Annotated in this window: 53 protein-coding genes and 1 riboswitch (2 of these 54 running past the window's edge); of the genes, 27 read left to right on the forward strand and 26 right to left on the reverse strand. The window is 57.3% G+C overall.

From position 1 onward, the window contains the following. A protein-coding gene (gene dkgA, locus LOC22_RS07165; protein WP_032655034.1) for a 2,5-didehydrogluconate reductase DkgA crosses the window boundary here: on the forward strand, positions 1–777 show its 3' portion. 51 nt of this gene lie to the left of the window's left edge; 777 of the gene's 828 nt are visible here — the last part of the coding sequence; the start codon falls outside the window, past its left edge; it ends in the stop codon at positions 775–777. 41 nt (positions 778–818) lie between these two features. On the opposite strand, the gene LOC22_RS07170 is transcribed toward dkgA, so the two are convergent. The 6 genes from LOC22_RS07170 to LOC22_RS07195 all read right to left on the reverse strand — a co-directional run bounded on the left by LOC22_RS07170 (position 819) and on the right by LOC22_RS07195 (position 8,792). Then, entirely contained in the window at positions 819–1,193 is a 375-nt protein-coding gene (locus tag LOC22_RS07170) for a carboxypeptidase-like regulatory domain-containing protein (protein WP_230239456.1), read from the reverse strand. 140 nt (positions 1,194–1,333) lie between these two features. Next, a complete protein-coding gene (locus LOC22_RS07175; protein ID WP_017692666.1) occupies positions 1,334–3,508 on the reverse strand; it encodes a YgiQ family radical SAM protein in 2,175 nt (724 codons plus the stop codon). A gap of 130 nt (positions 3,509–3,638) precedes the next feature. Further along, a complete protein-coding gene (gene ftsP / locus LOC22_RS07180; RefSeq protein WP_196357126.1) occupies positions 3,639–5,051 on the reverse strand; it encodes a cell division protein FtsP in 1,413 nt (470 codons plus the stop codon). Between the two features lie 61 nt (positions 5,052–5,112). Continuing rightward, entirely contained in the window at positions 5,113–5,850 is a 738-nt protein-coding gene (plsC, locus tag LOC22_RS07185; protein WP_003862497.1) for a 1-acylglycerol-3-phosphate O-acyltransferase, read from the reverse strand. A gap of 163 nt (positions 5,851–6,013) precedes the next feature. Further along, complete coding sequence (gene parC / locus LOC22_RS07190) at positions 6,014–8,272, reverse strand: DNA topoisomerase IV subunit A (protein WP_015571873.1); 2,259 nt, start codon at positions 8,270–8,272, stop codon at positions 6,014–6,016. 118 nt (positions 8,273–8,390) lie between these two features. Continuing rightward, positions 8,391–8,792 (reverse strand): YgiW/YdeI family stress tolerance OB fold protein, encoded by a 402-nt coding sequence (locus tag LOC22_RS07195; RefSeq protein ID WP_003862501.1) that lies wholly within the window; start codon positions 8,790–8,792, stop codon positions 8,391–8,393. Positions 8,793–8,931: 139 nt separating this feature from the next. On the opposite strand from LOC22_RS07195, the gene qseB reads away from it, so the two are divergent. The 5 genes from qseB to lysM all read left to right on the forward strand — a co-directional run bounded on the left by qseB (position 8,932) and on the right by lysM (position 12,562). After that, positions 8,932–9,591, forward strand: coding sequence for a quorum sensing response regulator transcription factor QseB (gene qseB, locus LOC22_RS07200; RefSeq protein WP_023295445.1), 660 nt, complete (start codon positions 8,932–8,934; stop codon positions 9,589–9,591). After that, the gene (gene qseC / locus LOC22_RS07205; protein WP_230239457.1) at positions 9,588–10,937 is read left to right on the forward strand and encodes a quorum sensing histidine kinase QseC; all 1,350 of its coding nucleotides are present in this window, start codon (positions 9,588–9,590) and stop codon (positions 10,935–10,937) included. The genes qseB and qseC overlap by 4 nt, the downstream gene beginning before the upstream one ends. 104 nt (positions 10,938–11,041) lie before the next feature. After that, entirely contained in the window at positions 11,042–11,623 is a 582-nt protein-coding gene (locus tag LOC22_RS07210; protein WP_015571876.1) for an NAD(P)H-dependent oxidoreductase, read from the forward strand. A 30-nt stretch (positions 11,624–11,653) separates the two neighbouring features. Further along, positions 11,654–11,968, forward strand: coding sequence for a putative quinol monooxygenase (locus tag LOC22_RS07215; protein ID WP_015571877.1), 315 nt, complete (start codon positions 11,654–11,656; stop codon positions 11,966–11,968). Between the two features lie 153 nt (positions 11,969–12,121). Further along, the gene (gene lysM, locus LOC22_RS07220; RefSeq protein ID WP_015571878.1) at positions 12,122–12,562 is read left to right on the forward strand and encodes a peptidoglycan-binding protein LysM; all 441 of its coding nucleotides are present in this window, start codon (positions 12,122–12,124) and stop codon (positions 12,560–12,562) included. A 32-nt stretch (positions 12,563–12,594) separates the two neighbouring features. Here the strand turns inward: lysM and LOC22_RS07225 are convergent, their stop codons facing one another. Genes LOC22_RS07225 through LOC22_RS07235 form a run of 3 tightly spaced genes read right to left on the reverse strand, consistent with a single transcriptional unit; the run spans position 12,595 to position 16,922 of the window. After that, positions 12,595–13,782, reverse strand: a complete 1,188-nt coding sequence (locus LOC22_RS07225) for a glycoside hydrolase family 88 protein (RefSeq protein WP_045615296.1) — start codon at positions 13,780–13,782, stop codon at positions 12,595–12,597. 28 nt (positions 13,783–13,810) lie between these two features. Beyond that, positions 13,811–15,076, reverse strand: a complete 1,266-nt coding sequence (locus tag LOC22_RS07230; protein WP_230239458.1) for an oligosaccharide MFS transporter — start codon at positions 15,074–15,076, stop codon at positions 13,811–13,813. A 31-nt stretch (positions 15,077–15,107) separates the two neighbouring features. Beyond that, positions 15,108–16,922: a DUF2264 domain-containing protein gene (locus LOC22_RS07235; protein WP_045340067.1), complete on the reverse strand. Its 1,815-nt coding sequence runs from the start codon at positions 16,920–16,922 to the stop codon at positions 15,108–15,110. Positions 16,923–17,088: 166 nt separating this feature from the next. On the opposite strand from LOC22_RS07235, the gene LOC22_RS07240 reads away from it, so the two are divergent. Further along, the gene (locus LOC22_RS07240; RefSeq protein WP_039269752.1) at positions 17,089–17,928 is read left to right on the forward strand and encodes an AraC family transcriptional regulator; all 840 of its coding nucleotides are present in this window, start codon (positions 17,089–17,091) and stop codon (positions 17,926–17,928) included. 41 nt (positions 17,929–17,969) lie between these two features. Here LOC22_RS07240 and LOC22_RS07245 read toward each other — a convergent pair whose 3' ends face one another. From LOC22_RS07245 to LOC22_RS07265, 5 genes are read right to left on the reverse strand one after another with little or no spacing between them, the layout of a single operon-like run. Continuing rightward, positions 17,970–18,845: a MurR/RpiR family transcriptional regulator gene (locus LOC22_RS07245; RefSeq protein ID WP_015571883.1), complete on the reverse strand. Its 876-nt coding sequence runs from the start codon at positions 18,843–18,845 to the stop codon at positions 17,970–17,972. Continuing rightward, positions 18,842–19,792, reverse strand: coding sequence for an iron-siderophore ABC transporter substrate-binding protein (locus tag LOC22_RS07250; protein ID WP_015571884.1), 951 nt, complete (start codon positions 19,790–19,792; stop codon positions 18,842–18,844). Before LOC22_RS07250 ends, LOC22_RS07245 begins: the two co-directional genes overlap by 4 nt. 9 nt (positions 19,793–19,801) lie before the next feature. Next, positions 19,802–20,842, reverse strand: a complete 1,041-nt coding sequence (locus LOC22_RS07255) for a FecCD family ABC transporter permease (protein ID WP_017384048.1) — start codon at positions 20,840–20,842, stop codon at positions 19,802–19,804. Further along, positions 20,839–21,822, reverse strand: a complete 984-nt coding sequence (locus tag LOC22_RS07260; protein WP_230239459.1) for a FecCD family ABC transporter permease — start codon at positions 21,820–21,822, stop codon at positions 20,839–20,841. The genes LOC22_RS07255 and LOC22_RS07260 overlap by 4 nt, the downstream gene beginning before the upstream one ends. Then, entirely contained in the window at positions 21,819–22,631 is an 813-nt protein-coding gene (locus LOC22_RS07265; RefSeq protein ID WP_017384046.1) for an ABC transporter ATP-binding protein, read from the reverse strand. Before LOC22_RS07265 ends, LOC22_RS07260 begins: the two co-directional genes overlap by 4 nt. A 384-nt stretch (positions 22,632–23,015) precedes the next feature. Here LOC22_RS07265 and LOC22_RS07270 point away from each other — a divergent pair, with 384 nt between their 5' ends. Further along, positions 23,016–25,145: a TonB-dependent siderophore receptor gene (locus tag LOC22_RS07270; protein ID WP_230239460.1), complete on the forward strand. Its 2,130-nt coding sequence runs from the start codon at positions 23,016–23,018 to the stop codon at positions 25,143–25,145. Positions 25,146–25,230: 85 nt separating this feature from the next. Here the strand turns inward: LOC22_RS07270 and parE are convergent, their stop codons facing one another. Genes parE through nudF form a run of 5 tightly spaced genes read right to left on the reverse strand, consistent with a single transcriptional unit; the run spans position 25,231 to position 29,639 of the window. Further along, complete coding sequence (parE, locus tag LOC22_RS07275; RefSeq protein ID WP_230239461.1) at positions 25,231–27,123, reverse strand: DNA topoisomerase IV subunit B; 1,893 nt, start codon at positions 27,121–27,123, stop codon at positions 25,231–25,233. Positions 27,124–27,151: 28 nt separating this feature from the next. Next, complete coding sequence (yqiA, locus tag LOC22_RS07280) at positions 27,152–27,733, reverse strand: esterase YqiA (RefSeq protein WP_015571888.1); 582 nt, start codon at positions 27,731–27,733, stop codon at positions 27,152–27,154. After that, positions 27,733–28,560 (reverse strand): 3',5'-cyclic-AMP phosphodiesterase, encoded by an 828-nt coding sequence (gene cpdA / locus LOC22_RS07285; RefSeq protein WP_023314864.1) that lies wholly within the window; start codon positions 28,558–28,560, stop codon positions 27,733–27,735. The genes yqiA and cpdA overlap by 1 nt, the downstream gene beginning before the upstream one ends. Before the next feature lie 27 nt (positions 28,561–28,587). After that, on the reverse strand, positions 28,588–29,010 hold the full coding sequence (locus LOC22_RS07290; protein WP_003862516.1) for a DUF1249 family protein: 423 nt from the start codon (positions 29,008–29,010) through the stop codon (positions 28,588–28,590). Beyond that, positions 29,007–29,639, reverse strand: a complete 633-nt coding sequence (nudF, locus tag LOC22_RS07295) for an ADP-ribose diphosphatase (protein ID WP_015571889.1) — start codon at positions 29,637–29,639, stop codon at positions 29,007–29,009. The genes LOC22_RS07290 and nudF overlap by 4 nt, the downstream gene beginning before the upstream one ends. A 203-nt stretch (positions 29,640–29,842) precedes the next feature. Between nudF and tolC the strand changes: the two genes are divergently transcribed. The 3 genes from tolC to LOC22_RS07310 all read left to right on the forward strand — a co-directional run bounded on the left by tolC (position 29,843) and on the right by LOC22_RS07310 (position 33,344). Continuing rightward, positions 29,843–31,321, forward strand: a complete 1,479-nt coding sequence (tolC, locus tag LOC22_RS07300) for an outer membrane channel protein TolC (protein WP_017384041.1) — start codon at positions 29,843–29,845, stop codon at positions 31,319–31,321. Positions 31,322–31,515: 194 nt separating this feature from the next. Continuing rightward, on the forward strand, positions 31,516–32,181 hold the full coding sequence (locus LOC22_RS07305) for a DUF1190 family protein (protein ID WP_047051997.1): 666 nt from the start codon (positions 31,516–31,518) through the stop codon (positions 32,179–32,181). Between the two features lie 2 nt (positions 32,182–32,183). Further along, positions 32,184–33,344 (forward strand): glutathionylspermidine synthase family protein, encoded by a 1,161-nt coding sequence (locus LOC22_RS07310; RefSeq protein WP_062933780.1) that lies wholly within the window; start codon positions 32,184–32,186, stop codon positions 33,342–33,344. 82 nt (positions 33,345–33,426) lie between these two features. On the opposite strand, the gene ygiD is transcribed toward LOC22_RS07310, so the two are convergent. Next, positions 33,427–34,215 (reverse strand): 4,5-DOPA dioxygenase extradiol, encoded by a 789-nt coding sequence (gene ygiD / locus LOC22_RS07315; RefSeq protein WP_194302854.1) that lies wholly within the window; start codon positions 34,213–34,215, stop codon positions 33,427–33,429. A 130-nt stretch (positions 34,216–34,345) separates the two neighbouring features. Here ygiD and zupT point away from each other — a divergent pair, with 130 nt between their 5' ends. The 5 genes from zupT (at position 34,346) to LOC22_RS07340 (ending at position 40,283) form a co-directional block, all read left to right on the forward strand. Continuing rightward, positions 34,346–35,119, forward strand: coding sequence for a zinc transporter ZupT (gene zupT / locus LOC22_RS07320; protein ID WP_015571892.1), 774 nt, complete (start codon positions 34,346–34,348; stop codon positions 35,117–35,119). Between the two features lie 266 nt (positions 35,120–35,385). Continuing rightward, on the forward strand, positions 35,386–35,946 hold the full coding sequence (locus LOC22_RS07325; protein WP_230239462.1) for a fimbrial protein: 561 nt from the start codon (positions 35,386–35,388) through the stop codon (positions 35,944–35,946). Positions 35,947–36,022: 76 nt separating this feature from the next. Continuing rightward, the gene (locus LOC22_RS07330) at positions 36,023–38,467 is read left to right on the forward strand and encodes a fimbria/pilus outer membrane usher protein (protein ID WP_230239545.1); all 2,445 of its coding nucleotides are present in this window, start codon (positions 36,023–36,025) and stop codon (positions 38,465–38,467) included. A 9-nt stretch (positions 38,468–38,476) separates the two neighbouring features. Further along, on the forward strand, positions 38,477–39,238 hold the full coding sequence (locus tag LOC22_RS07335; RefSeq protein WP_063946005.1) for a molecular chaperone: 762 nt from the start codon (positions 38,477–38,479) through the stop codon (positions 39,236–39,238). Then, complete coding sequence (locus LOC22_RS07340) at positions 39,222–40,283, forward strand: fimbrial protein (protein ID WP_230239463.1); 1,062 nt, start codon at positions 39,222–39,224, stop codon at positions 40,281–40,283. The genes LOC22_RS07335 and LOC22_RS07340 overlap by 17 nt, the downstream gene beginning before the upstream one ends. A 44-nt stretch (positions 40,284–40,327) precedes the next feature. Here LOC22_RS07340 and ribB read toward each other — a convergent pair whose 3' ends face one another. Beyond that, positions 40,328–40,981, reverse strand: a complete 654-nt coding sequence (gene ribB, locus LOC22_RS07345; RefSeq protein WP_015571897.1) for a 3,4-dihydroxy-2-butanone-4-phosphate synthase — start codon at positions 40,979–40,981, stop codon at positions 40,328–40,330. A gap of 105 nt (positions 40,982–41,086) precedes the next feature. After that, positions 41,087–41,237, reverse strand: a riboswitch (FMN riboswitch). Between the two features lie 120 nt (positions 41,238–41,357). On the opposite strand from ribB, the gene ubiK reads away from it, so the two are divergent. Beyond that, the gene (ubiK, locus tag LOC22_RS07350; RefSeq protein ID WP_000566823.1) at positions 41,358–41,654 is read left to right on the forward strand and encodes a ubiquinone biosynthesis accessory factor UbiK; all 297 of its coding nucleotides are present in this window, start codon (positions 41,358–41,360) and stop codon (positions 41,652–41,654) included. Positions 41,655–41,769: 115 nt separating this feature from the next. On the opposite strand, the gene hldE is transcribed toward ubiK, so the two are convergent. Genes hldE through LOC22_RS07365 form a run of 3 tightly spaced genes read right to left on the reverse strand, consistent with a single transcriptional unit; the run spans position 41,770 to position 47,419 of the window. Then, complete coding sequence (gene hldE / locus LOC22_RS07355; RefSeq protein ID WP_015571898.1) at positions 41,770–43,200, reverse strand: bifunctional D-glycero-beta-D-manno-heptose-7-phosphate kinase/D-glycero-beta-D-manno-heptose 1-phosphate adenylyltransferase HldE; 1,431 nt, start codon at positions 43,198–43,200, stop codon at positions 41,770–41,772. A gap of 40 nt (positions 43,201–43,240) precedes the next feature. Beyond that, positions 43,241–46,096 carry a bifunctional [glutamate--ammonia ligase]-adenylyl-L-tyrosine phosphorylase/[glutamate--ammonia-ligase] adenylyltransferase gene (glnE, locus tag LOC22_RS07360; RefSeq protein ID WP_086524055.1) on the reverse strand — a complete coding sequence of 952 codons (2,856 nt, stop codon included), beginning with the start codon at positions 46,094–46,096 and terminating at the stop codon, positions 43,241–43,243. Between the two features lie 21 nt (positions 46,097–46,117). Continuing rightward, positions 46,118–47,419: an inorganic triphosphatase gene (locus tag LOC22_RS07365; RefSeq protein ID WP_017384034.1), complete on the reverse strand. Its 1,302-nt coding sequence runs from the start codon at positions 47,417–47,419 to the stop codon at positions 46,118–46,120. A gap of 237 nt (positions 47,420–47,656) precedes the next feature. Between LOC22_RS07365 and LOC22_RS07370 the strand changes: the two genes are divergently transcribed. Further along, entirely contained in the window at positions 47,657–48,277 is a 621-nt protein-coding gene (locus LOC22_RS07370; RefSeq protein WP_001303390.1) for a TIGR04211 family SH3 domain-containing protein, read from the forward strand. A gap of 60 nt (positions 48,278–48,337) precedes the next feature. Further along, a complete protein-coding gene (locus LOC22_RS07375; protein WP_023304444.1) occupies positions 48,338–49,579 on the forward strand; it encodes a multifunctional CCA addition/repair protein in 1,242 nt (413 codons plus the stop codon). Between the two features lie 13 nt (positions 49,580–49,592). Here LOC22_RS07375 and bacA read toward each other — a convergent pair whose 3' ends face one another. Both bacA and folB read right to left on the reverse strand, forming a co-directional pair. Next, entirely contained in the window at positions 49,593–50,414 is an 822-nt protein-coding gene (gene bacA, locus LOC22_RS07380; protein WP_003862545.1) for an undecaprenyl-diphosphate phosphatase, read from the reverse strand. A 106-nt stretch (positions 50,415–50,520) separates the two neighbouring features. Then, on the reverse strand, positions 50,521–50,889 hold the full coding sequence (gene folB / locus LOC22_RS07385) for a bifunctional dihydroneopterin aldolase/7,8-dihydroneopterin epimerase (protein ID WP_230239464.1): 369 nt from the start codon (positions 50,887–50,889) through the stop codon (positions 50,521–50,523). A gap of 107 nt (positions 50,890–50,996) precedes the next feature. On the opposite strand from folB, the gene plsY reads away from it, so the two are divergent. The 8 genes from plsY to LOC22_RS07425 all read left to right on the forward strand — a co-directional run. Continuing rightward, positions 50,997–51,611, forward strand: coding sequence for a glycerol-3-phosphate 1-O-acyltransferase PlsY (plsY, locus tag LOC22_RS07390; protein WP_017384031.1), 615 nt, complete (start codon positions 50,997–50,999; stop codon positions 51,609–51,611). 92 nt (positions 51,612–51,703) lie between these two features. Then, complete coding sequence (locus tag LOC22_RS07395; protein ID WP_040118127.1) at positions 51,704–53,170, forward strand: MFS transporter; 1,467 nt, start codon at positions 51,704–51,706, stop codon at positions 53,168–53,170. A gap of 156 nt (positions 53,171–53,326) precedes the next feature. Continuing rightward, on the forward strand, positions 53,327–54,154 hold the full coding sequence (locus tag LOC22_RS07400; protein ID WP_230239465.1) for an urease accessory protein UreD: 828 nt from the start codon (positions 53,327–53,329) through the stop codon (positions 54,152–54,154). Between the two features lie 10 nt (positions 54,155–54,164). Continuing rightward, on the forward strand, positions 54,165–54,467 hold the full coding sequence (locus LOC22_RS07405) for an urease subunit gamma (RefSeq protein ID WP_063133902.1): 303 nt from the start codon (positions 54,165–54,167) through the stop codon (positions 54,465–54,467). 10 nt (positions 54,468–54,477) lie between these two features. After that, positions 54,478–54,792 (forward strand): urease subunit beta, encoded by a 315-nt coding sequence (locus LOC22_RS07410; protein ID WP_230239466.1) that lies wholly within the window; start codon positions 54,478–54,480, stop codon positions 54,790–54,792. Then, complete coding sequence (ureC, locus tag LOC22_RS07415; RefSeq protein ID WP_230239467.1) at positions 54,785–56,488, forward strand: urease subunit alpha; 1,704 nt, start codon at positions 54,785–54,787, stop codon at positions 56,486–56,488. The genes LOC22_RS07410 and ureC overlap by 8 nt, the downstream gene beginning before the upstream one ends. A 9-nt stretch (positions 56,489–56,497) precedes the next feature. After that, positions 56,498–56,962, forward strand: coding sequence for an urease accessory protein UreE (gene ureE / locus LOC22_RS07420; protein ID WP_017384028.1), 465 nt, complete (start codon positions 56,498–56,500; stop codon positions 56,960–56,962). Positions 56,963–56,971: 9 nt separating this feature from the next. Beyond that, positions 56,972–57,246, forward strand: partial view of a HupE/UreJ family protein gene (locus tag LOC22_RS07425; protein ID WP_230239468.1) — the 5' portion only. 265 nt of this gene lie beyond the right edge of the window; 275 of the gene's 540 nt are visible here — the first part of the coding sequence; its start codon is at positions 56,972–56,974; its stop codon lies off the right edge, out of view.

The raw sequence follows: 57,246 nt of genomic DNA on the forward strand, positions 1-57,246 counted from the left end.
CTGGGGCTAGGTGTATGGAAAGCCGGTAACGACGAGGTCGTCTCCGCCATTCATAAAGCCCTGGAAGTCGGCTATCGGTCCATCGATACCGCCGCCGCCTATAAAAACGAGGACGGCGTGGGAAAAGCGCTTACCAGCGCCGGCGTTCCCCGGGATGAGCTTTTCATCACCACCAAGCTGTGGAACGACGATCAAAAGCGTCCCCGCGAAGCGTTGCAGGAGAGTCTGGAGAAACTCCAGCTCGATTTCGTCGATCTTTATCTCATGCACTGGCCGGTACCGGCTATCGACCATTACGTTGATGCCTGGAAAGGGATGATTGAACTGCAAAAAGAGGGGCTGATAAAAAGCATCGGCGTCTGTAATTTCCAGGTTCATCATCTGCAACGCCTGATTGATGAAACGGGCGTCGCGCCGGTGATTAACCAGATTGAGCTGCATCCGCTGATGCAGCAGCGCCAGCTTCATTCATGGAACGCCACGCACAAGATCCAGACCGAATCCTGGAGCCCGCTTGCTCAGGGCGGCGAAGGGGTGTTTGACCAGAAAATCATCCGTGAACTGGCGGATAAGTACGGTAAAACCCCGGCGCAGATCGTCATTCGCTGGCATCTGGATAGCGGTCTGGTGGTGATCCCGAAATCGGTCACGCCATCGCGTATCGCCGAGAACTTCGACGTCTGGGATTTCCGCCTGGATAAAGACGAGCTGGGTGAAATTGCGAAGCTGGATCAGGGCAAACGGCTTGGGCCGGACCCGGATCAGTTTGGCGGGTGATACCTAAAACGAGCTCGGTCTTCCGCCGGGCTCGTTTTTATCTATAAACCGGACTGACATCTCGCTTCTCCAGGAAGGTCAGGTAAGGTGCAAATAACGTTATACGCTTTCCCTTCAAGTTCATTTGGCCCACCGAGACCGACGCCTGCTTCTGCTTCATATTCCTTTCCGTTGACACTTATCTGGAGCGGGGTGTGATAAATCCAGTCCATCGGACCTATTGGCAGAAAAAAGATCCACTCATGCTGGCTCTGAAAAGCAAAACGACCGTTGTCGTCAGAAAGCGTTTGCTCCCTCTCTAATGTTATTTTTGCGCCCGGGACTGGCTTACCTGCGTTGTCGATTAGACGTCCTTCCACTTCTGGCTGTGTCTGGCGGTGCATTACACAACTGCATAACGTCAGGCCAATCAGCATCGCTCCTGTTAACTTCCTTATATTCATTTTGGGCCTTCTACCCTTATGCAAAAAAAGCCGGGTGGCGGCTGCGCCTTACCCGGCCTACGCGCAGACCTGTAGGCCCGGTAAGCGCAGCGCCACCGGGCATTGTTACAGGTTTAACCGGTCTTACGTTTTACGTTCTTCTTCGTTCCCGCAACACCGTTCGAACGCTGATGCGCAATAGGCGTGTGCTTGGTCAGCGCCGGGCGCGTGTTGCGGTTCTGGCGGCGCGCTTCGCGCATCTCTTCCAGCGTTGGCGCTGGCACCAGGCAATCACGACGCGAGCCGATCAGGTGCTTTTTCCCCATCTCTTCCAGCGCCTGACGGATCAGCGGCCAGTTTTTCGGATCGTGATAGCGCAGCAGCGCTTTATGCAGACGGCGCTGTTTATCCCCTTTCGGCACCACCACGTCTTCGCTCTTATAACCAATCTTACTCAGCGGGTTTTTGCCGGTGTAATACATGGTCGTCGAGTTGGCGAGCGGCGACGGATAGAAGTTCTGCACCTGATCCAGACGGAATCGACGCTGCTTCAGCCACAGCGCCAGGTTCACCATGTCTTCATCACGGGTGCCGGGGTGTGCGGAGATGAAATATGGGATCAGATACTGCTCTTTTCCCGCCTGTTTTGAATAGGTATCAAACAGCTGTTTAAAGCGGTCATAGCTGCCCATGCCCGGCTTCATCATTTTGGACAGCGGGCCTTCTTCGGTGTGCTCCGGGGCGATCTTCAGATAACCGCCAACGTGGTGCGTCGCCAGCTCTTTGATGTAGCGCGGATCTTCCACCGCAATGTCGTAACGCACGCCGGAGGCGATCAGGATCTTCTTGATGCCTTTCAGGTCACGGGCGCGACGGTAAAGATTGATAGTCGGCTCGTGGTTGGTGTCCATATGCTCGCAAATGCTCGGATAGACGCAGGAGAGACGACGGCAGGTCTGCTCGGCGCGCGGCGATTTACAGCGCAGCATGTACATGTTGGCCGTTGGACCACCCAGATCGGAGATCACGCCGGTAAAGCCCGGCACCGTGTCGCGAATCGCTTCGATCTCGTTAACAATCGACTCTTCGGAACGGCTCTGAATAATACGGCCTTCGTGTTCAGTGATCGAACAGAATGAGCACCCGCCGAAGCAGCCGCGCATGATGTTGATTGAGAAACGGATCATCTCGTACGCCGGAATACGGCTGTTGCCATATGACGGATGCGGCACACGCTTGTACGGCAGAGCAAAGACGCTGTCCATCTCTTCGGTAGAGAGCGGGATCGCCGGTGGGTTAACCCAGATATAGCGCTCGCCGTGCTTTTGCATCAGAGCGCGCGCGCAGCCGGGGTTGGTTTCATGATGTAAGATGCGCGATGCGTGGGCGTAGAGTACTTTATCGCTTTTTACTTTTTCGTAAGACGGCAGCAGCACATAGGTTTTTTCCCACGGCTTCGGACGCGGCGGCTGCACCACCACGGCCTTTGCTTCCGCTTTCTTCGGCTCAACCGGTTTGTTATCCGCGCACGGCAGATCGTCACCGTACGGATGCGGGATAGGGTCGATTTTGCCCGGCATATCGATAATGCGGGAATCCACCCCGCTCCAGCCCGGCAGCGCCTCTTTCACCATGATCGCGGTGTTGCGCACGTCGCGGATCTCGCTGACCGGTTCACCCTGCGCCAGGCGATGCGCCACCTCCACCAGCGGACGCTCGCCGTTGCCAAAGATCAGCATGTCGGCTTTCGAATCCACCAGCACCGAACGGCGCACGGTATCAGACCAGTAGTCGTAGTGTGCGGTGCGGCGCAGGCTCGCCTCGATGCCGCCCAGGATCACCGGCACGTCTTTCCATGCTTCTTTGCATCGCTGGGTGTAGACGAGGGTCGCGCGATCGGGACGTTTACCCGCCACGTTGTCAGCCGTGTAAGCGTCGTCATGGCGCAGCTTACGGTCGGCAGTATAGCGGTTGATCATCGAGTCCATGTTGCCCGCGGTCACGCCGAAAAACAGGTTAGGCTTGCCCAGACGCATAAAGTCGTCTTTGCTGTTCCAGTCAGGCTGGGAGATGATCCCCACGCGGAAGCCCTGGGCTTCAAGCATACGGCCACAGATCGCCATGCCAAAGCTCGGGTGATCGACATACGCATCGCCCGTTACCAGAATGATATCGCAGCTGTCCCAGCCCAGTTGATCCATCTCTTCCCGGGACATCGGCAGGAACGGCGCCGGTCCAAAGCAGGCTGCCCAGTACTGGGGCCAGGAGAAGAGGTCGCGATCCGGCTGGATCAGGGAAATAGCGCTCATAATGCTTCCGAAGAAAAAATAGACAAAAGGAGCGGGATTATACGCTGGTTTACCGGGGGAAATGAAGGGGTATTGTGCGGGCTGTTGCCCTCACCCCAACCCTCTCCCACAGGGAGAGGGAGAAAGCGTTTTATGGTGCCGGATTCACCAGCATCTGCCCTACCGATCCCCTGTCCATCATCTCCAGCGTCTGGCTGTGGAACAGGAACGGGAAGTGCGGCCAGGAAGGCTGGCCGTAGTAGACGAGCAGTTCGACCTGGCCATCCACCCAGACGGTATCTTTCCAGCCCCTGTCTTCCGGGAACGGCATCGCCCCGTTGACGTTGCGGATCAGGAATGACACCCCTTCAATATGGAACGACTGCGGCATCTCCGAGCGGACGGTCCAGCGCTCCCATGTTCCCTGTTGGACGGTGATATCAATGCGGTTTACGTCCCACAGCGCACCGTTGATGCCCGGATCGTCGCCAAGGCTAATATCGCGACTGCGTACTGCCGGGCCGGTCACAATCTCCTGCGGCAGCAGGCGCATCGGCAGGCTGTCGGTCACCAGCGGCAACAGGCCGGTCGGGCGCAGCGTGAGCACCAGCGTGGAGACCAGAACGCTCGACGGTTCAAAGAAGCCGCGAATACGGTCAACAATGCTTGCCGCTTCGCCGCAGGTCACGGACACTTCATCCCCGTTGGTCATATCCACGAGGATTTCACGACGTTCGCCCGGTGCGAGCGCCAGCTGTTTTACCGACACCGGCGCAGGTAATAACCCCTGATCGCCTGAAATCACGTGCAGCGCGCGGCCGTCGCTCATCTGCAACTGGTAGCGGCGCGAGTTAGAGGCATTCAGCAGACGCAGGCGCACCCAGCCACGAGACACTTCGACATACGGGCTTTGCGCGCCGTTAACCAGCAGCGTATCGCCCACAAAACCACCGCTGCCCGGCTCGCTGTACTCCGGCGTGCCGAAGTTATCCAGCCGCTTGTCCTGAATAATGATCGGGAAATCATCAACGCCGTAGTGATTCGGGATCGGCAGCGTTTTGCTGACCTCATCTTCAATCAGCCACATTCCGGCCAGGCCGTTGTAGACCTGCTGGGCGGTGCGGTTCGGGGTGTTGGCGTGATACCACAATGTCGCCGCGCTCTGACGAATCGGGAGGACGGGCGCCCAGTCGGCATTCGGCGACATCATGCGTGCCGCGCCGCCAATCAGCGGCCCCGGCACCTGCAAACCACTGACGGTCATCGCGACATTTTCCGTCGTACGGTTACTGTAGATGAGCTTAACGTCATCGCCATTCCACACGCGAATGGTCGGCCCGAGGTAGCGTCCGTTAATGCCCCATACCTGCGCGCGCGTTCCCTGGGTAAAGGACCAGTGGCTACGCTGAAGCGTGAGGAATAGCGGCTGCCCGCGACGGGATTCAATCAACGGCGGAATAGGCAGCGGCTGTTGCTGCCCGGCGGCGCTGGCTGTCCGCGGCATCGCACCCGCACAAAGGGCGATACCCGAAGCCTGAATAAACTGACGCCGACTGAGTGACATATAAGCTCCATCTGAAACGACTAACAACGCGGGAATTCGTTTTCCCTTACACGACACCGGGTCAAATCTTACCGGCGGCTTCTCGCTCTGCAACTTCTTTATCGAGCTGCGCAATATGCTGAGCCATCAGCTCGCGGCAGTGCGTGGCCAGCTCGCGCACCTGGTCTTTACCGTATTTTGAGGTATCTACCGGCGGCAGCATTTCGACAATGACCAGTCCGTTATTCAGACGGTTAAGATTAATCTTATTCGATGTATTGGAAACACACACGGGAATAATTGGAACGCCTGCCGCAATTGCAGCATGAAACGCGCCGGTCTTAAACGGCAGCAGGCCGCGACCACGGCTGCGCGTCCCTTCCGGGAACATCCAGATGGAAATCCGGCGCTTTTTAAACTGATCCACCACTTCCGCAATGGTGCCATGCGCTTTGGCGCGGTTGTTACGGTCAATCAGTAAGTTACCGGTGAGCCAGTACAGCTGACCGAAAAACGGGATCCACAGCAGGCTTTTTTTACCCACGGTTACGGTCGGCGGAAGAACAATATTTGAGGCCGTCACCATATCGTAGTTGTTCTGATGGTTAGCGATATAGATGGCGTTACCGAAATTCTCCGCCCCTTCAGGCAGACGCTTTTCAACCTTCAGGCCAAACAGCGGCGCAAGACGACCAAACATGTGGCCAAACGTCGCGACATGCTTTGGGTTACGCGGGCTGAACAGGCAATAAATCGATCCGAAAATACAGACCAGAATGCAATAAATAACGGTAAGAATGAGACGAACAATGTATAGCATAGCGACCTCTGAAGCCCTGACAGCTGACAATTATACTTCACCTGTGGCCAGGTAAGGACTTTATTACGAGCGCGTATTGTTAATCGCAACGCACGAATTAACAACGTTTTTACGGGAAATTTTATGGTAATTCCCCCTCCGGAAAGAGGGGGGATGAAACAGGTTACTCTTCGCTGTCGTCCGCTTTGCTGCGCGCCGGCGAGTCGATCTCCACGCGGTCGATTCGCTGGAGGCCGCGCATCAGTGAGCCGCGACGTCCACGCTCACCCACCACCTTCTGCAACTCTTCCGGACGCAGTTTGATTTTACGCTTGCCGACATGAATGGTCAGGGTGCTCTGCGGCGGCAGCAGGAAGAGATGCGCGAGGCCATCGACGCCTTTTGCCGCTTCCGCTGACGGGATACTGATGATCTTGTTGCCCTTCCCTTTCGACAGCTCCGGCAGATCGCTGACCGGGAACATCAGCATGCGTCCGGCAGCGGTGATCGCCAGCAGCATGTCGCTTTCGTTCTCGATGATCAGCGGCGGCATGACGTGTGCGTTATCCGGCAGGCTAATCAGCGCCTTACCAGCACGGTTACGCGACACCAGATCGTTGAAGGTACAGATAAAGCCGTAGCCCGCATCAGACGCCATCAGCAGTTTTTGATCGTCGGCCTCCATCAGCATATGGTCCACCGTGGCGCCCGGCGGCAGCGTCAGCTTGCCAGTTAGCGGTTCGCCCTGGCCGCGCGCAGACGGCAGCGTGATCGGGTCGATGGCGTAGCTGCGGCCCGTGGAGTCGATGAACGCCACCGGCTGGTTACTCTTGCCCTTCACCGCCGCCTTGAAGCTGTCACCGGATTTGTAGCTCAGACCCGGCGCGTCGATATCGTGGCCTTTGGCGCTACGTACCCAGCCGCTCTGGGAAAGCACGATGGTCACCGGCTCGGAAGGCAGCATGTCGTGCTCGTTCATCGCCTTCGCCTCTTCGCGCTCGTGCAGCGGAGAACGACGGTCGTCGCCAAAGGCGTCGGCATCGGCCTGCAACTCTTTCTTCAGCAGGGTGTTCATCTTGCGCTCGGATGCCAGAATCGCCTGAAGCTGATCGCGCTCTTTTTCCAGCTCGTTCTGCTCGCCGCGGATCTTCATCTCTTCCAGTCTGGCGAGATGGCGCAATTTCAGTTCGAGGATCGCTTCGGCCTGGGTTTCGCTGATGCCAAAGCGCGACATCAGGGCAGGCTTAGGTTCGTCCTCGGTACGAATGATCTCGATCACTTCGTCAATGTTGAGGAACGCTACCAGCAAACCTTCGAGGATATGCAGGCGCTTAAGCACTTTTTCCAGACGATGGTTCAGACGACGGCGCACCGTATCGCGGCGGAAGGCCAGCCATTCGGTGAGGATCTCCAGCAGGTTTTTCACCGCCGGACGACCGTCCAGACCAATCATGTTCAGGTTGATGCGGTAGCTTTTTTCCAGATCGGTAGTGGCGAACAGGTGGTTCATCACCTGCTCCATGTCCACGCGGTTAGAGCGCGGCACGATCACCAGACGGGTCGGGTTTTCGTGGTCCGATTCGTCGCGCAGGTCGTCCACCATCGGCAGCTTTTTATTGCGCATCTGGGAGGCGATCTGCTCCAGCACCTTCGCACCGGACACCTGGTGCGGCAGCGCGGTGATCACCACGGCCCCGTCTTCTTTGGTCCACACCGCGCGCATGCGCACGGAGCCACGGCCGTTCTGGTAGATTTTGCGGATTTCCGCACGCGAGGTGATGATCTCGGCTTCGGTCGGGTAGTCCGGCCCCTGCACAATATCCAGCAGATCGTCCAGCGAGGTTTTCGGCTGCTCAATCAGGGTGATGGCGGCTTTTGCCACTTCACGCAGGTTGTGCGGCGGAATGTCCGTCGCCATGCCCACGGCGATACCGGTCGTGCCGTTCAGCAGGATGTTCGGCAGACGCGCAGGCAGCATCTTCGGCTCCTGCATCGTACCGTCGAAGTTTGGCACCCAGTCGACCGTCCCCTGGCCCAGCTCGCCCAGCAGCACTTCGGCATATTTAGACAGGCGGGATTCGGTATAACGCATTGCCGCGAAGGATTTCGGATCGTCCGGCGCCCCCCAGTTCCCCTGGCCATCCACCAGCGGATAGCGATAAGAGAACGGCTGGGCCATCAGCACCATCGCTTCATAGCAGGCGCTGTCGCCGTGCGGATGGTATTTACCCAGCACGTCGCCGACGGTACGGGCGGATTTCTTAAACTTGGCGGTAGCATTCAGTCCCAGTTCGGACATCGCATAGACGATGCGGCGCTGAACGGGCTTCAGGCCATCCCCGATAAACGGCAACGCCCTGTCCATGATGACGTACATGGAGTAGTTCAGGTAGGCGTTTTCCGTGAATTCATGTAGCGCGAGGCGCTCTGCCATATCGCTCATTACGTGTGATTCCTCAACTCAGAAACCGATGGGTTTCAGGCAATATTGCCGCAGATACTACCTCATCTGGCGAGTTGAGTCACAAAGAAAAAGGGCCGCATAAGCGGCCCTTTCCGGGTTATTTGTTCAGCTTGATAACCTGCTTCACGTCGATTTCAAACTCGTTCCAGTCTTTATCGATTTTACCCTGGAGTTCGACTTTATCCTGGGGCGTCACCGTCACGCCGTTCCAGCGCTTGTGGTCGATCTCCACCACTACCGTGCCGCTTTCATCGCGGAAGGTGTAACGGTCATCGGACAGGCGCTCGGTAATGTTCCCGCGCAGCTTCACCCAGGCATCATCCTTCAGGTCTTTCACTTTAGCCGCGGTGGTGAGGTTGGCGTTGTTATCGACAAAGCCACCCTGCTGGGTTTGCGTCTGGTTCTGTGTCGCAGATGGGCCAGAGAAGCCACCCTGTGCAGCAAAGACAGGGGCCGTGGTCATCATCATGATGGCAGCAATTGCAGCGAATTTTTTCATCTTTATCTCTCCCTTTAATGTCGTTTCACAATCCATTAAACAGGGTAAACCTTAACAACTTCTTAAGGGGAAAATTTATTTATTTTTACTGTACAGCAGGCGCTTGCAGAAGGTTTACTGACGGCATCAAGGAGGAAATATGCGCATTTTACTGGTAGAAGACGACAAGCTTATCGGCGACGGCATCAAAGCGGGCTTAAGCAAAATGGGCTTTAACGTGGACTGGTTTACCGACGGGAAAACCGGGCAGGCGGCCCTGTACACCGCGCCGTATGATGCCGTGGTGCTGGACCTGACGCTGCCGGAAATCGACGGGCTTGAGATCCTGCGCGCCTGGCGCGAAAGCGGAAAGAGCGAACCGGTGCTGATCCTGACCGCGCGGGATGCGCTGAATCAGCGCGTCGAAGGGTTACGCCTGGGGGCGGATGATTACCTGTGTAAGCCGTTCGCGCTGATTGAAGTGGCGGCCCGCCTTGAAGCGCTGGTGCGCCGCAGCCACGGGCAGGCGCGCAGCGAGCTGCGTCACGGCAAGGTCACGCTCGATCCGGCAAGCCTTGTCGCCACGCTGGAGGGCGAAACGCTGGTGCTCAAACCCAAAGAGTTCGCCCTGCTGGAGCTGCTGATGCGCAACGCGGGCCGCGTGCTGCCGCGCAAGACCATCGAGGAGAAACTCTACAACTGGGATGATGACGTCTCCAGCAACGCCGTCGAAGTCCACGTTCATCATTTACGCCGCAAGCTCGGCAGCGAATTTATCCGCACCGTGCACGGCATCGGTTATACCCTGGGTGACGCATGAAACTGACCCAACGCCTGAGCCTGAAGCTGCGCCTGACGCTCCTCTTTTTGTTGCTGTCCCTGGCGGCCTGGTTTGCCGCAAGCGTGGTGGCCTGGCACCAGACGACCGACAAGCTCGATAAGCTGTTCGATACCCAGCAGATGCTGTTTGCCAAACGGCTGCTGACGATGGACGTAGACGAACTTCGCGCCCCGGAACGCATGCGCGAGGTACCGAAAAAAGCCAAACACGGCCATCTGGACGACGATGCGCTGGCCTTCGCAATCTTCACCGCCGACGGCAGCATGGTGCTTAACGACGGCGAAAACGGGCGCGACATACCTTACCTCTACCGCCGGGACGGGTTTGATGACGGTCGGTTGCAGGATGACAACGACGAATGGCGTTTCCTGTGGCTGACTTCTCCGGACGGGAAATACCGCGTGGTGGTTGGCCAGGAGTGGGAGTACCGACAGGATATGGCGCTGGACGTGGTCAGCTCGCAGCTGACGCCGTGGCTGGTGGCGCTGCCCGTCATGCTTTTGTTGCTGATTGTTCTGCTGAGCCGGGAACTGAAACCGCTGAAAAATCTGGCGCGGACCCTGCGCTCGCGCTCGCCGGATGCGACCGATACGCTGCCCACCCACGGCGTGCCGACGGAGGTTCGCCCGCTGCTTGATGCGCTTAACCATCTTTTCGCCCGTACGCAGGAGATGATGGCCCGCGAGCGCCGCTTCACCTCGGATGCCGCCCATGAGTTGCGCAGCCCGCTGGCCGCGCTGAAGGTGCAAACCGACGTGGCGCAGCTTTCCTTTGACGATCCCGGGGCGCAGTCTAAAGCGCTGGGGCAGCTGCATGCGGGCATCGACCGCGCCTCCCGGCTGGTGGACCAGCTTCTCACCCTGTCGCGCCTGGATTCACTGGATAATCTTGATGACGTCGAACCCGTGATGATGGCCGATTTGCTGCAATCCGCGGTGCTGGATATCTGGCATCCGGCGCAGCAGGCGGGCATTGATATTCGGCTCAACGTCAACGCGCCCGAGGTGATGCGTCACGGACAGCCGCTGCTGCTGAGCCTGCTGGCGCGTAACCTGCTGGACAACGCCGTTCGTTACAGCCCGCGCGGCAGCGTGGTGGACGTGACGCTGAACACCCAAAGCTTTACCGTGCGCGACAACGGCCCGGGCATCTCAACCGATGCGCTGGCGCGTCTCGGCGAGCGCTTTTATCGTCCACCGGGCCAGGACGCCACCGGCAGCGGTCTGGGGTTGTCTATCGTCAAGCGTATCGCGGCGTTGCACGGGATGCGCGTCTCGCTGGGCAATGCGCCGGAAGGGGGCTTTGAGGTGACCGTCAGCTGGTAGCCATTATTGCGCTCTGCGCAAAAGACTTTGCACATTTTGCTTATTTTTCCGCTCCGTCCTCGCGCGTAGAATACCCGGCATACTCTCAGCATCGAGGACAAATAATGAGCAACATTCTGATTATCAACGGCGCGAAAGAATTTGCGCACTCTAAAGGCCAGCTCAATGACACCCTGACCGAGGTCGCGGATGGTTTCCTGCGCGACGCCGGACATGATGTTAAGGTCGTGCGCGCGGACAGCGATTACGACGTTAAAGCCGAAGTGCAGAACTTCCTGTGGGCCGACGTGGTTATCTGGCAGATGCCGGGCTGGTGGATGGGCGCACCGTGGACCGTGAAAAAATACATGGACGATGTGTTTACCGAAGGTCACGGTTCGCTGTATGCCAGCGACGGCCGCACCCGCTCAGACGCGTCTAAAAAATACGGTTCCGGCGGCCTGATTCAGGGCAAGAAATACATGCTCTCCCTGACCTGGAATGCCCCGCTAGAAGCGTTCACTGAGCAAGATCAGTTCTTCGAAGGCGTGGGCGTAGACGGCGCGTATCTGCCGTTCCACAAGGCGAATCAGTTCCTGGGTATGGAGCCGCTGCCGACCTTTATCGTCAACGACGTAATTAAAATGCCGGACGTCCCGCGCTATATCGCAGAATATCGCAAGCATCTCGCGGAAATTTTTGCTTAACTGGTAGCCTGGAATTAGAAGGAGTTAATTATGCTTACCGTTATTGCTGAAATCCGTACGCGTCCTGGCCAACATCACCGCCAGGCGGTACTGGATGAGTTCGCGAAGATCATCCCGACCGTACTGAAAGAAGAAGGCTGCCACGGCTACGCGCCGATGGTGGACGCCGCCACCAGCGCAAGCTTTCAGGCGACCGCGCCAGACTCAATCATCATGGTTGAGCAGTGGGAAACCGTCGCGCACCTTGAAGCGCATTTGCAGACTCCGCACATGAAAGCGTGGAGTGAGGCGGTAAAAGGTGACGTGCTGGATACCCATATCCGTATTCTGGAGCAAGGGGTTTAAGTTCCGTGAAATTTGCCGGGTGGCACTGCGTTTACCCGGCCTACAAAACCTGACTCGTAGGCCCGGTAAGCGCTAGCGCCACCGGGCTTTTTGTATCATCTTAATACTCAACTGCTATGCTTATTCTGACTTCATTGTTAACAGGAGGATGGAATGGGTCTTTTTAACTTCGTGAAAGAAGCAGGCGAAAAGCTGTGGGATAACCTGACCGATCATAAAGGTCAGAGCGACAAAGTCACCGAGCACCTGAAAAAGCTGAATATTCCTGGCGCGGATAACGTCCAGGTCACCGTTACCGACGGCAAGGCCAGCGTGACGGGCGACGGGCTGACGCAGGAGCAGAAAGAAAAAATCCAGGTCGCCGTCGGCAACATCGCGGGCGTCAGCGAAGTGGAGAACAATATCACCGCGACAGATGCCAAAGATGAAGCCACCTACTATACGGTGAAATCCGGCGATACCCTGAGCGCAATCTCTAAAACCGTGTACGGCGACGCCAACCAGTACAACAAGATTTTTGAGGCTAACCGCCCAATGCTCTCCAGCCCGGATAAGATCTATCCCGGTCAGACGCTGCGTATTCCGAAAGCGTGATCGATAAGTCGGGGGTTACCCCCCGACTGTTTTTACCAGTACAGTTTCCAGCTCTGCGTAAAACGCACCAGTGCCTCAACGTAGAAGTAATCGCCCCAGCTCGCGCACTCATCCACGCCTTTATTGCTCGCCAGGTGATACACCGAGTGCTTAAGCAGCCCGTTGCCCTTCTCTTCTTTGCCCATCAGATAGTGCTTTGTCAGCGAGGACATAATCCCTTTCGCCCATTCGAGGTAACGTTCGCGATCCGGATCTGTGACCGGCAGATGTTTCACCAGCTCCAGCAGTCCACACACCGCAATTGCCGCCGAGGAAGAATCACGCAGTGCGTCGGTGCCCACCAGCGCCAGATCCCAGTGGCAGACGTAGTCTTCCGGCAGGCGATTGAGGAAGTAGTTTGCCAGCCGTTTTGACAGGGCGATCATCGTTTCGTCGCCGGTATAGATATAGCTCAGCAGGAAACCGTAAATGCCCCAAGCCTGCCCGCGCGACCAGCAGGAGTCGTCGGCGTAGCCCTGCTGGGTGTTGCCGTAGCGCGGTGCGCCGGTTGCCACATCCATATAGTAGGTGTGGAAGGTGGAGGCATCGTCACGAATGAGGTATGTCGCGGCCTGCATGACGTGCGCTTTTGCGGCGTCGGCAAAGCGCGGATCGCCCGTCTGCTCCGTTGCCCAGTAGAGCAGCGGCAGGTTCATGTTGCAGTCGATGATCATCCGCCCGGCCTGCTCCGGATCGGAGAGATCGCCCCACGCCTGGATGATTTTCGCCTTCTCGTGGAAGCGTTCCAGCAGGGCTTCCGCCGCCAGCAGCGAGAAGCCGCGCGCCTCGCGGTTTCCGGTCAGCCGCCACGCGGCTACGCAGGAGAGCGTGTAGAGGAAGCCTAAATCGTGGGTGTTGGTGTCGTTGCGCCCGGCGATGCGCAGGCCAAACGAGCGCACGTGTTTTTCCGCCATCGCGCGGAATTTTTCCTCGCCGCTCATCTCCCATGCCAGCCACAGCTGCCCGGTCCAGAAGCTGGTGGTCCACTCCACGTTGTCAGTCAGCGGATAAAAACCGTTCTGGCAGGTTTCCGCCGGGAATTTGTCGCCGAACTCCGTTAAATGACGGCTAATCAGGTCGAGAACGTGGCTGCGCGCCGAATTCAGTTCATCGCTGAATGCGCGGGAGTCAACGGGCGCAACGATAACAGGCAGACGTTCTTCTTTGATACGACTTAACATATTTCGGTTCCTTCTTTGACGGCGTAATTTATCGTGTTGACGTTTCTGCTACGTTCAGCGCACGAGCCCCGCGCCATTTGCTCTGACAGGCGGATAACGTAAAAGCAGAAATAAGGGTAAAGGTCAGCGCCGTTGCGCCCATGATGATATAGGTGTGCTCAAAGCCAATACGGTCATACATATAGCCGGCAGGGGAAGAGACCACCACGTTGCCAACGTAGAGCATCGCCTGATAGCCGAGTAAATACATGGTGGCATTGACGCGCTTGTCGAAATGCTCGGCGATATATTTAAATACCGACACCAGCAGGAGACAAATTTCCAGACCGTACAGCGGCTTAAGCACTGAAATTAACAGGTGTGAATCACACATGCCGGAAATAATCAGACGCGCCCCAACCACCAGCCCGACAATTAACAGCCCGCGTTTGGCGCCAATAAAGTTCACAAACAGCGGGACCACCATATACATGACAAATTCCATGCCCGACTGTACGGTCCCGAGATAGCCGAATACGGCGTTGCCCTCATGAATATCATCGAAGAAGGTGACGAAATAGCGCGAGAATTGCTGCTCGGCGATAAACATCATCCACGCCACGCCCGCCACGTACAGGCAGAAGGCCCAGAATTTGCGGTTACGCAGCAGGGCGTAAACGTCAGACGGGGCTATTTTCTCTTTCGTCAGCACCTCGCCTGCGTGAGCGGAGTTAGTGTTCACTTTCAGGCTCAGCAGGACAATCAGCATCACCACCGACGCCACGCTGCCGAGAATAAAGTTATACGCCGGTGAGAGGTTGAACAGCAGGCCGGAGAAAGATGACGCCACCGCCCAGCCGAGCGATCCCCACATACGGATCTGCCCGAACTCCATGCCATTCAAACGGCTAAAGCGGTCGGAATAAGATTCACACGCCGCCACGCCCGCGTACCAGGCAAAGCTTAAATAGAGCGCGCCGATAATAATCCCCAGCAGGGTATTAGACATTAACAGCGGCTGGTAAACATAAATAAAGAATGGCGCCATCAGGGCCGACATGATCACCACAAAATAGAGCAGATATTTGCTCATGCCGATCTTATCGAGAATATAGCCGTAGATCGGCTTGAGAATAACGGAGAATATCCCATTCACCGCAAAGACGGTTCCAATCACCGATCCGCTCAGGTTGGCTTTCTGACCGAGCCAGATCGCCAGCAGACCAATACTGGCAGACCAGGTAAAGAAATAGAGAAAGATAAAGCTGCTGATTTTGTAATATTCATTTCTGTTGGTTGTCGATGTGCTTTTCATATCATCCTCGCCGGGGTGTAGGGCCAGATTTTTATAATGTGAACGCCAGCTTACGTTCGCTTCCGGGTTCGCTAATCACGATCTGGTTATGGGTTATATTCAGCTGCGGCGTCGCCGCAGCGGGCTGTTTTCCGCCAGCCAGAACGGCGCAACAGAGCCAGCTTTCCCCTTGCGGGAGGTCAGCTTTTAACAGCGGAATGGAGGCGCACTCCGCAAACATAATGCTGCTGTTCGGCGGCGTGACGATGCTGTCTGGCTGGCGCTGAATGATCGGCGAAAGATCGACAATGACGCTGCTGCCGTTTTCAGCCAACAGATAACAACCGCGTTCGCGCACCTGATGGGCGGTTTTCATCACCGCAAAGCCGCCCTCGACGGTTTGCAGAGTGCGCGCGCTGTTGATACGGTGCAGGCGCAGGTGCCACTCCCCGAACGGGATCTGCCAGGTCGCAATCTGCACGTCGCGCCACGGCGACCAGCGCGAGAAAATGTAATTTTCATCCACCCGAACCTCGTCGCACTCGCGACGACCGCGGAAATAGTCATCTCCGTCCGCCAGCAGCAGCATGGAATCGCAGGCGGCATGCTTCAGGCCAAAACGCCCGCGCTCAAGGGTGAATCCGAAGCGGCTGGAGTAGGCAAATTTGGTGTATTTCGCTTCGGTGTTGACGTAGTTGTTCAGCTCCAGCTGACCGGCGGTGAGCATGACGACGTGCTGCGAATCTTTCGAATGCATCAGGATCTGCTGCGCATGCGGAATCACATGTTTTTCAGCAAGCGCGGGCAGCGGTTGTTCTTCCGCCTGCCAGAACGGGTGTGCTTCCGGCAGCGCCAGGATCAGATAGGTTTTCAGCGCCCAGTACGGTGAACCGGGGGAGTTGTAATCCTCGCACATCGCCAGGTTCGGATACGCAAACCCCAGGGTAAGAATACCGTCGCGATCGACAATCGACTGCTGCTGCCACCAGCGCAGATGCCGCAGCACAATGCCCTTCACGATGCCCGGGGTGAAGACGTCCAGTTGAGAAAAGGCCACCGCGCTCCAGAAGGCAACCATGGCAAAGCGGTAGGTCAGGCTGCGGCCAAACGGCACCGAGGCGCCATCGGCGGCGGACCAGTAGATAAAGTCTTCCGCGAACAGACGCGAGCGCTCGCGCAGCACCTTCGCCCTCGCCTCGTCGTCACTCAGCGTGGCGTAAATCAGGCCGTAGAAATGGAAAGCCATGGAGATGTAGTAATCTTTCGGGCGGCCGGGACCGTCGGAATACCAGCCGTCGCCGAGGTAGTAGGCGTCCATCAGCGCAAAGCGGTGGTCAATGGCGGCCCGATCGTACGGCAGGCCGGCGCGCTTAAAGCCGAGCTGGACCATAATGGCAAAATAGTTCCAGTTGCTGTCCGGCATCTGCGCGTCGGTGATTTGGTTGAGCCACGCGTGCAGGTTCATCACCTCGCGCCCGGTAAAGTGCGCGGTGAGTTTATCCCCCAGCAGAGCGAGCCCCAGACCGTAGGCCGCCATCTCCACCAGACGCTGATCGTACGGGCCGGTTTCACCCCAGTAGCCGCTGCTTTGCGGGTCGGTACCAAGCTTAATGGCAGTAAGGTACTTCTCGCTGAACGGCGTGCTTTCGCCAGATGCCATCAGCGGAAACAGCCCCCAGAGCGCGCGAGAAAGTCCCTCCATCTGCGCAATATCCGCTGTGTAATGGGCGCAGGTGTCGCCCAGCGGGAATCGTGAACGGTTCGCCGGAAATTGCGTGTCCAGCGCCTGTAAAAGTGCATTCAACGACGCCACTACCTCCTGGCGTGAAGACAACGGATTTGATTTTTCTTTGTTTGCCGCCCACATCGGTTCGCCCTCGTAATCAACTGCGGCAAAGCATAGTGAATCCGCAAGGGGCAGAAATGTTAGCCATGTCACAGGCATGAACGATGAATAAACCTCCAGTTGAGAAAATTTAAAAAGGTGGTTTATAAAGACGATCAGACGGGAAAAAGTTGAGTTTTATTGCACTATGCGCGACACGCCGACATCCGACCTTCTGGAACTGATCGCCCTGAATGATACCGTGGCCTCGTTCAGCCGCCTGTTTGCCAATACGGTGCGCTACCATCACTGGCATCAGTGTCTGGAGATCCTCTATGTGGAAGAGGGCTTTGGCGTGGCGATTGTCGATAATCGTCACTACACCATGCGCCCCGGACGACTGTTTTTCTTCCCGCCTTTTACGCTGCACAAGGTCATGGTGGACGAACAGGCGGAGGCAATTTACCGCCGCACCATTATTCATCTCGACCAGCACGCGGTGCTGAAGATCCTGCGGGATTTTCCCCAGACCCGGCAGCGCCTGGAGCGGCTGTCACGCCGTGGCGGCGAAGCGTGGGTCGCCGATTTAGCCCACTGTCACCACCATATCCACCATCTGTTTAGCTGCTATAAACCACCGATGAACGGCGAGAGCATCGCCAGCCTGCTGATCGGCCTGTTCGCGATGCTCCCCGACGATCGCGACGGTGAGCCGGGCAACAGCCAGGGGATCGCCAGCCAGGTAATGTTCTGGCTCGACGAGCATTATCAGGAGAAATTTCGTCTGGATGCGCTGGCCGAAGAGCTGGGTAAATCACGCAGTTACGTATCGCGAAGATTCCATGCGGAAACGGGCGAAAAAATTCACGACTACCTGAACACGCTAAGGTTGCGTAAGGCGTGCGAGTGTTTACTCCACACGGATTCGAGCGTGCGTGACATTGCCGCACAGGCGGGATTTTCCGACGTGACGTGGTTTATCAGCGCATTTAAAAAGGGGATTGGCGAGACGCCGTTGCAGTACAGGAAGAACCATCGTGCGGTTTGACGCCCTCACCCCAGCCCTCTCCCACGGGGAGAGGGGGAAGATCAACCGCTCTTCTTCCCCGGCTTTAATCCGCGGTGTAACTCGTTGATGCGCTTCATCGACTTGATGGTGCGCTGCGGCTCGGTGGAGGCGACGGACAGAATAATCATCTCCAGGCACAGCAGCACCGTGCCGTGCAGCGGGATTTTGCCCTTCTCGCCGCCGCGCGGGACGTGGATCACTACGCTTGCCTCTTTGCTAAAGCGCGAGTCCGTGGCGTTGGTCAGCAAAATGGTGGGAATACCCAGGCGCTTCGCTTCGCGCAGCGTGGTCTGCCCCTCCCGGTGCGCGGATTTTTGCGCCATCATTACCAGCACGTCACCGCGCTGTAGGGCAATCAGCTGTTCGGCGAGGCCAATACCGGTGCGGTTGAGCGGGATCGCAGGCAGGCCTATACGGCTAAACAGTCGCGAGGTGTACTCGGCCAGAATGCCGGATGCGCCAATGCCAAAAATAGCGACCTGTCTCGCCTGCGCCAGCAGCGACACGGCCTGCGCCATCGCGTAGCGGTTGCCCGGTTCGGACAACACCGCGCAGGTGTGCTGATGGCCTTCCAGCACAAAATCGATGCTCGCGTCGACGTCGCTGGTAAGCGTGTTTACCGTGGTGGACATCTTCTCGCTGGAGGTGACCACCGGGCCAAACCACTGCTCCAGGGTCTGCTTGAGATCCCGCAGCCCGCCAAACCCAAGCGCCTGAATGGCACGCACCACGGTGGCGTCCGAGGTGTGTAGCACAGCGGCAATCTCCATTGCCGTCTGCTCCATAACCGCTTCACGATTTTCATTGATATAGCTCGCCACCTGCAGCAGACGCGGCGTCAGCTGGTGCGCCCGCGAGCGGAGGCGGTCGCCGTAGACATCAATTTTTCGGATCATCGTGCGGCCTCCGGCAGCGGACGGCCCGCTATCTGCGACTGCACCTGCGCGGCCATCAGCCCCAGCGAGGCAAATGAATTTGAGATCGCTTCCTCGCGGGAGATGAGCACGTAATGCCCGGTTCGGCAGGCGTTGAGAAACTGACACCAGCCCGGCATCACCGCATCCATCGCCGCCAGCTCGTCCTGCGGTTTTCCGCCGGTGTCCCCGCGCCAGGTGGCAAAGACAAAATCAGCATCCAGCTCCGGCAGGCGCTCGGCGCTGACGTCGATGCGCCCGCCCTCCGGGATGCTCTCAATCAGCGGCGGGAACCTGAACCCTGCGTCGCGCAGCACGCGCCCAAGCGAGTGGTAGCTGTGCATGGCGTTGATTTTGCCCTGATTGGCCTGAATCACCGAGACGGTCAGTTTGCTCGTATCGATGGTCGCCTTTAGCGCCTCGATCTGCTCCTGATAGCGACGCTCCAGAATCTTCAGCCGCGCCTCTGTCCCGGTAAGCTGCGCCAGCTTGCGGTAGATCTCCGGCGCACCGCCGTCGAGGTGATCGATACTCACCGTCGGGGCAATTTTTTCCAGCTGTTCGACCGGCGTGTTGCGGGTCGGCTCGGTGATGATAAGATCCGGCTTCGCCGCGGCGATGGCTTCAATATCGATATCCGCGGTGCCGATGAATGTGATGTCGGAATTATCAAAATCGATGCCCGTCAGCATACCGCTGGAACGCAGAAAATGGCTGCCGTCCGGTCGGGTGCGGCCATGGCTGGCAACCGGCGGTACGCCAAGCTCGATCAGCGGAATGGTGATATCCAGGTCGTGCAGGGACACAATCCGCTTCGGGTTAACCGGCACCACCACGTTGCGGTTCAGGTCGTCAGTAAACGTCTGCGTTGGCTCTGCGGCTCCTACAGCAAAACCCACCAGCACCAGCATTGCAAAAAATACGCGCATTTTTATCCCCTAAAATCGATCCCGACGCTGCCAGAGCAGCAGCAGGAAAAACGGTCCGCCAATCAGTGAAATGACAATTCCCGCCGGCAGCTGCAACGGGAGAAATGCCAGCCGCCCGACGTTATCCGCCAGCAGCACCAGCAGCGCGCCCAGTACGGCACTTCCCGTCAGCAGTGCCGTTTGCCCTCCGCGCAGCAGCAGGCGCGCCATGTGCGGGGCAATCAGCCCGACAAAGCCGATACTCCCCACGCAGGAGACGCAGGCCGCGGTGAGCACCACGGGGGCAAACACGCGCAGCAGAGCGAGGCGTGAAGTCCGCACGCCCAGCCCCGTCGCAGTGTGGTTGCCGAGCAAGGCTACGTCTGCGGCGCGTGCGGTAAAGAGCAGCAGCGCAAACGCCGGCACTGTCCAGGCAGCAGCGATGCTGACCAGCGTCCAGCTTGCCGTATGCAGGCTCCCCGCCAGCCACAGCATCGCCGTCTGGACGTCGCGCACGTCGGCGGTCGTCATAAAGACCCCCATCGCGGCGGCAAACGCCCATGACACGCCGATGCCGATCAGGATGAATCGCGGGCGCGAGATATCACGCGCCAGCGCCACTACCAGCAGCGCGGTCAGCAGCCCACCGGCCATGCCGATAAGTGGACGCCAGTACGGCCCCAATCCCGGAAACTGAAAAATCAGCAGCAGCACCGCCGCGCTACAGCCCTCTTTCACGCCGATAAGACCGGGGTCAGCAAGGCCGTTGCGGGTAATGGACTGCATGGCCGCCCCCGCCATGCCGAGCATCGCGCCGCACAGCACCGCCATCAGCAGGCGCGGCAGGCGGATATCCATCACAATGTAATGCGCATCCGCCGTCAGACGTTCAGGATAAAACAGCGCACGTCCGATGGCGGAAGCAGGAATGGGCAGCGAACCGTGCGTCAGGCCAAAACTTAGCAGCAGGAGAGCGGCAAGCGATAATACGGCCAGATACAGCAGCGCCCTCGGGCGAACCAGCGCCGAGAAGGAGAAAAATCGTACTGCCCTCAATCCAGCCCGGTTCATTTGAACATCCTTGACGCCATAAGGATAAAGACCGGCGCGCCGACCAGCGCAGTCATCACGCCGGTTGCCAGCTCATACGGCGTAAACAGCGTACGGGCGGCGATATCCGCCATCAGCAGAACCAGCGCCCCGCAGAGGGCTGAAAGCGGCACCATCACGCACAGGTCCACCGATACCAGACGGCGAATCAGCTGCGGCACCACGAGTCCGATAAACCCGATCGGTCCGGCAACTGAAACCGCCGCGCCGCACAGCAGGGCGATGGCCAGCAGCGCGAGCAGGCGCGTTTTCAGCAGCGACACGCCAAGCCCCTGCGCCATTCTCTCGCCCAGCGCCAGCATGTTCAGCGACGGCGACAGCCAGAACGCCAGCGCAAAACCCACGGCAGCGGCCCCCGCGGCGCTAGCGATCGTCTCGCCGATGACTCCCGCCACATCCCCCGCAAGCCAGGTCCGCATGGCCAGCAGCGTCTGTTCATCCAGAATCAACACCGTGGCGGTTATCGATGAGGCAAATGCCGACATCGCCACGCCGCACAGCGTGACCTTCATCGGCGTGAGACCGGTACGCCCGGATGAGGAGAACGTTAGCACCAGCAAAAAGAGCGCGGCGGCGCCAGTTGCGGCTATCAGAGGGCGGCCAAACGGCAGCGACAGCCCGAGGGCACTCGTCAGCACCACCGCCAGCGCCGCCCCTGCATTCAGCCCCAGGATATGCGGCTCGCCGAGCGGATTGCGGATCACTGATTGCAGCAGCACGCCCGCGACGCCGAGCGCCGCGCCCGTCACCAGGGCGGCGCATAGCCGCATCAAGCGCAGCCTGACGATCACGCTATGCTCAAAATTGCGCGGGTCGAAGTGGAAAAATGCGTCTACTACCGTCCGGGGGGCGATAATGCGCGCCCCGATGCTCAGGTGCGCAATCGCGCCTGCCAGAAGCAGCAGCGTAAAGAGAATAAAGGCCACAGATGTGCGCATCATGGTTTGTCGTCAGCCTGACGGAACGGCATAAAGAACGGCTTGCCGGTCAGCGGGTTAACCGACATATGCACGTCGACGTCAAACACCGCTTTGATCAGCTCCGGCGTGCAGGCGTCGCCCTCATGCAGTACCCCCTCAACCTTTCCCTGACGTAAAAAGACCAGCGAATCACCGTAATTCACGGCGAAGTTGAGATCGTGCAGAACCACCACCACGGTGCGCCCGTGCCGGCGCGTCAGCGTGTGCAGCAGTTCGAGGATCTCCACCTGGTAGCGAAGATCGAGGTACGTCGTGGGTTCATCCAGCAGGATATAGGGCGTTTGCTGCGCCAGCACCATAGCGATCCAGCAGCGCTGGCGCTGGCCGCCGGACAGGCTTTCAACCAGATGATGGGCAAACTCTGCCGTTCCGGTCAGGCGTAACGCCTCTTCCACGGCCCGCTCGTCTTCCTCGCTCCACTGGCGCATCACGTTCTGCCAGGGGAAACGTCCGCGCGAGACCAGCTCAAATACGGTTAACCCTTCTGGAAGCAGCGGAGACTGCGGCAGGATCCCGAGCTGGCGGGCGACCGCTTTGGTTGGTTGCGAGTGGATGGCTTTGCCGTCCAGCACCGCGCTGCCGCCGAGCGGCTGAAGCAGCCGTGCGAGGGTACTTAACAGCGTCGATTTTCCGCAGCCGTTTGCGCCCACCAGAACAGTCATTTTCTGCTGGGGGATCGCAAGGGAGATATCATCAACGATGATTTTTTTCTGGTAACCCGCGGAGAGGTTCTCAAGAACCAGTCCCGGCTTTTTGATGTAGTGAGCCACGTGAACGCCAACGTAAGAAAAAAAACCAACAAATAAAAATAAAACTCATTCTCTTTTGTGAGTTTGCCGCCGCTCCATGTAGTAGTCAAGCGAAGATACACCCTGTAAAACCCAGGGATAATTGAGCATCACCGCACAAATTAAAATTCATTTTTATTGATTATTTTCAATAGCTTAAACAATAAATCGAAGCGTGTTAGCCAGAGAGAAACCTCTGTAGCGAAATTTTTATTTATTCCATTTACTACTACATGCCCTCATGCTTGAATGATTCTCAATTACAAGTCCGATGCCGTAGAGGCTAACGGACAGACCGTAAGGGCAATGACTCACACATTCTTCCGCGAGCATTTCATCGCAGGATATTTTGGGAAAACAGATGTAATGGCTAAGTTCACACCTTCATTCGCCGGGGTAAAAGGGCGCGCGCTCTTTTCACTCCTGTTCATGGCGCCTCTGGTGCACGCAGCAGCAAAAGACGGTGAGACGCTTACCGTCACTGCCGATCCTTACGCTTCCACCGACGCCACCAGCGGCTATCAGCCCCTGAACACCTCCACCGCCACGCTGACCAACATGCCGATGCTGGACATCCCGCAGGTGGTCAATACCGTCAGCGATAAAGTGCTGGAAGACCAAAACGCGACCACGCTAGACGAGGCGCTGTATAACGTCAGCAACGTGGTGCAGACCAACACCCTGGGCGGCACGCAGGATGCCTTCGTGCGCCGTGGCTTCGGCGCAAACCGCGATGGCTCGATCATGACCAACGGCCTGCGCACCGTGCTGCCGCGCAGCTTCAATGCCGCAACCGAGCGCGTGGAGGTGCTAAAAGGCCCGGCCTCGACCCTTTACGGTATTCTCGACCCCGGCGGCCTGATTAACGTGGTGACCAAACGCCCGGAGAAAACCTTCGGCGGCTCGATTTCTGCCACATCAACCAGCTATGGCGGCGGTAGCGGACAGTTTGACGTCACCGGTCCAATTGAAGGTACGCGTCTGGCCTATCGCCTGACGGGGGAGTATCAGGACGAGGATTACTGGCGTAATTTCGGCACCGAACGCAGCACCTTTATCGCCCCGTCTTTGACCTGGTTCGGCGATGATGCCACCGTGACCGTGCTCTATTCGCATCGCGACTATAAAACGCCGTTCGATCGCGGAACGATCTTCGATCTCAACACCAAAAAGGCCGTCGACGTCGATCGCAAAACCCGCTTTGATGAGCCATTTAACGTGACCGACGGTCAGTCCGACCTCGCTCAGCTTAACGCGGAGTATCGGCTCAACAGCCAGTGGACCGCGAAGTTCGACTACAGCTACAGCCAGGATAAGTACAGCGATAACCAGGCTCGCGTGATGGCCTACGATTCAAAAACCGGCAACCTGACCCGCCGCGTGGATGCGACCCAGGGTTCGACCCAGCGTATGCACACAACGCGGGCAGATTTGCAGGGGAACGTGGACATCGCGGGCTTTTACAATGAGATCCTGACCGGCGTGTCGTATGAGAATTACGATCTGCTGCGCACGGACATGATCCGTTGTAAGAACGTTAAGGATTTCAATATTTACAACCCGAGCTACGGCAGCCTCGGCAAGTGCACCACCGTCTCGGCAGCCGACAGCGATCAAACCATCAAGCAGGAGAGCTACTCCGCCTACGCGCAGGACGCGCTGTACCTGACCGATAAATGGATCGCCGTTGCCGGACTGCGCTACCAGTATTACACCCAGTACGCGGGCAAAGGCCGTCCGTTTAACGTCAACACCGACAGCCGCGACGACCAGTGGACGCCGAAGCTGGGCCTGGTATACAAGCTCACGCCGGCAGTCTCCCTGTTTGCCAACTATTCCCAGACGTTTATGCCGCAGTCGTCCATTGCGAGCTACATCGGCGACCTGCCGCCGGAAACGTCGAACGCGTATGAAATAGGCGCTAAATTCGACCTGTTCGACGGCATTACCGCCAACATCGCGCTGTTTGATATCCACAAGCGCAACGTGCTGTACACCGAAAGCGTCGGTGATGAAACCGTCGCCAAAACCGCGGGCCGCGTGCGCTCGCAGGGTGTCGAAGTGGATCTCGCCGGATCGCTGACCGAGAACACCAACATTATCGCCAGCTACGGCTATACCGATGCGAAGGTGCTGGAAGACCCGGACTACGCGGGCAAACCGCTGCCGAACGTACCGCGCCATACCGGCTCCCTGTTCCTGACGTACGATATTCACAATGCGTTTGCCGGGAATACGCTGACAATTGGCGGCGGCGGGCACGGCGTAAGCCGTCGTTCAGCGACTAACGGTGAGGATTATTATCTGCCGGGCTATTTCGTGGCGGATGCATTTGCGGCGTACAAAATGAAGCTGCAATATCCGGTGACGCTACAGGTGAACGTGAAGAATCTGTTCGATAAGACCTACTACACGTCGTCGATTACGACCAACAACCTGGGCAACCAGATTGGCGACCCGCGTGAAGTGCAGTTTACGGTGAAGATGGAGTTTTGACGTAAAAAAGCCCGGTGGCGCTAACGCTTACCGGGCCTACGATCCTAACCCCTTCCCTGTGGGAGAGGGTTAGGGTGAGGGGACATCAGGCCTCAATATCCGCCATATCGCCTTTCTCCTGGAGCCAGTTACGTCGGTCTTCAGAACGTTTCTTGGCCAGCAGCATATCCATCACGGCGTTGGTTTGCTGTTCGTCTTCATCGCTGATGGTCAGCTGCACCAGACGGCGGGTGTTCGGATCCAGGGTGGTTTCACGCAACTGCATCGGGTTCATCTCGCCCAGCCCTTTAAAGCGCTGAACGTTCGGTTTGCCCTTCTTGCGTTTGAGCTGCTCCAGCACGCCCGCTTTCTCTTCTTCCGTCAGCGCATAGTAGACTTCTTTGCCAAGGTCGATACGGTACAGCGGCGGCAGCGCCACGTGGACGTGACCGTTTTTCACCAGCGTGCGGAAGTGCTTCACGAACAGCGCACAGAGCAGCGTGGCGATGTGCAGACCATCGGAGTCCGCATCCGCGAGGATACAGATCTTGCCGTAGCGCAGCTGGCTCAGATCGTCGCTGTCCGGATCGATGCCGATCGCCACGGAGATGTCGTGTACTTCCTGCGAGGCCAGCACTTCATCAGACGAGACCTCCCAGGTGTTGAGGATCTTACCCTTGAGCGGCATGATCGCCTGATATTCACGATCGCGCGCCTGCTTGGCCGATCCGCCTGCCGAGTCCCCTTCCACCAGGAACAGCTCGGTGCGGTTGAGATCCTGGGCGGTACAGTCCGCCAGCTTGCCCGGCAGCGCGGGGCCGCTGGTCAGCTTTTTACGCACCACTTTCTTCGCCGCGCGCAGGCGACGCTGGGCGCTGGAGATGGCCATTTCAGCCAGCATTTCTGCGGCCTGAACGTTCTGGTTCAGCCACAGGGTAAACGCATCTTTCACCACGCCGGAGACGAACGCCGCACACTGGCGTGACGACAGGCGCTCTTTAGTCTGACCGGCAAACTGCGGATCCTGCATCTTCACGGAGAGCACGTAGGCGCAGCGGTCCCAGATATCTTCTGCGGAAAGCTTCACGCCGCGCGGCAGAATGTTGCGGTATTCGCAGAACTCGCGCATCGCATCCAGCAGCCCCTGACGCAGGCCGTTGACGTGCGTCCCGCCGAGCAGCGTTGGGATCAGGTTGACGTAGCTTTCCGTCAGCAGCTCACCGCCTTCCGGCAGCCACAGCAGCGCCCAGTCCACCGCTTCGGTGTCACCTTCGAAATTCCCGACGAACGGTTTTTCCGGCAGGGTCGGCAGGCCGTTAACCGCTTCGCACAGGTAGTCGTTCAGACCCTTTTCGTAGCGCCAGCTCTGTTCGGTGTTGTTTACGTGATCTTTAAAGGTGATTTCCACGCCCGGGCACAGCACCGCTTTGGCTTTCAGCAGGTGCGTCAGGCGAGAAACGGAAAAGCGTGGGCTGTCGAAGAAGCTTTCGTCAGGCCAGAAATGGACGCTGGTGCCGGTGTTGCGTTTACCGCACGTCCCGACGACCTGCAAATCCTGCACTTTTTCGCCGTTTTCAAACGCGATGTTATACACCTGGCCATCGCGACGAACGTTCACTTCCACGCGCTTTGACAGGGCGTTAACCACGGAGATCCCCACGCCGTGCAAGCCGCCGGAGAACTGGTAATTTTTGTTGGAGAACTTACCGCCCGCGTGCAGACGACAGAGGATCAGCTCAACGGCGGGAACACCCTCTTCCGGGTGGATATCTACCGGCATGCCGCGGCCGTCGTCGATAACTTCCAGCGACTGATCGACGTGCAGGATAACGTCCACGCGTCTGGCATGGCCTGCCAGCGCTTCGTCCACACTGTTATCAATTACTTCCTGGCCCAGGTGGTTTGGGCGCGTCGTATCGGTGTACATCCCCGGGCGGCGGCGAACCGGCTCAAGCCCGGTGAGTACCTCAATGGCATCAGCGTTATAGGTTTGCGTCATGATTTAAGCTAGCAATTCGCATTGATTGTCAGTGGCTGTGCAGTCCAAGAAAATCGACAATCTGGGTGAAATGATCTTCAAAGCCCGTGAAAGCATGGTTACCGCCCTCTTCTACAGTCTGGCGGCAGGATGCGTAATACGCCACTGCCTGGCGGTAATCCAGCACTTCATCTCCCGTCTGTTGCAGCAGCCAGATAAGATCGGGCGCTTCAAGCGGGTCGACCTGCATAACTTTGAGATCGTAAATATGGCGTGACTCTAGCACATATTGTTGGCCGGTGTAGGGGTTCTCGTTTTCGCCAAGAAAGTCCCTTAACAGCTCAAATGGCCGGACCGCCGGGTTGACGACGACAGCGGGTAACATAAAGCACTGCGACAGCCAGGTGGCGTAGTAGCCGCCGAGCGACGACCCGACAACGCCAAACGATTCGCCGCCGTGTTCAAGCACGATTGATTCCAGCATCTCTGCCGCATCCGCCGGATAAGGGGGCAACTGCGGAATAATCATCTCCACGTGAGGATGATTCGCGCTCAGCCACTGGCGAAGCTGCGTCGCTTTCGCCGATCGCGGTGAGCTGTTAAACCCATGCAGATAGAGAAGCGTCGACATCAATAGCCTTCCGAAGCGGTATCCGGGCGGAATTGAGCCCCAGCCAGACGGCAAACTTCGGTGGTCAGCGAGCCATCGGCATGCAGCTCCAGCCAACGCCAGCCCGGTGCGATGGTATCCAGCGTAAAGTTGGCGCAGTGCGGCTTAAACTGCACGCAGGTAGAGGGCGTCGCGAGCAGGCGGCGACCATTCCAGTCGAGATCCTGTTCCTGGTGAATGTGCCCGCACAGCAAATTTTTCACGCGCGGAAATTTCGCCAGTACGCCGTCCAGCGCCGCAGAGTTGCGTAAGCTGTGCTGATCGAGCCAGCTACAGCCCGCCGGCAGCGGGTGATGATGCAGCAACAGCAGCGTATTGCGATTCGGTTCGGCGGCCAGTTTTGTCTCCAGCCAGTCAAGCTGATAGTCGCTCAACTCACCGTGCGGAACGCCAAACACCTGACTGTCGAGGAGCAGAATTTGCCACTGGTCCCCCGCAAAGACACATTTTGCCGGTGAAATCCCCGCATCCTGAAGCGAACTGTACATAGCGGGTTGAAAATCGTGATTGCCCGGTAGCCAGACGCAAGGCACGCTAAAGCTCGCAATCCCTTCAGCAAAATGCTGATAGGCTGCGGAGGATTGATCCTGCGCCAGATCGCCCGTCGCGACGATCAGATCGCATGGCCGCTTTTCAGCATGGATCGCGTCAAGAACCGCCTGATAACTCTCCCAGGTGTTCACGCCCAGAAGCGTCTCATGCTTTTCGGCAAAAAGGTGGGTGTCGGTGATTTGTAATATCCTGACTGGCGCCCCACCAGCAACAGTCAGGTTCAACAGGCTTTCCAAATGGTGTCCTTAGGTAGGTTTATGACGCTAACAAACCGGAATCGCCATTGCTCCATGTGCTAAACAATATCTTAGCCAGTCGGCTAAAAACTGGTTAATTTGATGCTTTTCGTCGCGTTGATGCAACTTTTTATTCGGATAATCATACCGCGCTTTAAAGCGAAAGATCTGCTGGCTTGAACACACTTCAGCGACCATCGCGTCATGATAAAGACGTACCGTCATCGACGGCAGGCTCCAGTAGCTGATGCTCGGCGCCGTTTGCTCAATCTCCACCAGCGTAGTGTAGCGCGTTGATTCTGTTATCGTTAACCGATACTGCGCGTTGCTCACCTGATAGCTCACCGTTTCGCCGGGCGCGTCGTTTCGCGGCAGCAGGCGGCGCAGCTGGGCGAAATTGGTTTCGCACAGGCGCATCATTTCTGGGAAGTCAGGTGTATAACGCTTCATTTTTTCCACTCGTGTCGTAATGTCTGATAATGCAGCTGTAGCCATTGCAGAGCGATGACAGACGCTGCGTTGTCGATTTTCCCCTCTTCTACCCACTGGTAAGCCTGCTCCCGACTCACCACATGAACCCGAATATCTTCGTTTTCATCTGCCAGACCGTGGATCCCTTCCGCTGTCCTGGCGTCCACTTCGCCCACCATAATAGATGAACGTTCCGTTGTCCCACCCGGGCTTGCCAGGTAGCTCAATACCGGCTTCGTCCGGCCAACCACCAGGCCCGCCTCTTCCAGCGCCTCGCGGCGAGCGACGTCTTCGACCGACTCACCCTCCTCGATCATCCCGGCCACCATCTCCAGCAACCACGGCGTTTCGCTGGTATCATAAGCCGCAATACGCACCTGCTCGACCAGCACAACTTCATCACGCACTGGGTCATAGGGTAGCAACACAGCCGCATGCCCGCGCTCAAAAATTTCGCGTTTGATTTCACCGCTCATCTCACCGTTAAACAGACGATGCCTGAAACGGTAAAGTTCCATTGAAAAAAAACCGCTATAAAGCGTTTCTCGTGCAATAATTTCTACATCGTTTTTGGCGAAGGTGACAGGCACGTTTTCTGGTTTTTGCATCGGTCGAGTCCTGGTAGCAATGGTGATGAAATTGTGAATTTCAAGGCTGTTTGGCTGCCGTTTGTATGGCTATATGGTAGATTGGAGCAAATTACCGCCAGATGGCACGTTACGCCAACCTTTTGGTGTGGATGATTCTGTTAGAATCGGCAATTATTTTTAATTAGATCAGCGCTAATACTGCTTCACAACAAGGAATGCAAATGAAGAAATTGCTCCCCATCCTTATCGGCCTGAGCCTGACGGGCTTCAGTGCAATGAGCCAGGCAGAAAACCTGTTACAGGTCTACCAGCAGGCACGTCTGGGCAACCCTGATTTACGTAAATCAGCGGCCGATCGTGATGCTGCGTTTGAAAAGATTAACGAAGCACGTAGTCCACTGCTGCCGCAGTTAGGCTTAGGTGCAGATTATACCTACACTAACGGTTTTCGCGATAACAATGGCATCGATTCGAATGCCACCAGCGCCTCTTTACAGCTTACACAAACCCTGTTCGACATGTCCAAATGGCGTGAACTGAGCTTGCAGGAAAAGAGCGCCGGCATTCAGGATGTCACCTATCAAACCGATCAGCAGACGCTGATCCTGAATACCGCGACCGCCTATTTCCAGGTTCTGAGCGCGATTGACGCCCTCTCCTACACCGAAGCGCAGAAACAGGCGGTTTACCGTCAGTTAGATCAAACCACCCAGCGTTTTAACGTGGGCCTGGTCGCCATTACTGACGTGCAGAACGCCCGTTCACAGTACGATACCGTACTGGCTAACGAAGTGACCGCACGTAACAACCTCGACAACGCCCTGGAAGCACTGCGTCAGGTCACCGGTAACTACTATCCTGAGCTGGCCTCTCTGAACGTGGACAGTTTCAAAACGGACAAACCGCAGGCGGTTAACGCCCTGCTGAAAGAAGCGGAAAACCGCAACCTGACCTTGTTGCAGGCACGCCTGAGCCAGGATCTGGCGCGCGAACAGATCCGTCTTGCACAGGATGGTCACCTGCCAACTCTGAGCCTGAGCGCCTCTACCGGCGTATCGGACACCAGCTACAGCGGGTCTAAAACGACCTCTCAGGCCTATGACGACAGCAACGTTGGCCAGAACAAAGTGGGTCTCAGCTTCTCTCTGCCGCTGTACCAGGGCGGGATGGTTAACTCTCAGGTTAAACAGGCGCAGTACAACTTTGTGGGCGCCAGCGAGCAGCTGGAAAGCGCACACCGCAACGTGGTGCAGACCGTGCGTTCTTCCTACAACAACGTAAATGCCTCTATCAGCAGCATCAACGCCTATAAACAGGCCGTCGTCTCTGCCCAGAGCTCACTGGATGCGAACGAAGCGGGTTACTCCGTAGGTACGCGTACCATCGTGGACGTGTTAGACGCAACGACCACGCTGTATAACGCGAAACAGCAGCTCTCCAGCGCACGTTATCAGTATCTGATTAACCAGCTGAACATCAAGCAGGCGCTGGGGACGCTGAACGAGCAGGATCTGCAAATGCTGAACAGCACGCTAGGCAAACCGGTCCCTACGTCGCCTGACAGCGTCGCGCCGGAAAATCCACAGCAGGATGCCGCCGTTGATAATTTCACCCCTAACAGCAGCGCCCCGCTTGCGCAGCCAGCGGCAGCGCGTAGCACCGCACCGGCCAGCAGCGGCACGAATCCGTTCCGTCATTAAGCCTTGCCCGATGGCGCTGCGCTTATCGGGCCTACTGAATCGTAGGCCGGGTAAGCACAGCGCCTCCCGGCGCAAAATCACACCTGAACGTAAGCCAACGTAAAGATCCCCCGGATTTCGCCCCTCTTCGCTTCATTTTCAACCACTCATCCTCTATCCTGAGCGTTATTACCACTGGGTCCTGGAAGACAAATATGAAACGGACAAAAACGATGAATCACGCGTCGTTCCGCAAAAGCTGGAACGCACGCCACCTGACACCTGTCGCGCTGGCGGTCACCGCCGTCTTTATGCTGGCAGGCTGTGAGCAAAACGACGAAACGGTTTCGCTGTATCAAAACGCCGACGACTGCGCGAGCGCAACCGGTAAAGCCGCTGAGTGTAAGACGGCCTATAACAACGCCCTGAAAGAAGCGGAACGCACCGCGCCGAAATATGCCTCACGCGAAGACTGTGTAGCCGAATTCGGTGAAGGCCAGTGCCAGCAGGCACCTGCTCAGGCGGGTATGGCACCGGAAAACCAGGCGCAGGCACAGTCCAGCGGCAGCTTCTGGATGCCGCTGATGGCGGGTTATATGATGGGCCGTTTGATGAGCGGCGGTGCGGGCTACCAGCAGCAGCCGCTGTTTAGCTCCAAAAACCCGAACAGCCCGGCCTACGGTAAATACACCGATGCCACCGGCAAGGGTTACGGTGCTGCAACGCCTGGCCGTACGATGACCGTACCGAAAACCGCGATGGCGCCGAAACCAGCCACCACCAGCACCATTACCCGAGGCGGCTTCGGTGAGTCTGTTGCCAAACAAACCACCATGCAGCGTAGTGCGACCGGCTCCTCAACTCGCTCAATGGGCGGCTGATCATGGAACGAGTCAGTATTGTCGAGCGCCCGGACTGGCGCGAAAAAGCCACCGAATACGGTTTCAACTTTCACACCATGTACGGCGAGCCGTACTGGTGTGAAGATGCTTACTATAAGCTCACGCTCGCTCAGGTCGAAAAGCTTGAAGAGGTGACCGCAGAGCTGCACCAGATGTGCCTGAAGGTGGTCGAGAAAGTCATCGACAGCGATGAGCTGATGACCAAATTCCGCATTCCGAAGCACACCTGGAGCTTTGTTCGTCAGTCCTGGAAAACGAACCAGCCTTCGCTCTACTCTCGCCTCGATCTGGCATGGGATGGCGTGGGTGAACCGAAGCTTTTAGAAAACAACGCAGATACGCCAACCTCCCTGTACGAAGCCGCGTTCTTCCAGTGGATCTGGCTGGAAGATCAGGCGAATGCCGGAAACTTGCCGGAAGGCAGCGATCAGTTCAACAGCCTTCAGGAAAAGCTGATTGAGCGTTTCGTCGAACTGCGTGAACAGCACGGTTTCAACCTGCTGCATCTCGCCTGCTGCCGCGATACTGAAGAAGACCGCGGTACGGTTCAGTATTTGCAGGACTGCGCAGCCGAAGCGGAAGTGGCGACGGAATTTCTCTATATCGAAGATATCGGTTTAGGCGAAAAAGGTCAGTTTACGGACATGCAGGATCAGGTGATCAGCAACCTGTTCAAGCTCTATCCGTGGGAATACATGCTGCGGGAAATGTTCTCTACCAAACTGGAAGACGCTGGCGTGCGCTGGCTGGAACCGGCCTGGAAGAGCATTATCTCCAATAAAGCCCTGCTGCCGATGCTGTGGGAGATGTTCCCGAATCACCCGAACCTGCTGCCTGCTTATTTTGCTGAAGATGATTTCCCACCGATGGAGAAATACGTCGTTAAGCCAATCTTCTCCCGTGAAGGGGCAAACGTCTCGATTATCGAAAACGGTAAAACGCTGGAAGCGGTTGAAGGGCCGTACGGTGAAGAAGGGATGATCGTCCAGGAGTTCTGTCAACTGCCGAAGTTTGGCGACAGCTATACGCTGATCGGCAGCTGGCTTATTAACGATCAGCCTGCCGGAATTGGCATTCGCGAAGATCGCGCGCTGATTACGCAGGATCTGTCGCGTTTCTACCCGCATATTTTCGTCGAGTAAGACTTGCCCGGTGGCGCTACGCTTACCGGGCCTACGCTCAATATGTAGGTCGGGTAAGGCGAAGCCGCCACCCGACATGTTTTTACCCCACCTGCACCGACAGCATACTCAAACTCCCCATCTCAATGCCGTCGACCGGGATTGTAATAACCTCCTGACCATCCCATGCGCCTAATACATACAGCAATGGCAAGAAATGTTCCGGCGTCGGGTTAGAGAGCGAACCGCCATCGTGATCCAGATAGTTCACCAAAGGGTGCCGTTCGACCGGCCCTTGCCAGGTCAGGTTGTCTTTTACATAGTCATTAAAGGCTGTTGCCCAGGGGTACGGCGTATTTTCACCGTGCCAGCGTACCGTACGCAGATTGTGTACCACGTTGCCACTGGCAATCAGCATGATGCCCTCATCACGAAGCGAAGCCAGCTTACGCCCCATCTCCATGTGCCAGGCAGCCGGTTTGGTGCTGTCGATACTCAGCTGCACCATCGGAATATCGGCATCCGGATACATTTTGATCAACACTCCCCATGAGCCGTGGTCGAAGCCCCAGGCTTCTTTGTCCAGCGCAACCGGAACAGGGGCGAGCAGATCAACCAGCCGCTGCGCCAGCTCAGGGGAGCCCGGCGCAGGATAATGCGTGTCATACAGCGCCTGCGGAAAGCCGCCAAAATCATGAATCGTTTTTGGCGTTTCCATGGCCGTCACGCCGGTACCCCGGGTAAACCAGTGCGCAGAGACCACCACAATTGCCTTCGGACGCGGTAACGTCTCACCCAGTTCACGCCAGGCGCGGGTATAGACGTTATCTTCCAGGACGTTCATTGGGCTGCCATGGCCTAAAAACAGTGCTGGCATACGAGAAGAAGACATGGTGATATCCTTAGAGGAGGTGTCAATGTGATGGGCCTACATTACGCGCATTCAGGTGAAGATGAACGCAGATAACCGTGAAGATCATCATCAGGAAATTTGAATGTCAGATATCGCTTAAGGAGAATGCATGTCAGTACCGTTGATTTTGACCTTACTTGCGGGCGCCGCGACCTTTATCGGTGCGTTCCTCGGGGTACTCGGGCAAAAACCCTCTAATCGCCTTCTGGCCTTCTCGCTGGGTTTCGCCGCCGGGATCATGCTGCTTATCTCGCTGATGGAGATGCTGCCCGCCGCGCTTCACACCGAAGGTATGTCGCCTGTTCTGGGCTATGGCATGTTTATCATTGGCCTGCTGGGTTATTTTGCGCTCGACCGTATTCTTCCTCACGCGCACCCGCAGGATTTAATGCAAAAAAGCGTTACCCCCATTCCGGGCAATATCAAACGCACGGCCATTCTGCTGACGCTGGGTATCAGCCTGCATAACTTTCCGGAAGGTATCGCCACCTATGTCACGGCCAGCAGCAACCTGGAAATGGGTTTTGGTGTAGCGCTGGCCGTGGCATTGCACAATATTCCTGAAGGACTTGCCGTTGCCGGGCCCGTTTATGCCGCAACGGGTTCAAAACGTACGGCTGTCTTTTGGGCGGGTATTTCCGGGATGGCTGAAATTCTCGGCGGCGTGCTGGCGTGGCTGATCCTCGGTAGCCTCGTCTCCCCGATCGTGATGGCTGCGATTATGGCTGCCGTAGCCGGGATTATGGTCGCGCTCTCTGTCGATGAACTGATGCCGCTGGCGAAAGAGATCGATCCCAACAATAACCCCAGCTACGGCGTACTGTGTGGAATGTCAGTGATGGGGATGAGTCTGGTACTGCTGCAAACGGCAGGTATTGGCTAACAATTTATGCCTCCGTTTTATACGGAGGCTTTATATTATTCAAAAAAACAATCCTATATATTTCAACTATAATAACCAACAAAACTTAAACCTATTAAAATTTCGAAAAACAACGCCTCTTAAGATAGCCTGAAAATATTAATTAAACCCATCTAAAAATATATTTAAGTCACGTTAATCGCGTCACCCCTCCCCAATCCGTATACTTTTCGAGTATTCTGAAATTAATATTCACATTACGAATCACTCTGAAAAAGGATATTTTCATGTATATGGGTAAGAAATTATTGTTAGCGGCAGCTATGGCTGCCACTGTATCGGGTTCTGCTTTTGCTGATGATCAAGGTTCAGGCAAAATCAAATTCAAAGGCGTGGTTATTAACGCACCGTGCAGCATCGCTCCAGACAGCGTTGATAAAGAAGTCGACCTGGGTGAAGTGACTACGGCCGTTATCAACGCCAACAAAAAATCCACGCCAGTTCCGGTCGATATCAATCTGGAAAACTGCCAGCTTGACGATCCGGCAGACGAAACCGACACGCCAATTACCAAAGTGGATGTGACCTTCACCAGCGCAGCGACAGATGCGACGGATACCAGCCTGATGAGCAACACCTTTGCAAACGGTGCGCAGAACGTGGGCGTCCGTCTGCTGGATAACGCGGAAAGTAACATCACGCTTGGGCAGCAACAAGAGCTTGATCTGCTGGCGGGTTCAACCACCCAGACGCTGCATTTCAAAGCGGTTATGGAAGTCCCTACAGGTAAAACTGCGACGGCAGGCCAGGTTGAAGCCACGGCTAACTACGTCCTGATGTACAAATAATTCCGTTACGTCACGGTATCAGCCGACTGGCAATCCAAGCCGGTCGGCACTCTTTATTTATTCGAGTAACAGGATGATGACATACAAATTACAATGGATAATCATCATTGCGTCCCTGTTAATGACGAAAGTTGCCTCTGCCACTGAATTTAATATAAACGCCATCGATAAAGATCAGCGCGGCAGCGTCGATTTATCACTTTTTGAAGATCAAATATCGGTTACGCCGGGGAGCTATTTCGTTACGGTTGCCGTCAATGATATTCCGCTGGCAAATGGCTGGCAGCTTCGCTGGCGAGAAATAAATAACGCAGTTCAGGTCTGTATTCCCCCCGAGCTGGCCGATACATTCGCATTGCAGGATGACGTTCGCCACGCGTTGCCGGAAAAAGAGGGATGCGTTGATTTCGCCGCCAGACCAGACATCAAATTTACTTTTGAGCAAGGCAGCCAGACCCTGAAAGTAACGATCCCCCAGGCGTGGCTGCAATACCGTGCGGTTGACTGGATGCCGCCATCCACCTGGGACAACGGCGTGCCGGGCGTACTGCTGGATTACAATCTTTTTGCCAGCCATTATCAGCCCAATAGCGGCGGCAGCAATGACAACGCCAATACCTATGGCACCGCCGGTGCGAACATGGGCGCGTGGCGGCTACGCAGCGATTACCAGTACACGCAAAGCCATACGGACGCAGGCTCGGAGCATGATGGACGTTTTTCACGCGTATATATGTTCCGCCCTCTGCCCTCGATCGGTGCGAAACTGACGCTGGGTGAAACGGATTTCCAGTCCGCCATTTTTGACGCCTTCACCTACACCGGCGCATCGCTAATCAGCGATGAACGTATGCTGCCATGGTCGCTGCGCGGCTATGCCCCGCAGATTACCGGGATAGCGCAAACCAACGCCACGGTGACCGTAAGCCTTGCCGACCGCGTGATTTACCAGAGTAAAGTGCCGCCAGGTCCTTTTGTTATTCAGGATCTTAACCAGTCGGTTCAGGGCACGCTGGACGTTAAAGTCACGGAAGAGGACGGACGCGTCAGCACCTTCCAGGTCTCGGCTGAATCCGTGCCGTTTTTAACGCGCAAGGGCCAGGTGCGCTATAAGCTCGCGGCGGGTAAAGCGCGCCAGGGCGCCTCCCATGATGTTGAAGAAAACGCCTTCATGAGCGGCGAATTTTCCTGGGGCATGCTGTCGCACACCTCTCTTTATGGCGGCACGCTGGCCGATGGCGACCGTTATCGTTCCGTCGCTGCCGGGATCGGCCAGAATATGGCCTGGCTGGGGGCGCTCTCTTTTGACGTCACGCAGGCCACCAGCCAGCTGCCACACCAGCGCAGCCAGACGGGTTACAGCTATCGCATTAACTACAGCAAGCGTTTCGATACCACCGGCAGTCAGCTTACGCTCGCCAGCTACCGCTACTCAGACCCACAGTTTTTGAGCTACGCCCGCTACCTTGATTATGACGACGGTGACCGCCAGTCGGAAAAACAAACCCTGAGCGTGACGGCAAGCCAGTACATTTCGGCATTATCCCTGAACCTGTACGTCAATATGCTGCGCCAGACATGGTGGAATGATTCACCCTCCACGACCGGCAGCATCACGGCGGGCTACAACTTTGATATGGGCCGCTGGAAGAACCTTGGCGTAACCCTGTCCTGGAGTAAAACGCATTACGATGAGGAAGACGAAAGTGACGATACTCAGTTTTATCTCTCGCTCAGCGTACCGCTCGATCCCGATCATCGACTTAACTATGACCTGCGTAACAGCGACACGCTGAGCCATAACGTGTCGTGGTATGACACGTCGGATCGCAATAATACCTGGGGCGTTTCCGCAGGCGCGGAGAGCGGGAAGCCAGACTCCGGCGCGCAGGTCAGCGGGAATTATCAGCATTATTCTTCGTACGGCGATCTCAATCTCTCCGGCAGCTATAAAGCTGACGAATATAACTCCCTTAGCGCGAGCTGGAGCGGTTCCTTCACCTCAACGGCGAAAGGCGCCGCGCTGCACCGTCGCAGCTACGGTAATGAACCCCGCGTAATGGTCAGCACCGACGGGGTAGGCAATATCCCGCTGAACATGTCGCGAGATGAGACCAACCGTTTTGGCATCGGCGTTTTGCCGTCATTCTCCAGCTATTCCCCCTCCAGCGTGCAGATCAATATGAACAACCTTCCGGATGGCGTGGACGTGGACAACCGCGTCGTGACCTCAACCTGGACTGAGGGGGCCATTGGTTTTCGTCAGATTGCCACGCGTGCAGGTCAGGACGTGGCAGGCGTTCTGCGGATGTCATCAGGAACGCCACCGCTCGGGGCGATTGTTCGCCTGGAAGAAAGCGATTTGCAGGTTGGGATGGTGGCCGATGAAGGCCACGTCTGGCTGGGCGCCGTTGAGCCAGAACAGCAGTTTCGCGTGACATGGGGTGACAACCAACAGTGTCGCTTCTCGTTACCTTCTCACTTAGAAAACAGCATGCAGTTGATACTGCCGTGTCAGTAAGAAATCATCATGAAATTAACGCCGATTAAAAGCCTGTGCCTGATGCTAATCAGCACAGCATTTACCGCCCACGCGGCCATTAACCTGGACCGCACGCGCATTGTTTTTCCAGAAAGCGACAAAGCCAGCAGCCTGAAAGTGGACAACCAGAGCAAGGCGCTGCCTTATCTGGCGCTCTCCTGGATTGAAGATGAAAAGGGGCATAAAGAAGATGCGCACTTTATGGCGCTTCCCCCCATTCAACGTATCGAAGCAGGCGCCTCGTCGCAGGTAAGAATTGTTAAACAAGCCGCTACCCGCCAGCTGCCAAAAGACAGGGAATCGCTGTTTTATTTCAACCTGCGTGAAGTACCGCCAAAAAGCACCAGCGCCAGCGAGGAGCGCAGCGTGATGCAGGTTGCCATGCAGAGCCGAATTAAGCTGTTCTGGCGTCCGGAAGCGATTCGCAAAAAATCTGGCGAACTGACTGAAATGCGAATGGAAATTACCGCCAGCGCGAAAGGACTCACGATCCACAACCCTACGCCGTACTACATCACGCTGGCGTGGCTGAGCAAAAATGCCAAAACCATGCTGCCGGGTTTCGACAGTCTGATGATTGCGCCTTTCGCCACGGCAACCGCCTCTACCGGTGATTACCACGGTAGTTATTACAGTATCGGCTATATCGACGATTACGGCGCCCTAAAAAAAGTCGACGTGCAGTGCACCGGAACGGCGCAATGTAAACTTACCGAACGGAAAATCGATAAAGATGCGAAAGCTCGCTAGTTTGCTGGTTACCCTGCTGCTTTCAGCGCTGCCTTTGAAAGACGCGCTGGCGCTTAACTGCTATCTGGGTGGATCTGGCGGCCCCGTCGAGGAGACAAAAACGATCACCCCTTTTGCCATACCCAGCAACGCACAGGTTGGCCAAAAAATATGGGAGTCTGATGACATTAAAATTCCGGTGACGTGTGATAACAACGTCACGAGCAATTTTGAGCTGGAAGATGTCTTTGCATGGGTGAACCCTTATCCTGCCGCAACCGATCCCTATTATGAACTGGGCGTCACCTATGAAGGCATAGATTACGATGCCACGGGCCAGCCCAACGGCGTGGATACCCGCCAGTGCCTGGACAACGATAACATCACCATTTACACCGCGGATCAAATCCGCCAGATGGGTTGGGAGAATCGCATCTGCTCCGGCAATCCGGATGATATCCATATTTCACGCACGTTCGTCGCCCGATTACGACTTTTCGTGCGAATTAAGGCTATGCCGCCACATGGTTATATCAGTTCGCTCAGCGATTACATCGTTGTGCAGTTTGACGGTAAGGGTGGCGTTAATCAGATGGCCGACGCGAAGAACCTCAAGTATCACATCAACGGACTGCAAAACATTACGGTGCTTGATTGTGGAGCGACGTTTAGCATTTTCCCTGAAAATCAGGAGATCGACTTCGGCGCCTTCAGCGCGCGCGACATTGTGAATCAGCAGACGCGTATGCGCACGTTTTCAATACGAACCACCAAAGTGCAGGATGCCCAGTGCTCGGACGGATTTAAGATGGACTCGTCGTTTTACACAACCGAAACGCTTAGCGCAGACGACACCGCAGTACTGATAGGGAATGGGTTAAAGCTGCGTATTCTTAACGGAACGGAGCCTTACACCTTTAACCAGTACAAGGAGTACGCCGATTTTACGGGCGATAAGATGAATGTTGAGCAAAACTACACGGCTGAACTTTCACGGGAGGAAGGGAAAGCGATTCAGTCCGGGCCGTTTGAAACCGTGGTACTGTTCAAAATTAACTACCACTAGAAACAACAAAGCCGGGTTTCCCCGGCTTTTTCACATCAGCATGTTCAGCTGGCTTTGCGCTCGTGCGCGCGGCGGTACTCAACCAGATCTTCAATCGTCACCACTGGCATATTGTGCAGACGCGCAAAGGTGATGCACTCCGGCGCGCGCGCCATGGTGCCATCATCGTTGGTCAGTTCGCACAGCACGCCTGCGGGTTTGAAGCCAGCCAGCGTCACCAGATCGATGGTCGCTTCGGTATGACCACCACGGGTCAGCACGCCGCCCGGCTGCGCGCGCAGCGGGAAGACGTGACCAGGGCGGTGCAGATCGGATGGTTTCGCACCATCAGCAATCGCTGCACGCACGGTAGTCAGGCGGTCAGCCGCCGACACACCGGTGGTTACGCCATGCGCTGCTTCAATGGTCACGGTGAAGCCGGTACCAAAGGCGCTGGTGTTGTTTTCAACCATCATCGGCAGATCAAGCTGCTTGCGACGGTCTTCGGTGATGCACAGGCATACGATGCCGCTACCGTGACGGATGGTCAGCGCCATCTGCTCAACGGTCATGTTCTCGGCGGCAAAAATCATGTCGCCTTCGTTTTCACGGTTTTCATCATCAAGCACCATCACACCGCGGCCTTCGCGCAGTGCATCCAGTGCATGTTCAACACGTTGAGTTGAAGTGCCAAAAGAGGAAAGTAGCGTCTGATTCATGGTAAAAAAACCTCATTAACTTTATGGTTACCAGAATCAGGGCAGTCTTAGGAGCGCCGTACTAGCGGCAAAAAAATAACGTGAGCGGGCCATGCCCGACTGGATCGTTACTCTCTCCCATCCGGACTCTAACCGTCGGCCCCGGAATTACACCGGATCTGCTGACCTTTGAGAATTCACTCAAAGCGCTCGCGGGCTTTCAGCGTTAAGCTGATTTACCGCCGGTGGGGAATTTCGCCCCGCCCTGAGAATAAGCGAGATAACTATAACGCTATTGATTACCCTGGGCAATGCATAAGCTTCAAACAATTTTGTTTAACCCACGGCATGACGCGCTACAATAGGCACTAACACCTTTTCATCAAGGGAAACGACAATGATTGACCCAAAGAAAATTGAGCAGATCGCGCGTCAGGTTCATGAGTCCATGCCGAAAGGTATTCGTGAGTTTGGTGATGACGTTGAGAAGAAAATCCGCCAGACGTTGCAGGCACAGTTGGTTCGCCTTGATTTAGTCAGCCGCGAAGAGTTTGATGTGCAGACTCAGGTGCTGCTGCGCACCCGCGAGAAACTGGCGCTGCTGGAACAGCGTCTGAGCGAGCTGGAGAGCCGCAATGCGCCGGAAGAAGTGAAGCCAGCGCCAGCTATTCCACCGGTGGATGACCAGGCATAAGTGCGGCCTGTTGTGCCCGGTGGCGGCTACGCCTTACCGGGCCTGGATGAACGCGTAGGTCGGGTAAGGCGCAGCCGCCATCCGACATAAAAAAACGGGCCTGTTGGCCCGTTTTTTACTGACTGTCTTTCTGGATCTTCTTAATGATGTTGGTGGTTGAACACCCGTCCTCAAAGTTGAGCACCATCACTTCACCACCATTTGCCCAGACCTCTTCGCTACCTGCGATTTGCTCTGGTTTGTAATCACCGCCCTTCACCAGCAGGTCAGGCAGAATTCCGGCAATCAGGCGCTGCGGGGTGTCTTCTTCAAATGAGACTACCCAGTCCACCGCTTCCAGCGCGCCGAGCACGATCATGCGCTGCTCCAGCGGGTTCACCGGACGCGTTTCACCCTTCAGACGTTTGGTTGAGGCATCGCTGTTGACCGCCACAATCAGGCGATCGCCCAGCTTGCGCGCGTTCGCCAGATACGAGACATGACCCGCATGCAGGATGTCGAACACGCCGTTAGTCATCACTACTTTTTCACCGCGTTTGCGCGCGGCAGCAACGGCCACTTTCAGCTCGTCTTCGGTCATGACGCCAAAGCCGGTATCCGCACGCCCACGCACCGCGTTTTCCAGCTCGATTGGCGAAACGGTGGAGGTCCCGAGTTTACCAACGACCACGCCCGCCGCGGCGTTCGCGAAGTAGCATGCTTCTTCCAGGGAGTTACCCGCCGCCAGCGTCGCCGCCAGCACGCCAATCACCGTATCACCGGCACCGGTCACGTCGTACACTTCCTGCGCCTGGGTTGGCATATGCAGCGGCGCCTTGCCCGGTTGCAGCAGCGTCATGCCCTGCTCGGAACGGGTCACCAGCAGCGCAGACAGCTCGAAATCAGCGATGATTTTCATGCCGCGCTCAACCAGCTCTTCTTCAGTTTTGCACTTGCCCGCCACCGCTTCGAACTCAGAGAGGTTTGGCGTCAGCAGGGTTGCGCCGCGATAGCGCTCGAAATCGGTGCCTTTCGGATCGATCAGCACCGGTACGCTGGCTTTACGCGCCAGCTGGATCATGGTCTGCACGCTCGCCAGCGCGCCTTTGGCATAATCAGACAGCACCAGCGCGCCGATATTACCCAGCGCCTGGCTAATACGCTCGTGTAGCGGCTCAGGATCAACGCCTTCGAATCCTTCTTCGAAATCGAGGCGGATCAGCTGCTGATTACGCGACAGGACGCGAAGCTTGGTGATGGTTGGGTGGGTCGGAACAGAAACGAAGTCGCACTTCACGTTCACGTCCGCCAGCGACTGACTCAGGGCACGCGCCGCATCGTCAATGCCGGTCAGGCCCACCAGACGCGAATGCGCGCCCAGCGAGGCTATGTTCATCGCCACGTTTGCCGCGCCGCCTGGACGCTCTTCAATGGTGTCGACCTTAACTACCGGCACCGGCGCTTCCGGAGAGATACGGCTGGTCGGCCCATACCAGTAGCGATCCAGCATCACATCACCGACAACCATAACTCCAGCACGTTCAAACTCTGGCAGTGTTACTTTCATTCCTGACTCCAGAAAGATTCACAATTTGCGCGCGATAATATCACACTTGTTTTGTTACGCACGGTTCCACCAGCCACTTCTGCCAGCTTGTGGTCACCTGCGCGCGTTCATCGGCGAAACAGTCCAGCGCCACATGGCCCGGCTGTTCCTGTAAGGCCAGATGGTGCAACTCATCACGCAGCGTGGTGTAGGCGCGGGTTAATGCCTGCGCCTCCTGCTCATCCATAATGTCGTTCTGCGCCAGCAGTTCCAGTATGCGCACGTTATCCGACCAGCGGGTCAGCTTCGGCTTGTCGTGCGCGTGCAGTAGCACCAGGTACTGAGTGATAAACTCGATATCGGTAATGCCGCCTTCATCGGCTTTGATATCAAAGCGATCGCGATGTTTGTTGCCAAGGTGCGCGCGCATCTTCTCCCGCATTTCCCGCACTTCGGTTTGCAGCGTACTGCCCTCGCGCGGGGTCGCCATGACCGCCTTGCGGATCGCATCGAACTGCGTTTTGAGCTGCGGATCGCCGTATACCACGCGGGCGCGCACCAGCGCCTGATGCTCCCACGTCCAGGCTTCGTTCTTCTGATAGTCGGCGAAAGCCTCCGTCGAGGTGACCAGCATGCCTGCCGCGCCGGACGGGCGCAGACGCGCATCCACTTCATACAGAATGCCGGATGAGGTGCGGGTGCTGAACAGGTGCATAATGCGCTGGGCCAGACGCAGGTAGAACTGCCGCCCGTCAATCTCACGTTCGCCGTCGGTCATGACGTCTGCCGGACAGTCGTGGAGGAAAATCAGATCCAGATCGGAGCTGTAGCCCAGCTCCCAGCCGCCCAGCTTGCCGTAACCCACCACCGCAAAACCGCGGCCTTCGCGCTCTGCAAGGTGTTTCGGCTGCCCGTAGCGGGCCACCATCTGCACCCACGCCTGATGGACAACCGCGTCGATGATCGCTTCCGCCAGCCAGGTTAAGTGATCGCTCACTTTCATTACCGGCAGGGTACCGGCGATATCTGCCGCCGCCACGCGCAGCATCTGCGCCTGCTTAAACTGACGCAGCGCCTCAAGCTGTTGCTCTTCGTCCTCTTCCGGTACGCGCAGCAGATACTGACGCAGCTCGTCGCGGTAGGCGTCCGTCGCCGTCGGCTGATACAGCGTATTCGGGTCGAGCAGTTCGTCCAGCAGCAGCGGATAACGCGCCAGCTTGTTCGCCACCATCGGCGAGGCGGCGCAGAGAGAAATCAGGTGCTTCAGCGCGCCGGGAAACTCGCTTAACAGTTCAAGGTAAGTGGTACGCGTGACGATCCCGCTCAGCAGCGGCATCATGCGCGACAGCGGCACCGGCGCATCCTCGCGGGAGCAGACATCGCTCAGCAGATGCGGCATCAGATGATCCAGCACCTGACGACCGCGTGGGCCAATGGCGCGTTTGTTCAGTTCGAAGCGGAAATCGGCAATCAGCGCCACCACGCGATGGCGGGCATCGTCGCTTAAGTGCGCCAGCACCGGCGTGGTGTCATCTTCCTGGAGCGCGTCCTGCCACAGCTCGCGCCAGTGCTCGGAGAGCGCATCGTCCTGCGATTCACTTTCGTCGTCGCCGATCAGATCGTTAAAGATGCGGCGCACGCCCGCCATATGCGCTTCCAGCCGTTCCGTCAGCGCCGCCCAGTCATCCACCCGCATCCCCCAGGCCAGACGCGCCCGGTTCAGCTCGTCGCCCGGTAACGTCTGGGTCTGTTCGTCGTTGATACTTTGCAGCAAATTTTCCAGACGACGCAGGAAGAGATAAGAGTCACGCAGCGTTTGCGCATCGCCTTCCGGCAGCAGATGCAGCTGTTCGATAGCGCTCAGGGTCGGCAGCAGCGAGCGGGATTGCAGAGAAGGTTCACGCCCGCCGCGTATTAGCTGGAAGACCTGGACGATAAATTCGATCTCACGAATACCGCCCGCGCCGAGCTTGATGTTGTCTTTCAGGCCACGGCGACGCACCTCGCGGGCAATCATCCCTTTCATATTTCGCAGGGACTGGATCACGCTGAAGTCGATGTAGCGGCGGAACACAAACGGGCGCAGCATGGCGCGCAGCTCGTTGGCCCAGGCATCGTCGCTGTCACCCATGATCCGCGCTTTGACCATCGCGTAACGCTCCCAGTCGCGACCCTGCTCCTGGTAATAATCTTCCAGCGCGGCAAAGCTCAGCACCAGCGGACCGCTGTCGCCAAACGGACGCAAACGCATATCCACGCGGTAGACAAAACCATCCTGGGTGGGCTGATCCAGTGCCTTAATCAGCCGCTGCCCCAGGCGAGTAAAGAACTGGGCGTTGTCCAGCTCGCGACGACCGCCGCGCGTGGAGCCGTTCTCCGGCCAGGCAAAAATCAGGTCGATGTCTGAGGAGAAATTAAGCTCGCAGCCGCCCAGCTTGCCCATCCCCAGAATCAACAGCGGTTGCGGAACCCCGGCTTCGCTGCACGGCGTGCCCCACTCTTTACAGCAGGCGGCGTAGAGCCAGTCCCGCGCGGCGACAATCAACGTCTGCGCCAGCTCGCTCAACTGCTGCAAGGTACTCTCTTCGCTCACCAGCTCCAGCGCCTGCGCCCAGGCAATGCGTACCATCACCCGGCGGCGGAACTGACGCAGTACGCGCATCAGCGTGGCTTCGTCTGCCACCTCTGCCAGCGCGGTTTGCAGCCAGCCAGCATAATGCCGCCACTCGTCAGCCTGCGGCGGCGCGCTTTCCAGCTCTGCCAGCCAGTCCGGGTTGGCGCTGACGCTCTCCTGCACAAAATCACTGAACGTGAGCACGCTTTTCGCCTGCTCGCTTAACGATGACGCGGGTAACGACTCAGGCAGGCGTTCGCAAACGGTCTGCCAGTGCTGCTGTAACTGCGAAGAAAGCGGCATATCAGGGGTTCCTTGCCAGAATTAACGTTTTCCGCTGTGCAGCCAGTACGGATCCTGCGAAATGGCCTCGTTGCGGAAATGCTCGATCTCGATCTGCTGACGGGTCTCGATGGCATGCTTCAGCCCCTGCCAGTTCTCCAGCCAGGCCTGCGCCTTCACGCCCTCATACGCACCTGACAGCAGCAACATGCTGTCGATGTTACGCGCCAGGCGGGGAAGCTGATCGCCATACTGGTCGCCCAGCGGATGCGCAAAGGTGGTTCTCAGCTCGGCCGCGTGACGGGAGAGGTGGATATCCGCAAAACGTTTGAAGTTTTCCGCGATTTTGGTCTGCCCTTTCGCATCGAGGAACGTGCGCCAGCCGCGCGTCACCAGAAACTCGGTCAGCGCCAGTTTCGCGCCGGCGTTTTGCGGGCTGTAGATCGCCGTTTGTGCCGACACGTCGGAAAGCATCAGCGTTTCGGTTTGAGTGAGCAAATCACGTAAGTGAGTGCTGGCTTTACGCGGTACAATGCCGCCAAAGAGCGTCAGGGTATGACGCACCAGCCCCATAGCGGCCAGCACCTGTTTTTTGGCATTTTTCACGTTACGCGCCCACAGCTCCTCGTGGTACTGCCACTGAGAGAGCGCCAGCTCCAGCGCCGCTTCCATGCCCTGCTCAACGGAGGCTTTCGGCACAACGCGCAGAATCGGGGTTTCTCGCAGCACGCGCGGCGCATTCCCGGCGGCCAGGTGATAGCCGCGTGCCGCTTTACTCAGGCTGCCCTGGCGCAGGCCAGGCTGGTTCACCAGCTTGTGCGCCAGCTTCAGCACGTCGCTCGCCTCGCCTTCCAGCAGTTCGAGTTCCAATTCGCAGATCGGCTCCTGCTCTTCACCCGCCTTAATTTCACCCCGATCGAACGCGATCTCAATGCGGCTCTTGCCTTCCGTCACGAGCCATTTTTCGCGCCAGAAATCGGTGCTGAACAGCGGTTGCGCCTCTGCCGACAGCGTTGCGGGCAGCGTCCCTTCCGGCCACACTTCCGCCGGAAAACGATCCAGCTCAAGTTCTGGCTTACTGATGTCGATATTGTATTCCGGACGCTGGTGCAAACCGCCCACCACGCGACCGGCGATTTTCATCGTCATCTCGTAGCGCCCGTTCGCACCCCGGATGCGCAGGCCCATATCGTGGTTGCGCAGCCAGTTGTCCGGCGTTTCGTAATAGATGTTGAGCAGCTGTACGGGTTCATGGTGCTCGCCGGACAGCGTATTCAGATGCTGGCGGAGCGCGTCAGCGCTGTCTTTTTCGACGATAAACTTTAATTCGATCTCTTGTGCCATAGCCTTGTACTTTTGCGTGCGTCACAGACGCGTCGATGAAGGCGAACTTCCTCGCCATTTGTTTGTCAGTACATAGTATTTTGCGCCAAATTGCCACGCAATGAGCAATTTGACGGGCGTAAAAGTTTAAAGCGGTGGAAATCATGACACAGATGATTCCGATTGATGATGAATCCTTTGCGTAGCGACACTGATACCACTACTATCGTTCCACTTTTTATGAAAATAACGACTGATATGCTTAAATTACGCCTGATTGGACTTACTTTACTCGCTTTTAGCGCCGCAACCGCGGTCCACGCTGAAGAGAAACGTTACGTTTCTGATGAACTGAATACCTGGGTACGCAGCGGCCCTGGAGACAATTATCGCCTCGTGGGTACGGTAAATGCCGGCGAGGAAGTGACTCTGCTGCAAACCAATGCAGACACCAATTACGGTCAGGTTCGTGACAGCTCTGGCCGCACCTCATGGATCCCGCTGAAAGAGCTGAGCACGGTGCCAAGCCTGCGCACCCGCGTGCCGGATCTGGAAAATCAGGTGAAAACCCTGACCGATAAGCTGAACAACATTGACGGCACCTGGAACCAGCGCACCGCAGAGATGCAGCAGAAAGTGGCGCAAAGCGACAGCGTGATCGCCGGTCTGAAAGACGAAAATCAGAAGCTGAAAAATGAGCTGATCGTCGCGCAGAAGAAAGTGAACGCCGCGAATCTACAGCTGGATGACAAACAACGCACCATCATCATGCAGTGGTTTATGTATGGCGGCGGAGTGCTGGGCGTCGGTCTGGTGCTGGGTCTGGTGCTTCCTCACCTTATCCCAAGCCGTAAACGTAAAGACCGCTGGATGAACTAACTCGTCTTCTCTGCCACACTTACGTATCATCTTGCGAAAAGAGAAAACGGGAGTGTTGGCGTGAAGAGTTATCTGGTCGGTGGTGCGGTACGTGATGCGTTATTAGGTCTGCCGGTCAAAGATAAAGACTGGGTCGTGGTCGGTGCCACGCCCGAAGCGATGATTGACGCGGGCTACCAGCAGGTAGGCCGCGATTTTCCTGTGTTCCTCCATCCGAAAAGCCGGGAAGAGTACGCCCTGGCGCGTACCGAACGGAAATCCGGTTCCGGTTATACCGGCTTCACCTGCTATGCCGCGCCGGATGTGACGCTGGAGCAGGACTTACTGCGCCGCGATCTCACCATTAATGCCCTGGCGCAGGACGAAAACGGCCATATTATCGACGTCTACGGCGGCCAGAACGATCTGCGTGACCGTCTTTTACGCCATATCTCCCCCGCCTTTTCTGAAGATCCGCTTCGCGTACTGCGCGTGGCGCGTTTTGCCGCCCGTTATGCCCATCTCAGCTTCCGCATCGCCGACGAGACGATGGCGCTGATGACGGCCATGACCGACGCGGGCGAGCTGGAACATCTGACGCCAGAACGCGTCTGGAAAGAGACCGAAAACGCCCTGACTACCCGCAATCCACAGGTCTTTTTCCAGGTTCTGCGCGACTGCGGGGCGCTGAAAGTGCTGTTCCCGGAAATAGACGCGCTGTTTGGCGTGCCCGCCCCGGCGAAATGGCACCCGGAAATTGATACCGGCATTCACACCCTGATGACGCTGAGCATGGCCGCCATGCTCAGCCCGGAGGTGGACGTGCGCTTTTCTACCCTCTGCCATGACCTCGGCAAAGGGTTAACGCCAAAGGAGTTGTGGCCACGCCACCACGGGCACGGTCCGGCTGGCGTGAAGCTGGTTGAAGGGCTTTGCCAGCGCCTGCGCGTGCCGAATGACATTCGCGATCTGGCAAAACTGGTGGCCGAGTTTCACGACCTGATCCACACCTTCCCAATCCTGAAACCCGCCACCATCGTCAGGCTGTTTGATAACATCGACGCCTGGCGCAAACCGCAGCGCGTGGAGCAAATTGCGCTGACCAGCGAAGCCGACGTGCGCGGCCGCACCGGGTTTGAAGCGTCCGATTATCCGCAGGGTCGTTTGCTGCGTGAGGCGTGGGACGTGGCGAAAGCGGTGCCAACGAAAGAGGTGGTGGAGGCAGGGTTTAAAGGCCCGGCGATCCGCGAAGAGCTGACGAAGCGGCGGATTGATGCGGTTGCAGCGTGGAAGGAAAAACGTTGCCCTCAGCCGAAAGACTGAGGGCGGTCGGTCATCAGAAGAAGACCACGTACACGGCAGCCGCGACGATAAAGCGGTAGATCGCGAACGGAATAAACGAAATACGCTTAATCAGTTGCAGGAAGGTTTTGATGGCGATCAACGCCACAATAAAGGCGGTGATAAAGCCCACGGCGAACATCGGAATGTCGCCCACGGTCAGGAAGCCGATGCTTTTGTAGAGATCCAGCGCGGTGGCGCCCATCATCATCGGCACCGCCAGCAGGAACGAGAACTCAGACGCCGCGTAACGGCTCACGCCCATCAGCATCCCGCCGGAAATGGTTGCCCCTGAACGGGAGAAGCCCGGCCACAGCGCCAGACACTGGAAGCAGCCAATCATAAACGCCTGGCGATACGTCATATCGTCCAGACCTTCCGCACGCGGGGTTTTTGGCTTCAGCACTTCGGCGGCAATCAGCAGGAAGCCGCCGACAACCAGCGCGTACATCACGTTAATCGGGTTGAAGAGCGATTTAATGGTGTCGTGGAACACCAGCCCCAGCACCACCGCCGGGATCATCCCGAGCAGAATATGAATCAGCGTCAGGCGCCCTTTGCCCTCTCCTTCACGCTGCGGCAAACGCCCGAAGTGGATACCGATCAGACCAAACAGACGTCGCCAGAACATCACGACCACCGCCAGGATAGAGCCCAGCTGGATCACCACCTCAAACGTCTTTGCGGTATCGCCTTCAAAGCCCAGGAGATGGCCAACGATAATCATATGGCCCGTACTGGACACCGGCAAAAACTCCGTCAATCCTTCGACCACACCCAGTATTGCCGCCACCAGCAGCGAGTGCATATCGCTCATCTATAAACCCCTAAAAAGATATAAAAAAACGGTGTCCCACGCGGACAACCGTGAAAGATACAGCTTTAAGACCGATATAACCTAAAATGGTTTAGCTATTATGACGTTAAATCTTTCCTTTCAGATTTGTGCCACGCTCGATAATCACGCCCACATTGGCGGCGCGCGCCACCGCTCCCGGCTTGCTTAGCTTAATGCGCACCCATGGGGAGTTAAATTTGCTCAGCAGCAGGTCTGCTACCTCTTCCGCCACGCGTTCTACCAGCGCAAAACGTTGCCCTTCCACATGGGCGATGACCGTTTCACTGATGTCGGCGTAGCTCAGACAGTCATTCACATCATCGCTTTTTGCTGAATTGCGGTTGTCCCAGCCCATTTCGATATCGAACACCAGTTTCTGCTCGATGGTCTGTTCCCAGTCGTAAACACCAATTGTGGTGATTACCGAAAGTTGCTCTATAAATACAATATCCATCACGACCTGCCTGCTTTTTGGCTAAACCGGATACCACTTCCGGCGAATTATGCGTATTATCCACAGATGCTGAGAATACAGATACATTTTCAAAACGGAACAGCGTTATGAGTGCAATCGCGCCTGGAATGATTATCCTCGCCTACCTTTGCGGCTCAATCTCCAGCGCCATTCTGGTCTGCCGCATCGCCGGGTTGCCTGACCCGCGTGAAAGTGGTTCCGGGAATCCGGGGGCGACCAATGTACTACGAATTGGCGGCAAGGGAGCAGCCGTAGCGGTTTTGATTTTTGATGTTCTGAAAGGAATGCTTCCCGTCTGGGGCGCGTATGCGCTCGGCGTCACACCCTTCTGGCTGGGGCTGATTGCCATCGCCGCCTGCGTCGGCCACATCTGGCCCGTTTTCTTTGGTTTTAAAGGCGGTAAAGGCGTTGCCACCGCGTTTGGCGCGATTGCGCCGATCGGCTGGGATCTCACCGGCGTGATGGCGGGCACCTGGCTGCTGACCATCCTGCTGAGCGGTTATTCGTCGCTGGGCGCCATCGTCAGCGCACTGATCGCCCCGTTTTATGTCTGGTGGTTTAAACCGCAGTTTACCTTCCCGGTGTCGATGCTCTCGTGTCTGATCCTGTTGCGCCACCACGACAACATTCAGCGCCTGTGGCGGCGTAAGGAAACCAAGATCTGGACGAAGCTCAGGCGTAAAAAGAAAGACGCTCAGTAAACCGTTCGTTATGCCTTATAACCAAATGTGATTTTTGTCACCTTCTGCCTGTGGTAACTGTTAGAGACACAACACAACCACACAAAAAGAAAATGGCAGAAATCACAGATTCAACTCCCCTTCCAACGGCAGGAAATACCCCGGATGGCGACATCAAGTGGGTGCGTAGCGCATCGGACGTTTCACGTCTCGTTAATGACGGCTCTCAGGGCCGGGCCAATGCCCGCATCGTGGTCGGTATCGCGCTCGGGGGAATTTTCCTCGATGCCTACGATCTCGGCGCGCTGGCATTCGGCATCAAAGACATCACCCGCGAATTTAACCTGACGCCCGCCGGTACCGGCATGGTGGCCTCGGCGATTACCTTTGGTGCGATTGTCGGGGCGCTGCTCGGCGGCTATCTTACGGATAAAATCGGGCGCTACCGCGTCTTTATGGCCGACATGGTGTTCTTTGTCGTTGCCGCTATCGCCTGTGCGCTGGCCCCGAACGAATATGTGCTGGCGGGCGCGCGCTTTGTGATGGGTCTTGGCGTTGGGATCGACCTTCCCGTCGCGATGGCGTTTCTCAGCGAGTTCGCCAGGCTGAAAGGCCCGGGGAATAAAGCCTCCAGCGTCGCAATGTGGTGCCCCACCTGGTACGCGGCCATCAGCATCTCTTATCTTCTGGTGCTCTTCTTTTACGCCGTGCTGCCGGAAAGCCATAGCGACTGGCTCTGGCGTCTGATCCTTGGCTTTGGCGCGGTGCCCGCGCTGGTGATTATCGCCATCCGCAGCCGCTATATGAGCGAATCCCCAGTCTGGGCGGCGAATCAGGGCAATCTGAAGGAGGCGGCGTCCATCCTGCGGCAGTCTTACAATATTAATGCCCACGTACCGCAGGATGCGCTCGACCAGCCCGCGCCTGTCGTGAACAAGGCAAAATGGTCGAACTACCTGAACCTGTTCCGCGGTATCTATCTGCGGCGTACCACGCTCGCCACGCTGCTGTCAGTGGTCTCCTCGTTCGCCTATAACGCCGTGGCCTTTGGCCTGCCGGTGATCATCTCCAGCTTCTTTGTGCAGTCGATGCTGACGACCATTCTGATCTCGCTGGCGCTTAACCTGCTGTTCGCATTTGTCGGCGGGCTGCTGGCGGTGCGCTATGTTCCGCGCTTCGGCGCATGGCGGATGTCACTGGCGGGTTATGCGTGCCAGCTTGCGGCACTGCTCGGCCTGGCGCTGATTGGCCGCCCTGACGGGGCTACGGAAGGCGTGGTCGCCGTCGCGATGCTGGCGCTGTTCCTGTTTGGTCAGGGTTTTGGTCCAGGTGCGCACACCATGACGTTTGCCTCCCTGAGCTACCCGACCTCGCTGCGCGGCGTGGGCGTGGGGCTTAACCAGACGCTGATGCGCAGCAGTTCAACGCTGTCACTGTTTTTGTTCCCGCTGCTGGTCGCCTCGCTGGATACCGCCGTGTTCTGGGTGATTGCGCTGGCGCCGTTTATCGGTCTGGCGTCGCTGCTGGCGATCCGCTGGGAGCCGTCGGGGTATGATGTGGATGCAGAGGATTATCGCTAGCCTTTCTTGCCGGGTGGCGCTGCGCTTACCCGGCCTACATTACTGAAACCGGCTCACATGAGCCGGTTTTTTTATCCATAAGCGACTCATATGACAGCCTTCATTTCCGCCAGGGCATACTGAAACGTACCCCGATAGTGTGGAAATGGAAGCACCATGTTAGCAACTCAGGTCACTGATAATTCATACAAAGGCTGGCAGGCCTCGCTTGCCCTCCAGTTTTGTCATACCCCTGAGAAAACCCTCCTCCATTCCGCGCGTCACAGCGGGCCGCTCACCGTTCAGCGTCCGTTTTATCCCGAAGGGGAAACCTGCCACCTTTACCTGCTGCACCCGCCAGGCGGAATTGTGGGCGGAGATACGCTGGATATTTCCGTGCGGCTCGACGCCAAAAGCCATGCCCTCATTACCATGCCCGGCGCCAGCAAGTTCTATCGCAGCAGCGGCCCGCTGGCCTGCCTCAGTCAGCATTTTTACCTCGACGAAGAGGCCACGCTGGAGTGGCTGCCGCAGGACACCATTATTTTCCCCGGCGCTAACGCCGCGCTGCGTTCCGTCTTTCACCTGCACGCCACCAGCACGCTGCTGGCGTGGGAACTGTACTGTCTGGGCCGTCCGGTGATAAACGAAACCTTCAGCCACGGCACGCTGGAGAACCGCCTTGAGGTGTGGGTGGATGGCGAGCCGCGTCTGATTGAGCGACTGCATCTCAGCGGTGGCGATCTGACGCCCGTCGCGGACCATCCGTGGGTCGGCACGCTGCTGTTCTATCCGGCCCGGGAAGCACTTCTCGACGCGGTGCGTGCGCTTCTCGCCCCGCTGGAAAACTTTGGCGGGGCGACGCTCACCGACGATCTGCTGTCGGTGCGTTTTCTCTCCCACAACAACCTGATTTGTCAGCGGGTGATGCGCGATATATGGCAGTCGCTTCGCCCGCTTTTAACTTCCAAAACCGCCTGTTCGCCGCGCATCTGGCAAACATAAGAGAAACGCTATGGAACTGACTCCCAGAGAAAAAGACAAGCTGTTGCTGTTCACCGCCGCGCTGGTTGCCGAACGCCGCCTCGCGCGCGGGGTAAAGCTCAACTACCCGGAATCGGTCGCGCTGATCAGCGCCTTTATTATGGAAGGCGCGCGCGATGGCGAAACCGTCGCCTCGCTGATGGAATCCGGCCGCCACGTCCTGACGCGCGATCAGGTGATGGAAGGCGTGCCGGAGATGATCCCGGATATCCAGGTGGAAGCCACCTTTCCGGACGGATCCAAGCTCGTCACCGTCCACAACCCGATCGTGTAAGGAGCGCGTGATGATCCCAGGTGAATACCGGATCCAGTCCGGCCACACTGCTCTCAACGTCGGGCGCGAAACCCGAAGTGTGATAGTGGAAAACCACGGCGACAGGCCGATCCAGGTCGGATCGCACTACCACTTTTACGAGGTCAACCCGGCGCTGAAGTTCGATCGCGAAGCCACCCGAGGTTACCGGCTGAACATCCCGGCCGGCACTGCCGTGCGCTTCGAGCCCGGCCAGAAGCGGGAAGTGACGCTGGTGCAGGTGACGGGCGCACAGCGCATTTTCGGCTTTCGCGGCGAGGTCATGGGCGAGGTGAAACATGGCTGAGATTTCACGCCAGGCGTATGCCGATATGTTCGGCCCCACTACCGGGGATAAAGTGCGGCTGGCCGACAGCGAGCTGTGGATCGAAGTGGAAGACGATCTCACGATCTACGGCGAAGAGGTTAAATTCGGCGGCGGAAAAGTGATCCGCGACGGCATGGGACAGGGGCAGATGACCGCCGACGACTGCGTGGATCTGGTGCTCACCAACGCGCTGATCGTCGATCACTGGGGGATCGTGAAAGCGGATATCGGCGTAAAAGATGGGCGGATCTTCGCCGTCGGCAAAGCCGGAAACCCGGACATCCAGCCCGGCGTGACGATCCCGATTGGCGCGGCAACGGAAGTGATCGCCGCCGAAGGGAGGATTGTCACCGCCGGCGGGATCGACACCCACATCCACTGGATCTGTCCGCAGCAGGCGGAAGAGGCGCTGGTGTCTGGCGTCACCACCATGATCGGCGGCGGCACCGGGCCTGCGGCAGGCACAAACGCCACCACCTGCACACCGGGGCCGTGGTATATCGCCCGCATGTTGCAGGCAGCCGATACGCTACCGGTGAATATTGGCCTGCTGGGTAAAGGGAACGGCTCCAACCCGGACGCGCTGCGCGAGCAGATCGCCGCAGGTGCCATCGGGCTTAAGATCCACGAAGACTGGGGCGCGACGCCTGCGGCCATCAACTGTTCGCTGGAGGTCGCTGAAGAGATGGATATTCAGGTGGCGCTGCACAGCGACACGCTGAACGAGTCCGGTTTTGTCGAAGACACGCTGGCCGCCATCGCCGGGCGCACCATCCACACCTTCCACACCGAAGGGGCGGGCGGCGGCCATGCGCCGGATATCATCACCGCCTGCGCGCACCCGAATATTCTGCCCTCCTCCACCAACCCGACGCTGCCCTACACGGTCAACACCATCGACGAGCACCTGGACATGCTGATGGTTTGCCATCACCTCGACCCGGATATCGCCGAGGACGTGGCGTTTGCCGAATCCCGCATTCGCCGGGAGACCATCGCCGCCGAAGACGTGCTGCACGATATCGGCGCGTTCTCGCTCACCTCGTCAGATTCACAGGCAATGGGCCGCGTGGGGGAAGTGATCATCCGTACCTGGCAGGTCGCGCACCGCATGAAGGTCCAGCGCGGCGCACTGCCGGAAGAGACCGGCGATAACGATAACTTCCGCGTGAAGCGCTACATCGCCAAATACACCATCAACCCGGCGCTGACCCACGGCATCGCCCATGAGGTCGGTTCTATTGAGGCGGGCAAGCTGGCGGATCTGGTGGTCTGGTCCCCCGCCTTCTTTGGCGTCAAACCCGCCACCATCGTCAAAGGCGGGATGATCGCCTGCGCGCCGATGGGCGACATCAACGCCTCGATCCCCACGCCGCAGCCGGTACATTACCGCCCGATGTTTGGTGCCCTTGGTGCCGCACGCCACGCCACGCGGCTGACGTTTGTCTCTCAGGCTGCTGATGCCAGCGGCATTCCGCAACGGCTCGGACTGCAAAGCGCCACCGCGGTGGTGAGAGGCTGCCGGTCGGTGAAAAAGGCCGACATGATCCACAACGATTTACAGCCGAATATCACCGTTGACGCGCAAACCTATGAGGTACGCGTCGACGGCGAATTGATCACCAGCGAACCGGCAGAGGTTTTGCCGATGGCGCAACGCTATTTTCTGTTTTGAGGAGTCATGATGATCTATTTAACCCAACGCCTGGACCATGCGCATCCGATTACCGCCAGCGTCACGCTACCGATTGATGTGCGGGTAAAAAGCCGCGCCCGCGTGGCGCTGAACGACGGCCGCGAAGCCGGGCTAATGCTGCCGCGCGGCCTGCTGCTGCGCGGGGGCGACCTGCTGACTACCGACGATGGCAGCGAGGTGATCGAAGTGATCGCCGCCCCGGAGTCGGTTTCCGTGGTGCGCTGCGCCGACCCGTTCCTGCTCGCCCGCGCCTGTTATCACCTGGGCAATCGTCACGTACCGCTGCAAATAATGCCTGGCGAACTGCGCTACCACCACGACCACGTCCTCGACGATATGCTGCGTCAGTTCGGGCTGGAGGTGACCTTCGCCAGCCTGCCGTTTGAACCGGAAGCGGGCGCATACACCAGCGATGCCCACAGCCATAGCCACTCTCACGCTCATTCACATTAAGGACTCATCATGCGCAAGTACTTACCGCTGTTACTGCTGGCTTTTTCCGTTCCCGCGCTCGCCCATCCCGGCCACGGGACCGACAGCTTTCAGGCAGGATTTCTCCATCCGCTGACCGGGCTGGATCACCTGCTGATGCTGACGGGGGCTGGCGTGCTCTCCGCCCTGAGCGGCCGCAAGCTGCTGTTGCCGTTAGCGACGCTCGGCATGATGCTTGCTGGCGCCGTTGCGGGCAGCCTGCTCGGCGGCTTTAGCGGCATGGAGATGCTGATTATCGTCTCGCT

It is taken from the genome of Enterobacter sp. AN-K1 (assembly GCF_020971765.1).
Taxonomy (GTDB): domain Bacteria; phylum Pseudomonadota; class Gammaproteobacteria; order Enterobacterales; family Enterobacteriaceae; genus Enterobacter; species Enterobacter hormaechei_C.

Excerpts from the sequence above, each read along its gene's own strand:
- LOC22_RS07260 (WP_230239459.1), bottom strand. The coding sequence starts at position 21,822 with ATGATGCGCACATCTGTGGCCTTTATTCTCTTTACGCTGCTGCTTCTG.
- LOC22_RS07365 (WP_017384034.1), bottom strand. The coding sequence starts at position 47,419 with ATGGCACAAGAGATCGAATTAAAGTTTATCGTCGAAAAAGACAGCGCT.
- nudF (WP_015571889.1), bottom strand. The coding sequence starts at position 29,639 with ATGCAAAAACCAGAAAACGTGCCTGTCACCTTCGCCAAAAACGATGTA.
- LOC22_RS07395 (WP_040118127.1), top strand. The coding sequence starts at position 51,704 with ATGGCAGAAATCACAGATTCAACTCCCCTTCCAACGGCAGGAAATACC.
- LOC22_RS07170 (WP_230239456.1), bottom strand. The coding sequence starts at position 1,193 with ATGCTGATTGGCCTGACGTTATGCAGTTGTGTAATGCACCGCCAGACA.
- LOC22_RS07270 (WP_230239460.1), top strand. The coding sequence starts at position 23,016 with ATGGCTAAGTTCACACCTTCATTCGCCGGGGTAAAAGGGCGCGCGCTC.
- ygiD (WP_194302854.1), bottom strand. The coding sequence starts at position 34,215 with ATGTCTTCTTCTCGTATGCCAGCACTGTTTTTAGGCCATGGCAGCCCA.
- lysM (WP_015571878.1), top strand. The coding sequence starts at position 12,122 with ATGGGTCTTTTTAACTTCGTGAAAGAAGCAGGCGAAAAGCTGTGGGAT.
- LOC22_RS07230 (WP_230239458.1), bottom strand. The coding sequence starts at position 15,076 with ATGAAAAGCACATCGACAACCAACAGAAATGAATATTACAAAATCAGC.
- plsY (WP_017384031.1), top strand. The coding sequence starts at position 50,997 with ATGAGTGCAATCGCGCCTGGAATGATTATCCTCGCCTACCTTTGCGGC.
- LOC22_RS07335 (WP_063946005.1), top strand. The coding sequence starts at position 38,477 with ATGAAATTAACGCCGATTAAAAGCCTGTGCCTGATGCTAATCAGCACA.
- zupT (WP_015571892.1), top strand. The coding sequence starts at position 34,346 with ATGTCAGTACCGTTGATTTTGACCTTACTTGCGGGCGCCGCGACCTTT.
- LOC22_RS07340 (WP_230239463.1), top strand. The coding sequence starts at position 39,222 with ATGCGAAAGCTCGCTAGTTTGCTGGTTACCCTGCTGCTTTCAGCGCTG.
- LOC22_RS07245 (WP_015571883.1), bottom strand. The coding sequence starts at position 18,845 with ATGATCCGAAAAATTGATGTCTACGGCGACCGCCTCCGCTCGCGGGCG.
- LOC22_RS07400 (WP_230239465.1), top strand. The coding sequence starts at position 53,327 with ATGTTAGCAACTCAGGTCACTGATAATTCATACAAAGGCTGGCAGGCC.
- hldE (WP_015571898.1), bottom strand. The coding sequence starts at position 43,200 with ATGAAAGTAACACTGCCAGAGTTTGAACGTGCTGGAGTTATGGTTGTC.
- bacA (WP_003862545.1), bottom strand. The coding sequence starts at position 50,414 with ATGAGCGATATGCACTCGCTGCTGGTGGCGGCAATACTGGGTGTGGTC.
- LOC22_RS07240 (WP_039269752.1), top strand. The coding sequence starts at position 17,089 with ATGCGCGACACGCCGACATCCGACCTTCTGGAACTGATCGCCCTGAAT.
- plsC (WP_003862497.1), bottom strand. The coding sequence starts at position 5,850 with ATGCTATACATTGTTCGTCTCATTCTTACCGTTATTTATTGCATTCTG.
- LOC22_RS07250 (WP_015571884.1), bottom strand. The coding sequence starts at position 19,792 with ATGCGCGTATTTTTTGCAATGCTGGTGCTGGTGGGTTTTGCTGTAGGA.
- LOC22_RS07215 (WP_015571877.1), top strand. The coding sequence starts at position 11,654 with ATGCTTACCGTTATTGCTGAAATCCGTACGCGTCCTGGCCAACATCAC.
- yqiA (WP_015571888.1), bottom strand. The coding sequence starts at position 27,733 with ATGTCGACGCTTCTCTATCTGCATGGGTTTAACAGCTCACCGCGATCG.
- LOC22_RS07310 (WP_062933780.1), top strand. The coding sequence starts at position 32,184 with ATGGAACGAGTCAGTATTGTCGAGCGCCCGGACTGGCGCGAAAAAGCC.
- LOC22_RS07290 (WP_003862516.1), bottom strand. The coding sequence starts at position 29,010 with ATGAAGCGTTATACACCTGACTTCCCAGAAATGATGCGCCTGTGCGAA.
- LOC22_RS07195 (WP_003862501.1), bottom strand. The coding sequence starts at position 8,792 with ATGAAAAAATTCGCTGCAATTGCTGCCATCATGATGATGACCACGGCC.
- parE (WP_230239461.1), bottom strand. The coding sequence starts at position 27,123 with ATGACGCAAACCTATAACGCTGATGCCATTGAGGTACTCACCGGGCTT.
- tolC (WP_017384041.1), top strand. The coding sequence starts at position 29,843 with ATGAAGAAATTGCTCCCCATCCTTATCGGCCTGAGCCTGACGGGCTTC.
- ureC (WP_230239467.1), top strand. The coding sequence starts at position 54,785 with ATGGCTGAGATTTCACGCCAGGCGTATGCCGATATGTTCGGCCCCACT.
- qseB (WP_023295445.1), top strand. The coding sequence starts at position 8,932 with ATGCGCATTTTACTGGTAGAAGACGACAAGCTTATCGGCGACGGCATC.
- LOC22_RS07325 (WP_230239462.1), top strand. The coding sequence starts at position 35,386 with ATGTATATGGGTAAGAAATTATTGTTAGCGGCAGCTATGGCTGCCACT.
- ubiK (WP_000566823.1), top strand. The coding sequence starts at position 41,358 with ATGATTGACCCAAAGAAAATTGAGCAGATCGCGCGTCAGGTTCATGAG.
- LOC22_RS07405 (WP_063133902.1), top strand. The coding sequence starts at position 54,165 with ATGGAACTGACTCCCAGAGAAAAAGACAAGCTGTTGCTGTTCACCGCC.
- parC (WP_015571873.1), bottom strand. The coding sequence starts at position 8,272 with ATGAGCGATATGGCAGAGCGCCTCGCGCTACATGAATTCACGGAAAAC.
- folB (WP_230239464.1), bottom strand. The coding sequence starts at position 50,889 with ATGGATATTGTATTTATAGAGCAACTTTCGGTAATCACCACAATTGGT.
- LOC22_RS07175 (WP_017692666.1), bottom strand. The coding sequence starts at position 3,508 with ATGAGCGCTATTTCCCTGATCCAGCCGGATCGCGACCTCTTCTCCTGG.
- ureE (WP_017384028.1), top strand. The coding sequence starts at position 56,498 with ATGATCTATTTAACCCAACGCCTGGACCATGCGCATCCGATTACCGCC.
- ftsP (WP_196357126.1), bottom strand. The coding sequence starts at position 5,051 with ATGTCACTCAGTCGGCGTCAGTTTATTCAGGCTTCGGGTATCGCCCTT.
- qseC (WP_230239457.1), top strand. The coding sequence starts at position 9,588 with ATGAAACTGACCCAACGCCTGAGCCTGAAGCTGCGCCTGACGCTCCTC.
- LOC22_RS07225 (WP_045615296.1), bottom strand. The coding sequence starts at position 13,782 with ATGTTAAGTCGTATCAAAGAAGAACGTCTGCCTGTTATCGTTGCGCCC.
- LOC22_RS07370 (WP_001303390.1), top strand. The coding sequence starts at position 47,657 with ATGCTTAAATTACGCCTGATTGGACTTACTTTACTCGCTTTTAGCGCC.
- LOC22_RS07255 (WP_017384048.1), bottom strand. The coding sequence starts at position 20,842 with ATGAACCGGGCTGGATTGAGGGCAGTACGATTTTTCTCCTTCTCGGCG.
- LOC22_RS07235 (WP_045340067.1), bottom strand. The coding sequence starts at position 16,922 with ATGTGGGCGGCAAACAAAGAAAAATCAAATCCGTTGTCTTCACGCCAG.
- LOC22_RS07410 (WP_230239466.1), top strand. The coding sequence starts at position 54,478 with ATGATCCCAGGTGAATACCGGATCCAGTCCGGCCACACTGCTCTCAAC.
- LOC22_RS07210 (WP_015571876.1), top strand. The coding sequence starts at position 11,042 with ATGAGCAACATTCTGATTATCAACGGCGCGAAAGAATTTGCGCACTCT.
- LOC22_RS07330 (WP_230239545.1), top strand. The coding sequence starts at position 36,023 with ATGACATACAAATTACAATGGATAATCATCATTGCGTCCCTGTTAATG.
- ribB (WP_015571897.1), bottom strand. The coding sequence starts at position 40,981 with ATGAATCAGACGCTACTTTCCTCTTTTGGCACTTCAACTCAACGTGTT.
- glnE (WP_086524055.1), bottom strand. The coding sequence starts at position 46,096 with ATGCCGCTTTCTTCGCAGTTACAGCAGCACTGGCAGACCGTTTGCGAA.
- LOC22_RS07305 (WP_047051997.1), top strand. The coding sequence starts at position 31,516 with ATGAAACGGACAAAAACGATGAATCACGCGTCGTTCCGCAAAAGCTGG.